We start from the raw sequence: 57,671 nt of genomic DNA on the forward strand, positions 1-57,671 counted from the left end.
TTGGATAAATTTTCTAACGAAAAGTTTCCTTCCCGTTATGCTACATGATTATTTCTTTTTAAGAACTTTTGCGCCTCTCCATCTCGGTTCGGCTTTATTTCAATTGATTTCACCGATTTGACCTGGCAATTTCACTGATTTTACTTTTTCAATTTTCGCTTTCTGCATTGCGCTTCGGCGACCCCCTTTGGTTTGGGACTGCAAAGATGAGAAGTTTTTTGTTTCTCTGCAAATTTATTTGAAGTTTTTTTCTTCGTTTTTATTTGCTCTCTGCTGGTTTTCAGTAGCGTTAAGGCGTTTTGCTTTTGCTTTTAAACCTGCCCGTTTCGGGACTGCAAAGGTGAGAATCTTTATTTAATCTGGCAAGAACTATTTTAAAATTTTTTTTACCTTCTTTTTCTCTCTTCTTTCAACTCCGGTAAGCCTTGCGCTCTTCCGTTTTTCCCAGTCCTGTTCGTTTTGGGACTGCAAAGGTGGGAGTTTTTTCTTTAGCCGTCAAGCTGTTTTTTAAAATAGTTTAAAACAAGTTGATGATCTGCGTGTTAGTGTTGGTTTTCCCCTCAGCAGATCTCCCATTCCTGTGAAACCTATTCCTAAACGAGGGGATTTTGTCCTTTAGTATCATGGATCTTCATTTTTTCTTATTGTTGTTGTTACTACTTATTTAGTGCTCTCCATTGGACTATCTATGCTTTATCTGTGCTTCATCTATGCACTATCTATGCTCTATCTATACCTTTGGTATTCATGAGATATGTCTTTGCCGGAACTGTTGAAGGCAAAGAAGTATCACATCCGCTAATTTGTACACTTCATACCTAATCTTTGAGAAAGAAGACCAGCTTAACCTGTCCATTCTCCCCCCCTTTGTTCAGTTCTCGCTCATACCTTGGTTACCCTTTCTTCAGCTAAACAGGTCGGAAACGGGGTTTGAACTGAACAAGAACTGAAGAAGGACTGAACAAGAGCTGAAGAAATGGCTCGCCAAGTGATTGGATTATCATCACTTCACCGCCAAGTGCCGCCATTTGACCGCCAGATACCACCATCAATTTTCTTGAATGTCTGGTTGTTTTACATTTGCTAAGTAGAACCTTCAGAACTTTCATCCGCCCTTGCAGAGCTTCTGTTCATGGATGTTTTTACGGAAAATTAGCAGCAAACGCCCTACCAGCTTTTGTACTGCTTCGGATCTCTAGCCATCAGCTTCCGATCAGTTGCGGATAACGTGCGCTGAAACCGCACATTATCCGCAACTGATAAGCAACTGAACGGAAGCAGACCGCACCAGATCCGAAGGGGGTAGGAAGCATATAGGAAGAAGGTTCTCAGCCAAAACTCGCTAAAGTCTGAACAGGAATTTAAAAACCCTGGCCGCTGGACATTTCCAGCCAGTCAGAAAGGGGTCAGATTCGGGACAGGTTCGAGGCAGATTTGGGAAGACCCCCCAATTTTCCGAACAAAGTACCCCCTTTTCCCGAACACTCCCCGAAGAAAGTACCCATCCTTCCGCATCTGGCCGCAAATGCCCGCAATTCCCCGCAAAACGCCGCAAGGGCTGGTTTCTTTGGTAAAAATGCTTTTTGACTTCCTTACATTTGTGCTGTTGGAGAGATGAAATTGTCTGGCCGTTACTCAGATGAATCATTTTTATGATACCCAAATGCAAGGGTATCTATTGCCGGAGCGCTTTGCACTACTTGTCGAGCAATTGTATAATGACTGTGGCGCCCCATAGAAAGAATCGGGCCGGACTTTACAGGACTCGGCAATAAAACCTGTAGAAGCGCTTGCAATGGAAAATACTTCCGCTTGCCTAATACAAATAGTAGATCTTCTAATAATACAATTCCGTTAATTACGTATTATAGTCCGTGGCAGAATTATTAGCAATTATAGTAATTGGGGGAATTTTACTCGCCCCTCAGATCATAGCAGGGATGCTGGCTCGCAATACCGGCAGAAACTTCTGGTTTTGGTTTTTCATATCCTTCCTCATTCCTATCATTTCAATCATTATTCTGCTTAACCTGGAAGACAAGAACGAAACCAAAGGCTACAAACTAGCTGATCATGTAAAAAAGAAAAGCTAGTAAGAACGAATCAAATAAATGGGGAGGAAACACTCAACAATGAAACCCTTAATATAACGCATAACAACTAAGGTTTCAACTTCAAGCCGGCTACCCTAATGTTCACACTTGCCTCTGATGCGAAGATCAAACCTGTACCGACATCAATCTTCTCAGGCTTATCTCCTTTATCAAGCAGAGCAAAGCGCAATACTGATCCTCCATTAGAAGCTGTCCACTTCAAAGTCTTTCCGGCCTTAGTTTTTATTACCGGATTGCCCCGTACAGTCACCGGTTCTGAGAAAACGACATCAACTGTACGATGTACCTTTCCTATTTTGACCTCCAGAACTTCCGGTGCATCTGTTCTTTCCGGATCCCACTTATCATCAAATGTCCATTTAGCAGTAATGTCGCTTATCGAGGGAGCTCCTGCTGCTTTTGAAAGATTGTTGTTTAACCACTGGGGTTTTCCTTTTTCTGCAGAGCAATCTGCGAAATAAACTCGTCTTCCCCATTGGAAATCATCATTAGGACTAGAGGGAGCATTTGTATCTATAATATTCCTTGTGCTATCTGAGAACTGACAACCTATAAGATAAAATTGGGAGTCGCGGGGATAACGACCGAGCGGATAACTCCTGGCACCATCGAACTTAGAATTTTTAATAACAAGTTTCTTTCCCGGATCTTTACCACCATCATGCCACAAGGCAGCTCTGGTGTCTACTTCGTAGAAGGTCGAGTTGTTGACATAACACCAGCCGCGCGGACATAAAAAATCAATGTTCCCCTCGAAGTGACAATTGTCATGGTAATAGTATCCTCCTCCTTCGGCCCATAAGGCAACAGTATCATTTCCGTTAGCTATAAAGTCGCAATTTTTAGTAATCACAAAAGAGCCTCGTCCGTACAAGGCAAAGGTGTGACGCCTGTGTGGATAGGTGTTCGCTATTGTAAGATTTTCGAGGACTACTCCGTTCCCAAAAATATTAAATACACCCCTTGATATGCTTTCATTTCCTGCTGGAATCGAAAATTCTATTCTCGTATTCTTTCTGCTTTCTCCAATGATGGTTACGTTAGGCCGGTTAACAGTAACCTTTTCGTTGTAAACGCCATTCTTTACATATATAATGATACGGTGGGTAGATGCATTCGTAACGTTAAGAAGAGCTTCTCCCAGGGTTTTGAAAGAACCGGAACCATCTTTGGCTACAATAAGGTCGGGACGTAAGGTATCGATGGTCGAATCAGTCCTTCTCTTTCCAGCATGGGCTGCAACACTGGTCAAGTTCATAAAGAATATAGCCAGAGTCAGAATTAAAAACGTCCGCCTCGTAGTGGTGGAAAAATAGAATAGTTGATCTTTCATTAAATTATATAGTGTACGCTGCCGCCCAGCAAGAAGTAAAAGTAGGTTCAGCGATATTGGTTATTGTAGACCAAAATTAACTGCCGTACTACGATTAGTATTATAGCATTTTTGCCAGCTTTTGTAGAATATTAAGTTAAAGATAACTTATAAAGATCATCACCGTTAGATAATCTCAGACTCCCTTGTTTTGTAATGGATACTCTTCTTGAAGAAATAAGACGTTGTGTAATATGTAAGGAAGGATTAGGCTGTCGGCCGAGACCCGTAGTCCAACTATCCTCATCTTCTAAAATTATTATCGTTGGTCAGGCTCCGGGACGGCGCGTTCATGAGACCGGAATTCCATGGAATGACGCCAGCGGAAAAACTTTAAGGGCCTGGTTAGGAATTGATGAATCGGTATTTTATAACCCTGAGTACTTTTCTATCATGCCCATGGGTTTCTGCTATCCAGGTAAAGGCAAATCAGGAGATCTTCCTCCACGCAGAGAATGCGCCCCGCTTTGGCACTCGCGTATCATGGATCTTTATAGTTCCAAACCTCTTATATTATTAATAGGACAATATGCACAGCGCTATTATCTAGGGAAGAATTATAAGTCTGGACTTACAGAAACAGTCCGAGCTTATACGGATTTTCTTCCTCAATACTTTCCGTTGCCACATCCCTCTCCAAGGAATAGAAATTGGATAAAGACCAATCCTTGGTTTGAAGAGGGGGTAATCCAGGATTTAAGGGAGAAGATTAAGGACTTGTTGAAATTAAATTTATAGCTTTACTTAAAACTTAACGCTATGAAATATCTTAACCTTCCCTTATTACTCCTTTTATTCTATTCATCATCTTTTTGCCAGGAAACTGTTAAAAAAAAGAAATACCTGTTTGGTAACCTGGTATTGAAATATGAGGTTCTTAAAGACAACAAAAAGATCAGACACGGAAAAGCCTATATTTATAAGGACTCGGTGTTACTAGCAGACGGTCGCTATGAAAATGACCAAAGAGCTGGCAGATGGATCTTTTTCAGCTCTGATAAAAAAATGGAGCAGATCTATGACTATAGCACCAAAACACTAAAGGTTAACAAGCCTGCCAGCACAGTAAGCTATGATATACCTGCCAAGGTTGGTGACACCGTTCAACATCCTGCTTTAATCGGAGGTCTGGGTACCGGGATCCCTTCCTTTATGGAGCAGTTTTTAGGTTCTTTCGGTCATCCTCGGTTTAACATCAACTGTGACCTCTATTTCATATTTCAATTGGATGAAAATGGGACTTTGAACAAATGCAGCTATCAACTTAAATCAAGCGATTATAATAATGCAGGCACAATGAACTTCTCAAAAATGCCGGCAGAAGCTTTAGTTTTTTCTCCTGCGTTTGTTAATGGAAAACCCGTAGCTTCTACTTTAATTTACAAAACAAAGTATTTCACCAGAACGAGTACTGTTATTTCTTCAGTCACTACCACTAGATATTAGCAACAAGGACATCAGTTGATAATTTGATCAGTAAGGCCTGGCCCCTGCGCCTCGTTTTTATATTCGCCTGGATTTATATATTTGTGACTATAATTATATGAATACTAAATCTTTCACACTCGCAGTGCTCTTCTCTGCACTTCTCATTTCTTTTAAAGCGAGTAAAGCGCAAAACAAAAATTTCGAAAAAGCTTATTTTATAAATAAAACTGACACCATCTCCGGGTACATCCTCCGCGACAGCGAGTTGGGACTAAGTAAATCGTTCTATTTCAAAAAGAATTTGTCGGATGAAAAAACCCTTTACACACCAAATGATGTAGAGGAATTTACTTTCGCTTCAGATTCTATAACTTTTCGAAAAATCCTGTTCCGTTTAAATCCACAAGATACGATTAGCGACCCGAGATTTGCAAAGGTGCTTGTAAAAGGGAATACTGACCTTTATAAACTGCAGCTTTCGCAGAAGGAACTTAAGCCAATATACCTTACGGAAATTGATTTTGTATATGTTTTAAGGAAAGGAGAAGAATACTTCGCCTTGAGCCAGGAGGAAACAATGATTGATACATTTTACAGCCTGAGAAAAAAGTACACTGGACTACTTAGGGCCCTGTTCTCTGACTGTGAGAAATTAGCGACCTTCGATTTTGACGCCATCCCTTTTGAAGATAGAAGCATTATTGAAATTACACAAAAGTACAATTCTTGTCTTGCCCCAAATGAAGCTTCAAAAGACTATAATTACAAGGTGAAAGCTGTTTCCAAACGTGGCGTCGAACTGCAGGCAGGAATGTTTTTGCCGAAAAATATTACAAATTATTTAGAAAACAGCTCGAGCTTTTCCATTGGCTACTTCTGGGACATTTTCCGCAAAGACAAAAGCAAACTAGGCTCGATAAGAACAGGCATTAACTATATGTATGTTAATTACAATTACGAGAAGCACGACTTTGTAGAACATTTCTTAAGATTTCCCTTTTACCAACAATTGAACTTCCGGCCCTTTACATCCAAAGTTATTCCTTTTGTAGATTTCGGATTAACCCCAATCCTGTCTACCAACAACAAATTTGAGTACCTGGATATCATTCCATTTGTGGAATTAGGAGGAGGTATATATGTTGGCAGATTAAGATTTTCAACAATACTAACTAACACACGTGTGTCTTTAAAGGCCGACAAATTGCTAAGCATTGGTGTTGCATGGACTCTTCATAAACAAGATTAGCGTAATAAAGAAAGGGGCTGTTACGTTTCTGTTAAAGTTTGTTAAAGCCCTGAAAGCTGTTTTAAAAGCTAGTACTTTCGGAACAATTAATAGATTGACAAATAAGAGATTTAACCTATCTTTGCAGGATGTTTAAAAACAAGCGTGTTATAACGCATTGCTTAATAATAATGTTGGCTACTGCCGTTGGTTGCAAAAGTAAATTTGAAAAATTGCAGGCAAGCAACGATACTGGTAAGAAATACCAGGAAGGTATCCGTCTATACAACAATAAGAAATACAGTAAAGCACTTATACTATTTGACGACCTTAACCAGAAATACAGAGGTCGGGATGAAGCGGAAGATCTGGCCTTTTATTTGGCGTATACCAATTACAAGTTAAAGGACTACACTACCGCAAGATATCAGTTCAAGGTTTTTGCAGATACATATCCAAATAGTCCGAAAGCAGAAGAGTGTCGTTACATGTCTGCTTACTGTTATTATTTGGAGTCTCCAAACTACTCGCTGGATCAAGACAATACAGTTAAAGCCATAGATGCTTTGCAGTTGTTCATTAACTTGTACCCAAAGAGCGAAAGAGTTTCCGATGCAAGTAAGCTTATTCAGGACCTTCGGGATAAATTGGAGAAAAAAGCATTTGATAATGCTAAACTGTACCTGACCACTGGCGACTATGATGCGCAGAACTACAGGGCAGCAGTAATTGCATTCAGAAACGTTTTACGTGATTACCCGGACACGAAGTATGCAGAGGAAATAGGATACCTGAGTATCAGAGCCCAGATCCTTTATGCTCAGAACAGTTTGGAAACAAAACAGGAAGAACGATACACTGAAGCTGTTACCATGGCTGATGAGTTCGCTGAGGATTTTGCAAACAGTAAATACCTGAAGGAAGTTAGGGATATGAGAAAACAGTCTGAACAAGGAATTGAGCAGGTTAAGAGGATCCTTGCTGCCGAGCAGGGAAATAACAAAAAGAACGACAACAAAAAGGAAGATAATAAACAAGCTGAAAATGAGTAGCACTAAAAATACACAAGGAGTACCAACAAGTACAGTTACGCGGGATGTGCGTCAACTTGACCAAACTACTGGCAACTTATACGAGTCGCTGGTTGTGATTGCAAAAAGGGCGAATCAAATTTCTGCTAACTTGAAAGAAGAATTGCATAACAAACTTTCTGAGTTTGCTTCTTCTAACGATAATCTTGAAGAAGTTTTTGAAAATCGTGAGCAAATTGAGATATCTAAGCATTACGAGCGTATGCCGAAACCGAATCTTATTGCCATGGACGAATTTTTGAACGGTAAAGTTTACTACAGAAATCCTTCAAAAGAGCAGAAGTAATTTGTTCTTATATACCTATTGCCTTTTAAATTTTATACCTTGAGGGATAAAGTTTAAAAGGCAATTTTATGTAAGTTTGAGCCTGAAAGGGGCTTGAGGCAAAAGCATAAGCCTTAATCAGCTTGCGGCCGGAACATTAGAAAGGCCCTTAATTTTATGCTTAAAGGAAAAAATATCATACTGGGCATTTGTGGCAGTATTGCCTGTTATAAGTCAGCCATCTTAACCCGATTGTTGATTAAGGCCGGAGCAAATGTCAAGGTTGTTATGACTAAAGATGCAACCCATTTTATCGGTCCTCTAACACTTTCCACTCTATCTAAAAATCCAGTTTATACCGAATATTTCAACTCGACGACAGGCGAGTGGAACAACCATGTAGACCTGGCACTATGGGCTAACTATATTGTTATTGCTCCGGCCAGCGCCAACACCATGGCCAAGTTCGCAAACGGGCTATGTGATAATATTCTCACCGCTGTCTATTTATCCGCTAAATGTCCAATATTTCTTGCGCCGGCAATGGATCTCGACATGTGGAAACACCCTTCTACCCAGGCTAATATTCAAAAGCTTTTGTCTTACGGTAATTCGATCATTCAACCAGGACATGGAGAACTTGCCAGCGGACTTGTAGGCGAAGGGCGAATGGCTGAGCCTGAAGAAATTTTTCACTTCTTACAGTCGCAAACCGAGTCAGGGCTTCCTCTAAAGGGCAAGAAGGCTTTAGTTACAGCTGGCCCAACTTATGAAGCTATTGATCCCGTAAGATTCATTGGCAATCATTCTTCCGGAAAAATGGGATTTGCAATTGCGGAAGAACTTCAAAGGCAAGGAGCAGAAGTTCATCTGGTAACCGGCCCGACATCTCTTAAGGTTTCTAATAAATGGATCAACAGGCGTGATGTAGTTTCAGCACAGGAAATGTTGAGTGAAGTTGAAAGGATATTTCCTGAATGCGATATCACTGTTATGAGTGCAGCCGTGGCAGACTATAAGCCTAAGCAGGTGGCAGAGAATAAGATTAAGAAGGACGAACAGGAATTCAATATAGAGCTTGTAAAAACGACTGATATACTGTCAAGCCTGGGGCGGACAAAAAAAGAAGGTCAAGTTCTTGTAGGATTTGCACTTGAGACAAATAATGAGCGTGAAAACGCGTTAAAGAAGCTGGAGAAAAAAAATCTCGATTTCATTGTGCTAAATTCCTTGAATGATAAAGGCGCAGGATTTCAGTCTGATACCAATAAGATTACGATCATTGATAAATATCAGACAGAAGAAACCTTCGACCTGAAATCAAAAGAGGAAGTAGCTAAGGATATTTGCAGTAAGATTTTAGCCTTTATAAAATGAAAAGATATATACCCCTGTTAATCCTGCTATTGCTTACGTTTACTGTTAAAACTGAGGCACAAGATCTGAATGCCAGGGTCCAAATATTATCTCCGCAGGTTCAAAATACTAATAAAAGGCCTTTAGAAGTATTACAGGCGGCAATAAGAGACTTCTTAAATAACAGGAAATGGTCTAATGACAACTTCGGATCACAGGAAAGGATCGATTGTAATTTTGTGATCAATATCCTTGAATGGGACGGTTCTTCAAATTTCAAGGCAGAAGCACAGATCCAGTCTGCACGCCCTGTTTATGGAAGTAGTTTTAACAGTACTGTTCTTAACCTAAGTGACAAGGATTTTGCTTTCACGTATTCAGAAGGACAGCCTTTAGACTATTCAGACCAAAATTATGTAAATAACTTATCCTCCCTTTTGGCTTACTATGCATACATTATTATTGGAATGGATTACGACACCTTCTCCAAAATGGGGGGAAGCCAGTATTATGCAAGAGCGCAAAACGTTGTCAATAATGCACAAAACGCAGCTTTTATAGGATGGAAAGCGTTTGAGTCAATGAGGAACCGGTACTGGCTTGTAGAAAACCTTACGAACAAGGATTATAATCCGATACGCGAAGTTCTATACGAATATCACAGGAATGGCCTTGATTTGATGCATGATAATCAGAATAAGGGCAGGAAGCATATTCTAAGTCTGCTTCCAACTCTTCAGAAGATCGACAAGCAAAAGCAGGGAGCAATGGTGAACCAGGTCTTCTTTACCTCGAAAGCTAATGAGCTCGTGAACGTATTAAGCCAGGCTTCTCCTCAGGAAAGAGTAAAGTCTTATAATATCCTTAGCGCGCTGGATCCTGCAAATATTACCAAGTACGAGATATTGAGAAAGAATTAGCAAATATATTGTTGATCTTCATTTTGAAACTTTTTACTCGTTCAACAATTAATCATCTAACAATAACTAAACAAGTTCTAGCTGCATAAAAGATGCTTAGTCGCCTTACCATCAGAAATTACGCTTTAATTGAAAATCTTGATATCAATTTTTCTGAAAACCTGAATATCATCACTGGAGAAACAGGTGCCGGAAAATCTATTATACTTGGAGCCCTTTCTCTGATCCTGGGACAAAGAGCAGAGAGCAAATACTTCTATAATCAACAGAAGAAATGCGTTATTGAAGGATATTTCAATATCGGCAGTTATGCACTAAATACTTTCTTCGAGGAAAAGGACCTGGATTTGGAACAAGAAACGGTGTTGAGAAGGGAAATATCTGCAGATGGCAAGTCTCGGGCGTTCGTCAACGATACTCCTGTTAATCTTACAACGTTAAGGGAATTAGGGGAGCGACTTATCGACATTCACTCCCAGCATGCTACGCTGGAAATTAATAATGAAGATTTTCAACTGCTGGTAGTAGATACACTTGCAGCTAACGAAATCTTGCTGCAGAATTATCAGAAGAACTACAAAGCATACCGCAAATCGGTTAACCGCCTGAAAGAGCTTGAAGAGATTAACACACAGTCAAAGTCGGACCAGGATTACTTTCAGTTTCAGTTTGAAGAGCTGGATCAGGCTAACTTATCGGAAGATGAGCAGGATGGCTTAGAGCAAGAACTGAATAGCCTGACACATGCTGAAGAGATCAAGAAGAATTTACTTGCTGCTTCTTTCGTGTTAAGTGAAGACGAAAGATCTGCGCTTCTGAATTTGAAAGAGGCTTTGAATCAGTTACAACAAATTGAGAAGTTCTTGCCTGACGCGGTAAGTTTAACGGAACGGCTTCAAAGCAGCTTGATTGAGATCAAGGACATTCAATCGGAAATAGAAACTCTGGAACAAGGTACTTATATTGATGAAGAAAGACTTGCCGAGGTAAATGAACGTTTAGACCTAATCTATAAGCTTCAGAAGAAACACCGTGTTGGCAGCAACAAAGAGTTAATTGAGATCAGAGACGTGTTATCCGATAAGCTTAACTCAATCTCCTCGTCAGAAGAAGAATTGGATAAGCTGAAGATTGAAATTGAACATTTAAGAGCAGAATTGATAGTACTTTCAGATACTCTTTCCGCCAGCAGAAATGAGGTTATTCCCTCTATCGAGGCGAAGGTGAAAGAAATGCTTGCTGATGTGGGCATGCCAAACTCTGTTCTAAAGATTGAGAACGTTCTTCTTTCTGAGGATGAGTTCAACAGCAATGGAAGGAACAAAGTACAATTCCTGTTTTCGGCAAACAAAGGTCAAGAACCGGCACCTATGAATAAAGTTGCCTCAGGGGGTGAGCTTTCCAGATTAATGCTTGCTATAAAATCTCTGATCTCCCGTCATATCGCTTTACCTACTATAATATTCGACGAAATCGATACAGGTATCTCAGGAGAGGTTGCTCAGAAAGTAGGCCGTATTATGGAAAGGCTTTCGGAAAGCATGCAGGTGCTTGCCATTACTCACCTTCCTCAGATCGCCAGTAAGGGAAGTGCCCATTACTGGGTTTATAAGGATGACAGGGAGGATATCACTCATACAAATATCAGGGAGCTTTCAACGGAGGAACGGGTACTTGAAATAGCAAAAATGCTTAGCGGAGAGAATCCGGGAGAGTTTGCCCTGCAACATGCTAAGGAATTGTTGGAAGGATAAGGGGATTTACGAATTACGATTGGATCTTCAGCGATAGATATGCGGCCTAAAGTGACTCTGCAATCTGTTTCTTTTATTTTTAAACTAACCGAATAGTTTCCTTATTTTAGCCCACCAAATTATTTGATAATGGCTTACAACTTATTAAAAGGTAAACGCGGCATTATTACAGGTGCTTTAAATGAAAACTCGATTGCCTGGAAGGTGGCAGAAAAAGCGCATGAGGAAGGTGCTACCTTTGTTCTTACCAATGCTCCTGTTGCAATGCGCATGGGAGAAATAAATGCCTTAGCAGAAAAAACTAATTCTCAAGTTATTCCTGCTGATGCAACCAGTATTGAAGATTTAACAAACTTGTTTACTCAATCTCAAGAAGTACTTGGAGGTAAAATAGATTTCGTTCTTCACTCTATTGGTATGAGTGTTAATATGCGTAAGAACATACCTTACACTGAATCTAATTACGATTACTTTTTAAAAGGCATCGATATATCTGCACTTTCGTTTCACAAGATGTTGAGTGTTGCGAGACAACTTGATGCAATCAATGAATGGGGAAGTGTTGTGGCTTTAACTTATATGGCCGCCCAACGCACCTATCCTTTTTATACTGACATGGCTGATATCAAATCAATGCTTGAGTCAATCGCCCGCAGCTTTGGATATCACTACGGTGTAGAGAAAAAAGTAAGGATCAATACAGTTTCTCAATCTCCAACTAAAACTACTGCAGGTACCGGTATCAAAGGATTTGGTGATTTCTTCGATTATGCAGATGCGATTTCACCTCTTGGTAATGCGGATGCCGCATCTTGTGCAGACTTCTGTGTTGCTCTATTCTCTGATCTTACCAGAATGGTGACTATGCAGAACTTATTCCATGATGGCGGTTACTCTACTACAGGTGTAAGTGCAGAGGTTCTTAATAAAATGGGAATAACAAGCTAAGGAAGACCAAAACAACCAAATATAAAAGCCGGTGCTGATTTCAGACCGGCTTCTTTATTTATATTTAGAATTGGGATTCTACAAGGATAATCTTCGCTGTTATTGTTTGACCGGGAGGTGTAATAGTGGTCCCAGGATCAGAGCTTTCCAACTCCAGGTCTATTCGCCCTGGGCTCGAAGTAAACCGGTATGACACCCCGTTGGATACCTGCGGCAACTTCTCATAAGTTCTGTTTCCGAAAGTTAAATAGACAAGCACTCCCCCCCTTTCATTAAACTCATTCGTTATTTCAGGCATATCTATCGTAGCGAAATAGTTCTTTCCTAAATTCTTGGTAGACCAGCTGCTTGCCGGAATATTTACAATGATCGTCCTGTTTTCAACTACATCCACATACTGATTCTTCTGGCAAGACGCGAAAAGGAAAAGTAATGGTACAAGTAAGGTTAGATAAAGCTTCATAATCTAAGTGTGTGTTTTACTTAGACGACGAGTACCCCTCCCTTGTAACAGAAAAAAACAACTTTTTTAAACTAGTTCTACTTTTCGGGTTTAAGGCGTAGTCAGAGCAACTGGAATTACCTTCCCATTAAAGAACTTATGCCCCGTTAAAGCGAAATCCGCGATGTATTTCCCCATCTCAAAAGCCATTACCGGAGAGGTATATCCAGGAAAAGCCTGTTCAAGCATTTCTGTTTGTGCCGAACCTAAGGCGAGACAATTGAAGCGAATATTACGCTCTGTGTACTCTGCAGCCAAACACTCGGTCAGGGTATGAAGTGCAGCTTTACTTGCAGAATAAGCAGCCAGTCCCGGAAACTTCGCGCTATGCTGGTAGCCACCCATGCTGCCTATGTTGACTACATGAGCTCCGTCATTTAGAAGAGGCAACATATTCTGGATCATTTTAACATGCCCCAGGAGATTGCTTTGAAGCATTTCAACGAAGTCAATTTGTGTAGTATCTTCGAAAGGTTTATTAATCAACTGACCTGCATTGTTGATGAGCACATCAATTCTACCAATCCGCTCTGTAACAAAATTAGCAAGTGAGCTATAATCATCGTGAACAATATCAAATTTTGCAGGAAAGAGGTTAGCCTCCGGGTTTAAGTCCTTCGCAATTTCGTATAATCTCTTCAGCTTGTCCTGAGAACGAGCCAAGGCAATTACTTCATTTTCGTTTTTTAAAATCAGCTCCAGAACTGCTTCAAATCCAACTCCGCTACTTGCTCCAGTTATAAGAATTTTCATTTTTTTACCTTTTATATTTATACAGGATCAGATGCACCAAAACTGTACCTCTGTGGTGCGAAATTAGGTAATAATTAGTTAAACCCTAAGCTCAATTGATGAAGGGCAAATGAGGTATTTCGACCGGGCCTTCTAATGTTTTACTTTTAAATGAGCTGTACTTCTAGCGCAAAAGATTTAAAAATGTAGCTTTGCGAATTATTTTTGAGGCACATAAAGCTTCCATGCATATTTACAGGCGCAGGTGCCCTCAACTTTAAATCAATTACATGAGACATATCCTGGTTACAGGCGGAGCTGGTTTTATTGGTAGCAATCTGATCAAAGAGTTACTTAAGGATCCTGATACTCACGTCAGCAGTATAGATAACTTTGATCCTTTTTATTCAATTGAGCAGAAAAGACTGAATATCGGAGCTTTTACCGAGAACGCTAATTTCGACTTTATTGAGGGGGATATCAGAAATATTGAGGACCTGAGAAAAATCCGGAACATTGATGTTATTGTACATTTGGCGGCAAAGGCAGGTGTCAGACCTAGTATCAATAACCCTGTTTTGTACCAGGATGTCAACGTTAGCGGAACTCAAACATTACTTGAATTTGCAAAGGAAAGAGGGATTAAACAATTTGTATTTGCCTCTTCCAGTAGCGTCTATGGAGTTAACCAGAACGTGCCATGGCATGAGGAAGAGAAACTTCTTCCTATCAGTCCTTATGCATCGACAAAATTATCAGGAGAGATGCTAGGGCATGTTTACAGTCACCTTTATGACATTCGCTTTATAGCCCTTAGGTTTTTCACGGTTTATGGGCCAGGTCAGCGTCCCGACCTTGCTATCCACAAGTTTTTTAAATCGATCTTACAAAACCAGCCTATCCCGGTATATGGAGATGGAAGCACCAGCAGAGATTATACCTTTGTTGCAGATACAGTAAAAGGGGTTATTGCTGCCATCAACTACGATAAAAGTAATTTTGAAATCATAAACTTGGGTAATCATAAAACGGTGACCTTAAGCGAGCTTATTGAAGCGGTGGAAAAAGCCTGTGGTCAAAAGGCAATTATTGACAGACAACCAGAACAACCAGGAGACGTACCTCAAACGTATGCTAATATCTCTAAAGCTCAGGAGTTGCTAGGATACAATCCGTCTACTAATCTACATGATGGATTGCAGTCTTTCTTTGCGTGGTTTAAGGAGAAGGAGACTGTTGTTCAATAGAGCGGTCGGCATCTTTTTCAAATTGCTCCGCTTCCTCTTCGCTTGGAGGATTAGCGAATTCGCTTGAGCGATATACAAAGTACATCCCCGGGAGAGCTGCAATGGTAGAAATAATGAAAAAGGCAAGTGTAACGAAAACTGCAAGCGACTGGTTCATATTGAATACTCCTGAAGCGTGAGTCATTACATATTCTCTTAATCCAAAACCCCCGAATGTAACCGGAATTACTGTTGCAACAGAAGCCACTAAAAAGCTGAATAAGTAAGGCGAAAACTTCCCGACAAACTGTTGCGAAAGAAGGATACATATCACCGCTAGTAATTGGAAGGATTGTACTATCAAAGCTTTTCCCTGAGCTGGCAAAAAACACCTGGAATAGTCTGGAAAAAACTTCTTAAGGACAATATAATAGACCAACGTTCCAAGCATCAAGGCGACAATAGGCAAAGCAACCGCAATTTTCACTTGAGGAATCAAAATAATCAGAATTACACATAAAGTGCCTATTGCCCAGAGACCACTCAGCCGGTCGAGCAGCAATGCCAGAAAAATTCTCTTAGTAGGCAATTGGTATTTTTTTCTAAGAATATAGATCTTAAAACCATCGCCACCTATTCCCCCTGGCAAAAAAACATTGTAGAATAGACCCAGCAGGTATAAACGCAGGTTGTATCCATAACTAATATCCATCCCAATACTTCTCAGAAAGTCTAACAAACGCCAGGAAGAAAAAACCTGAGAAAGACAATAAGCAACAAGGGCAAGAAAGATATACAAAGGATCACTTTTCAGGAAAATATCTTTTACCTGAACGAGGTCTATCTTTCTTGAGATAAGATAGATCAGCAATATTGTCACCCCGATCTTTAATAAGATCTTGGCGGCATTAGATAACTTCTTCTTGTCCATTAAACACTCGTCTTACCTGATATGTCTTTCGGTTAGTCCCTTCAAAATATGTACGGATATTTATTTCAGCCAGGATTCCAATAGTGATCAGCTGTATGCCCCCCAGAAGAAAGATCAAACCAAGGATGAGGATAGGCTTACCCCAAATATCCTGACCCATTATTTTTAATGCCAGAAGGTACAAATTGATTACAATTCCAAGGAACAAGGCGATAAAGCCGAGAGAACCAAAAAGGTGCATGGGTTTCTGTATATACTTCCGGAAGAAAACCATGGTGATCAAGTCGGACATTACCTTAAAAGTTCGGTTCAATCCATATTTTGATTTTCCAAATATCCGGGCATGGTGTTTTACATCAACCTGTGTGATATTAGCCCCCTGTAATTTTGCAAGTACGGGTATGAAGCGATGGAGCTCTCCATAAATTCCAAGATCCTCAGCGATTTCCCTTTTGAATACTTTCAGGGTACATCCGTAATCTTTAATATAAACACCGGTCATTCTGCGGATAAGTGCATTTGCAATTTTCGAAGGAATCTTACGAAGGAACATTCCGTCCTGCCGGTTTTTTCTATTCCCCGCCACAACGTCCCAATCTTCGTCTTTAAGCTTCTGCAACATAAAAGGAATATCAGAAGGATCGTTTTGAAGATCACCGTCAAGCAGTGCAACATACTTTCCTGTAGTATGATCGATACCTGCTGTCATAGCAGTACTCTGGCCATAATTCTTTCTTAATTCAACCAGTACAATGCGCTCATCAGCCTGTTTCTTAATTTCTTTCTGAGTTCCATCGTTCGACCCGTCATCTACAAATACGACTTCATAGTCAATGCCGCCTAAGGCATTACGAATAGCTTCAATCAATGGAGTAATATTCTCTCGCTCGTTTAAAACTGTAATTACTACAGAAAGTTCCCTCATTGTACTTTAAATAATTTCAGATTGCCTTCATACGTCTTTAACAAGACTGCAGCAGGATTTTTCAAATCGCGGTCAAAGGTAAGATAATAACCTGGCTTACTATCCTCTTCGGTGAATTTAACCTTGGCGTTACGGGCCCGTTCTATATAGAAAATAAGCCTGTCGTGAAACGGAATGCTTACTACTTCCGGATGATATTGATAAAAATAAAAAGGAGCGTTAGAGCTTGCCTTTCCCATTTCTGTACATACTGTTTTATAATAATTTCCTTCATGTTTGACGTTCCTCTCAGGAAGAACAAATAAGCTGAAACCTAATCTAACAATAATCAGGAAGGCCAGGAATGGTACTATCTTGTAGTTTTTTGTCTTGATAATAGCCAGTACACAAAGGCCTATTAAGATCACAACAACTGTTGCTTTCAACACAAGAAAAGACACGGAAGGAAGCTTCCCAGAAATAACTGCAGCTGGAACAGCCAACATCACCAGGACGGATAGAATTAGCAGAATAGTATTGAAAATCTTATTCAGGCGCGGAAAGCTCTCCCTATAATTGAAGTATGCATGAGTAAACACTATTGTTACCAGGGGATAAAGCATCAACAAATATCTTGGCCGGGTTTCAGGTGAAAGCCAGTATACCCAGATATTCGCCAGAAAGATCAGGCTTATAAATTTCAAAAATTCGTTTAGCCAGATACCACGGACGAACTGATTATGAAAGCAGAAAAGAAGCATCAGGCTTACGGGAAACAAATGCCCTAAATGCTCCACGGGAAACATTAGTACATGTTTGACACTTTTGGCCAGTCCTACCCTGCCGGCAGTTCGTTGACTACTTTGATCCCAGATAGTGCCAAAGTATCCTTCAAGGTTGGGGTTATGTAAGGAATAGTTATAAAAATATGCTCCTATTATCGTCAGACAAATGACGCCTGAAAGGATATGCTGCCAACTGAAGAACTTTTTGAAATTTCGGGTATAAAGAAGCAGGGTAATGATGCTGAAACCCTGGAAAACGATAGATGGCAAACCTTTACACAGGAAGGTGATAGCGGTAATGATATACGTAGATAGAAATAGCTGGAACCACTGTTGCCTACGATAGAAGTAGAACATACCCATGAACGAGATGAAGGTTAGCCAGGAGTAGAAAATATCAATGTGTCCCAGCATCGAATCGTACAGCAACATTCTTCCATTTAGCATAAAGAACATTCCACTTACCAGTGCAATCCTCTTGTCTTTAAGGAAATACTTAACGGAAATAAAGATGGTTATAGCATACAGGAACATTGGAACTTCTGCGGGTAGACGCGTTACAAACTCAGAGTAGCTGCCTGTTAACAGATACAATGAGGCGAGTATCCAATTGTAAAAAGGAGGCTTATTGTAATAATATTCTCCACCCACCGTAGGTACAGAATAATTCTTACTTAAGATCATCTCTAAGGCTACATTAGCCCTTGTTGGTTCATCGGCAAAAAGAGGTAACAATCCGAGATTGATGAAAAAAGCCGGAATTGCCAGTAATAAAAGAAAGATAAACACTCTTTCGGGATACTTTTCGAAATAATTATCGATCGACTGCATTAGATGCAGTAAAGATAAAAAAAGCTCAGGGGCGTTTTGTTAAATATTGTTTAATCTGATCTTAAATATTGTCCCTATTTCCAAATCACTTTCAACAGAAATATTTCCACCCAATGATTCTACCTGTGCTTTTACCATGTGCAGCCCTAACCCTTTACCCTCAACTGAGTTAGTAAAGCGCTTATATAAACCAAATAACTGATGCTTATATAATTTCAGGTTTATACCTATTCCATTATCCTGCACCTCTATATAAGTATACTCCTCATCCTTAAAAGTTCTTAGAGATATCTGGGGTATTCTATCAGGATGCTTATACTTAATGGCATTCGAAATGAGATGATGGAGAATACTTTGAATATAACTCTTTATATTAAGCATTTCGTTCACGGATAGGTCCAGCGCAACTACTGCATGAGACAGCTTTATCTGTGTTTCCAGATCGTGTAGGATACCCTGGATTATATCATCTATAAAGAATAATTCCTTTTTTTCGTTTAGCGGTGATCTTACCGCTAAAATATCATTGAGATCTTTTATAAGGGCATCGATTGCCTCTGCTGACTCAACCAAATTTGCTAGCACCTCCCTTGTTTCTTCCACCGGCAACCCAATTTTTAACAAATAAGATATACCCAAAATATTAGCTACGGGAGCACGAAGGTTATGAGATACGACATAATTAAACTGCATTAATTCGTTATATCGATGACTAAGCTCTTTCAAGAGCTGCTCCCTCTCTTTTTCACTTTTCTTGATATGAGTGATATTTTGAGCAAGCAATACGAGACTTTCGATATTGCCTTGACGGTCTTTTACCGGACCAATGTTTATATCATACCATTCGTCAGCAGGAGTAGCTCCCTGACCCATGATCTGTAGTCGCTGCTTATCTCCGGTTCTAAAACATAACTCAAGCTTATCTCTAAACACTTCCTTATAATCATCATGTGTAAAAAAATAAGCAGCAGCTCCAATAACTTCCTCAGGCTTCCTTACTTTTAGAGTGTTAATGTATTTGATCTTAAGCTCCCGGTCTACTTCCACAATCAACACGGGTGAACTTTCGGCTATTGCCTTAAAATGATCTTCGCGTTTAATAAGAGCTTCGGAAGCTTTGACCTTATCCTTTTGTGCGGCAATAGTACTTGAGATGTCCCTTATGATTGCAAATACTTCCTCCTCACCACTTTTCACCATCCGGGCTTCGAAATATCGCTCTTCCATACCCTCTTGCATCTGGTACTCATAAGTTACCATGTTACCCAAGGATGAGACTTCCTTTGCCGAGGCAAGAAAAGGTTTATGAATCTGAGCAGGTAAATAATCTGCGATTGAGCGTTCAAGATCAGAGTTACGATAATCGCTAAACCCTCTATCGGGAGAATAAAGAAAACACTTTTCAGTGGCCGTGTTTATACGGATCAAGGTATCGGGGATAGCGTTAAGAACAGCCCTGAGCCTTCTCTCTGTTGTGCTTACAGCATTAGCCTGCATCTCCAGGGAGGATTGATCCACTTGAGGTTCCCCTTTTTCTGAAATATCAACTATATAACCTTCTAAATAAAGAACAATTCCTGTTGGGCCGGGTATGGCGCTGGCAACCTCTCTAACCCTTTTTTGCTTGCCGTCTCTAGTAAGGATCCTGTATTCGCAAATAAAATCTTCCTTTTTATCTAAATGTTCTGAGAGGCGCTTCGAATGCAATTGCTTGTCTTCAGGATGAATCAAACCGCCCAAACCTAAAGGTGCATTGACTAACTCATGAGGGAGGTACCCTGTTAAATCGAAACTACCTTTGCTGGCATAGAGAACAGATCTGCCTGGCTCAAACTTGCATCTATACACCATGCCCGGCATGTTTTCCAGAATGTTCTGAAAAACAGACTGGCTTAATTTTTTATCCTCCATTTTATCCCCTGCGGAAAGCTTTACAAAAAACTCATCATTAAACAGCTAAAGATAAACTATCAGGACAATAGAGAAAAATAATTTCTTCAGAAGCTTAAAATGGAATTAGTATCCGAAGGTTAAACCGAAATAATAATTTCTTAGGGCTGCAGCATTGAAAAAGCGGTCGCCTGCTGCGTTGAGATCATTGCCCAAACTATATGATTCATTGAGGAGGTTATCTCCTCCTACATAAAAACCGAAAGGAAACTTTCTACTTCCTGATTTCCATGCAACCCGCGCGTTCAGCAAATGATAAGATTTAGCAAAGGTTGAATTAGCATCGTTTAAAGGGATTTCTGATGTATAATTATGCTGAATAAAAAATGAAAAATCTGCAGGTAAGCTGGTTTTTAGAGAAGAAATGATTGTTTGTGCCGGCACCCCGGTTAGTTTATTACCTGAATAATCTTTCAACCCATTGCGATTAAACAAATATTCCTTAAAGCGGAAGCGATAGATTGTGGTGCTGTTTTTCAGCTGCAAAGATTTGATAATCCGTGATTGAGCAAAGGGCAGTAATTGCACGGAAAGCTCAGACTCCAATCCTCGTTGGTCTGTTTTTCCTGCATTCACGTAATAATCTGTTTCGTTTGGATTTACCCCTCTTACTATTGCATCATTAAGTTTATAATCGAAATAAACCGCATCCCAATACACCCTGTTCCTTAACATCGACAATCTTAGTCCTAACTCTCTTGACCAACCCTTCTCGGCCTGGATGTTTGTATTTATGGCAGTTCCCGAGGGATTGACCTCTTCAAGCGATGGAGGAGAAAATCCCCTACTCACAGAACCGCGAAAATTAAGTCCGGGAAGCGGCATATACGATACCGCAAATCTAGGCATTAATTCATTTTTTTTAAACCTTCTTTCCAGCTCTGCTGAACTTTCTGGAAAAAGGGAGAGATAACTATAACTGAAGCGGTTTATACTAACTCCTGTTTCGACTGATAATTGCTTTGATACAGCAGCTGAAAAGTGAGCAAATCCAAAACGCTGATTTGCATTCAAGTCTGCCCCCTGCTGCTGGTTACCCATTGCTCCAGCATCATTGACGAAGTTATTTTTTAACATTTTCGTCTTTTGCCCCTCGAAGCCAAGCTGAATGGTAAATGGGAAATAAAATTGTTTATTGGAATATTCAATGTAGGTCCTTAAACCTAAGGAACTTTCATCCCTTAATTCATAATTGGCAACAGCTGGATTCTCAAAGTCGCTCTTAGAAGCAGTAAAAGATATAATATGCTTCAACCTGTCTGAAATGGCTACTTCATTAGCCATGCCCGCCAGCCATGTTTTGTTGCTAACTTCTGCTTTTTGAATTATCGCCTGCCGCCGTGCGCTATCAGGACTAGCGTTAAATTGCGCTAGAGTTAAACCTCCGGGAGTTTGATAACTTAGATCGGAGAATAAAATAAGGCTCTTTAGTTTCGAGATCCGGGAATATCTCCATTCAGGATTAATATGAATATATTTTCTGCTTGCGCTGCTTTGTTGCCTGTATCCCTCAGACCGGAGGGATCCCTCGTGAACTCCTATTGAAAAATTCCGGCCCTGTTTGTAAAAAGATAGATTCTGGTTAAATGTATTATAGGAACCCCCACCCAATGATGCATTAACACTTAGGCTATCTTGTGCAGTGAAGGGTCTTATTAGAACTACTCCCCCTGTATTTGCACCATAAATGCTGCCCTCAGGTCCTTTCAATACTTCTATTGAAGAGGTACTGCGGGGATCTATCAGATTGAGATAAGAATTTCCGGATGCATCTGTGAGTATAAAATCGTCGACATAGATCTTTACGTTCCTTACACCAAAAGGAGATCTTAACAAGCTTCCTCGGATTGAAAACCTGTAGCTACCGGGAGAACGCTCTTCCATTCTGACACCGGGTACGGTATTTACTGCGGGAACAAGAGAAAATGGGGAATGATCTTGAAGAGTAGCGCTTGAAATTACACTTATAGAAGAGGGAACTCTTAACAGGGGTTGCTCTGTAAAATAAGCTTTTACGTGTACTTCTTTTAATGATGAGCTATCGGCTACCTGTTGACTATAAGCTTGATGTAAAACCAAAAAAAGGAGAACTAAGACGATCTTTTTCATTACAATTTGTTCAACAAGTATATGTATTAACTAAAGGGCCGGCAAACACTTAAACGGCAAAATATATTCATTCTAAACATTAACAGCATTTCCTCGGATTTGTCTTGAATTTAAAAATAAGTTAAACTCAATAATAACCTGGGCGTTGATTATAGAAACCGCACGAGCAAAAAACTCACAAATGAAGTTGAAAGTAAAGGCGGCTTGTTAAAGTCATAAAATCACTGAGAAGCAATCTCTTTAAGGCTGTTAACAAACCAGTAAAGAATTTGATAAAAAGTAAATTGTTAAAAAACCTAGAAAAGCATGGCAATAATCTATCCTGATATGTACCGAAACACTGGTAAAGATCATACCAGTATGATGAATGACCCTAAGGTTATAAATGTAAATACTCCTGAACGTATTTTTTCTGTAATTGCAGGCACTTTCCTCATATATAGTGGAATTAAGAGTCTGGTACGGCAGCCTATTGCGAGCGCATCTAAACTTGTTGCCGGTAGCGTGTTGTTTGCCAGAGGAGCAAGTGGTCATTGCCCCGTTTACGGGCAAATGGGAACTGACGGAGTGCGACCTGAAAACATAAATATAAAACAGTATTTCACAGTTAACAAACCGCGGGAAGAAGTATATCAATTCTGGAGAAAGCTTGAGAACCTTCCTCTATTTATGCGTCATCTTGAATCAGTTACTCAAAAAGATGAAAAGCACTCGCACTGGAAAGCGAAGTTTGGCCCGTACTTACCATCGGTTAGTTGGGATGCAGAAATAGTGAAGGAACGCGAGAATGAGTTTATTGGATGGAGCGCCCTTCAGGGATCGGTTGTAGAAAATGCTGGCAAGGTGGAATTTAAAGATGCTCCCGGCGGACGAGGTTCCGAGGTGCAGGTAGTGTTTAGCTACCATGCTCCAGTAGGAGGCATCGCCACAGGAATTGCCAAATTATTTAATCCAGTAGCGGAAAACATTATCCGTGAAGATGTAAGGAATTTTAAACAATATATCGAAGCTGGCGAGGTACCAACTACAACCGGACAACCTTCTGGAAGAAAGTAAGAATTGCCATTGGGAAATTAAAACATCGTCAACCTTGAAATACAAAAAATATGAAAGCTCTTTGTTGGAACGGAGTTAAAGATCTAAGGGTAGAAACAGTACCTGATCCGACTATACTTAACTCGCGGGATGCCATTATTAAAGTAAGCATGAGCTCGGTATGTGGGTCCGACCTTCATCTTTACAATGGATTTGTACCTTCAATGCGCGAAGGCGATATAATAGGGCATGAATTTATGGGGGAGGTTGTTGAGACAGGTAAAGACGTAAGGAAACTTAAAAAAGGTGACCGCGTGGTTATCGTTTCTGTGATTGGATGCGGAGAGTGTCATTATTGTAGCAGCGGCTCCTGGTCGCTGTGCGACAATAGCAACCCACATGCTATAGTGCAGGAAAAGGCTTATAACTATTCCACCGCTGGTATTTTTGGTTATTCTCATTTATTTGGTGGCTATGCCGGAAGCCACGCTCAGTACATACGGGTTCCTTTTGCTGATAACGGCGCTTTCGTAGTACCTGAGGAGGTCCCTGATGAAAAGGCAGTATTCGTTTCTGATGCGATGCCTACTGGTTATATGGCCGCAGAAATGGGTAACATAAAGCCAGGCGATGTGGTGGCTGTATGGGGAGCAGGAGGAGTTGGACAAATGGCTATTCAAACTGCTTACCTTATGGGTGCTGAAAAAGTAATTGCTATCGATAGCTTCGATTACCGCTTACAAGCAGCGGCAAAGTTTTCAAAAGCAGAAACATTGGATTATACCAGTACAGATATCCTTGAAGCATTAAAGGAAGCTACCGGTGGACGCGGACCGGATGTTTGTATTGATGCGGTTGGTATGGAAGCGCGGACTACAGGGATTGAACAGGTATATGACAAAGCGAAGCAGAAATTAAGATTGGAATCAGACCGCCCGGCAGTTTTGAGACAAGCGATAATGGCTTGCCGAAAAGGAGGAACCATATCTGTAGTAGGGGTATATGCTGGTTTAATAGATAAATTCCCAATGGGTGTTATGATGAATAAGGGCTTAACAATGAGAGGCGGACAAATGCATGGACAACGCTATGCGGAGATCCTGCTAGATCTAATTGTTCAGGAAAAAATAGACCCATCTTTCTTGCTAACGCACCCTATGCCACTGGAAGCAGGCCCAGCTGCTTATGGTATGTTCAATGACAAAACAGACAACTGCATGAGAGCAGTTTTCCTTCCTAACATTTAATAACTATCAGAAAAAAGCCGGCGTACTCCGCCGGCTTTTTTCTGATAATTTAATTGTTTTTATCTCAGAAAGAACCTTCAAGCTGGTTTCAACCTCCGTTTGTGAGCTTTTGCTCATGAAGGTTTTTATTGAAGATCGTTCATTACGTATGCTGTCCGGCATGTACGCCTTCAGCAAATTCTTCAACCATTTTTCTATTAAAGGCAGGAAGATCATCAGGTTTACGACTAGTTACTAATCCCTGATCTACTATAACTTCAGCGTCTGACCATTCTGCTCCTGCGTTAATCAAATCAACAGCAATAGAAGGATAAGATGTAAGCCGTCTGCCTTTAACTACTCCTGCTGTGATTAAAGATTGAGGACCATGACAAATTGCTGCAACTGGTTTACCCGCTTCGAAAAATGCTTTAATAAAATCAATTGCCTGTTGATTCATTCTCAACTGATCCGGGTTAAAAACACCGCCGGGTAAAAGCAGCCCGTCGAAATCCTCTGCATTCGCCTGAGAAATATTTAAATCAACAGGAACATCAATAGACCAATCATGATTTTTCATTCCCCGAACAGTACTTTGTTGTGGAGATACCACCTGAACAGTTGCACCTGCTTCTTGCAGTGCCTGAAGCGGACTGGTTAATTCTACTTCCTCAAAACCGCTTTCCGTTAAGATGGCAATCTTTCTGTTACTTAGATTTGGCATAATTAAAAAATTTAGTTTTCTTCTAGGTAGCTCTTTTTTAAGCCTTTAGTATCTACAGGGGCAAATTCTATTTGTTTTTTTGATTATTAATTCGATATTAACATCTGTTTATAATAGATTTTGCTCACCGCTAGATTATGGATATCAAAAAACGCATAGCAATTTTCGCGTCAGGATCGGGCTCTAATGCTCAAAAAATAATGGAACATTTCAAAAAGCATGATGAAGCTGAAGTGGCCATTGTCCTTACTAATAATCCTGATGCTTACGTGCTTCAACGTGCCGATAATTTTGAAATCCCCTCTCATGTTTTTGACAGATATGAGTTCTATAAGACCAATTCGGTAGTTAGTCTTCTAAAAAGCCTTGAAATAGATATTATTGTGCTGGCCGGTTTTCTATGGTTGGTTCCGGAAAACCTGTTAAAAGCGTTCCCGAACAAGATAATTAACATTCATCCTGCTCTTCTTCCTAAATATGGAGGTAAAGGGATGTATGGAGATAACGTTCATAAGGCGGTGCTTTCGGCAGGAGAAGAGGAATCAGGAATTACTATTCATTTTGTAAATGAACATTTCGACGAAGGTGAGATCATTCATCAGGCAAGGTTTAAAATTGAGAAGGGTGATGATCTGGAAATGATAAAGTTCAAGGGGCAGCAGTTAGAACATACCCACTTCCCAAAAGTGGTTGAAACCTTGCTGAAGAAAATGAAAAGCTTATAGGCAGACCTTTCTCAGCATTATCTGTTAGCGCCTTTATATGGCTGCCTTTACCAGGTAAGGTAGGATTTCTTTATGGAAGCTAACGAAATTTTTCCTTACGTCCGAATCGCTTACGGACGTGAAAGCAAATGAGAAGACGATATTTTTACTTGCCTTAATTAAAAAGTTCAATTTCTCTATGCTGTTCTCTTCCTCCTGGAACATGTGGGTATCAAGAAAGGAGTCAATAAGAAGCTTTTCCAAATCATCTGAGAGTGTTTTCAAAAACTCCTGAGAATTGGTGTTTTCTCTTATAAAGTCCCATCCTATAAATTCATTACAAACAGCATACGACAAACGACTGGTTTTTAGAATAAGGTTACTGATGTAAATAGACTTGTTTGTTTCCTCATTAGTGTTTTCAATAATTTCGTTTACACTAATGCGCAGGTAGTCCATCAGAATGGTATGTAGAAGTACTTCCTTACTTTCAAAATACTTATAGATCGTAGCTTTTGCAATCTTAGCTCTCTTAGCAATCTCGTTAACACTGGTTTTGTGGTACCCATATTTACGGAAAAGATCCTGCGCTGAACGAATAATTTCTTCTCTTACCCTATCTGTCTCCATACTTAATTGCTAACCTGAATTAAAGACCCTCCGGTTACATAGACGGAGTACTGTCGTAAATTCTTTTTTGCAGGTGCTTTCATAGGTGCACCATCGTAAAGAGAAAATACTCCATTGCTACAGGTATCGACAGCAGTAAGGCCGCTTTCGTCGGGGATTACGGCGCACCGGGCTTCAGGATTTACTGTACTGCAGCGATCGAATGCCAGATAAGCGCCGCTGTTCTTTGTTATAATTAAGCCGGCCACACCATGACCGTTAACTACCAGGATACCATTCTTATTTTTGATATTAAATTCTTGAACGGAGACTCGATAATTTACAGGAACATCAGGTATACCAAGGGAGTCCTTTCCGCAGGACAAGAAGATAGCGGAGCCAAGAACAATGGCAATGAACCCCCAAAGGGTGCGGGTTGTAATTGTTGAAGTTTTAATACGTTGTTCCATTGCTCTTGACCCGAAACTTAAATCAATTCACTTTGAAATTGCTTGAGGAACCTTACATCGTTCTCAGAGAACAAACGTAAATCCCTTATCTGATATTTTAAGTTCGTAATACGTTCAATACCCATACCAAAGGCATAACCAGTAAACTTTTTGCTGTCTATACCACAGTTTTCTAATACATTAGGGTCTACCATACCGCAGCCCAAGATCTCTACCCAACCGCTGTGCTTACACATTTGGCAACCAGCTCCCTTGCATATAGAACAGGAAACATCCATCTCCGCAGAAGGTTCTGTAAAAGGGAAGTAAGATGGCCTGAAGCGAACTTTTGTTCCCTCTCCGTATAGCTCCTGAACAAAATAAAAAAGGGTCTGCTTCAAATCGGCAAAAGAAACGTTTTCATCTACATATAAACCTTCCACCTGATGGAAGAAACAATGGGCTCTTGCAGAAATAGCCTCATTCCTATAAACCCGCCCAGGCATAATAGCTCTGAAAGGCGGCTGTCCATTTTCCATCATTCTAACTTGAACCGAGGAAGTATGCGTACGCAAAGCTATATCACCATTTTCAGCATCCTTTTTAATGAAAAAGGTATCCTGCATATCTCTGGCAGGGTGTTCTTCAGGAAAATTTAAGGCAGAGAAGTTGTGCCAATCATCCTCGATCTCAGGTCCTTCTGCTACATTAAAGCCTAATTTCTTGAAAATTTCGATTATTTCTTTTCTAACAAGTGAAAGCGGATGACGGGAGCCTGTTTCAAAACCTTCGCCTGGCAAACTCAAATCCTGCTTTGCTTCGCCCGCTTGAACGCCCGACTCGAATTGCTCTTTGAAGGACTGGTGTTTCTCTTCAGCAAGCTTTTTGAATTCATTCAGAACCTTTCCCAAAAGTCTTTTTTCTTCAGGAGTAACAGTTTTAAACTCATCAAAAAGATCCTTGATAATACCTTTCGTACCTAGAAACCTGATGCGAAAAGCTTCAAGTTCATCTACCGATTTTGGTTGAAACGTATTTATTTCTGAGGTATATTGGGTGATTTTTTCCTGCATACGGCTGCAAAGATAAATTTTAAAAATTCAATGAGGAAGCCTTAAACATTCTAAAAAAGAAAAGGCTTATTTAACTTTTTGTCAAAAGCCAGAGCTACAAGTATTAATTTAATAATTAATGCATTTAAAGCATTTTTATTTGACCACTTTAAATAAAAACTACGTATAAAACGTTATACTTTGTACTACATTAAAAACATATTAAGGTAAAATTTTATTTAAAGCTTATTTAGCTCAAATGCTCCGGTATCTTATTGTCTTTTTTCTATTTATTTCTTCATTTGCGTATTCTCAGGGGAATTTTGAAATCTGCGGGACGATAACTGATATTAAAGGAAATACTATTCCCTTTGCTTCTATTTATCTCAAAGGGACAAATATAAGCTCTATGGCTAATGATGCAGGGCGTTACTCTCTCAGAATTGATACTGGGCATCATACTCTCTTATTCAGATACGTGGGGTATAAAGAAGCTGAACGAGAGCTTTATATAACCAGTCCTGATACTATAAACATTATCCTGAAGCCAGATGTGTACGAACTTAAGGCGGTGATGATTGGTAAGCACGATGACCCTTCCTATGCCATGATCAAGAAAGTAATGGCCAACCGCAAGTATTTACGTCAAATCCCATCCTACAGCTGTGAAGTTTATACTAAAGGGGTGCAAAAACTTGTAGACGCTCCAAAGAGGCTCCTGGGACAAGATGTTAAGCAAACATTAAACCTGGATTCTAATCGCAGGGGAATTATATATCAATCAGAAACCAAGTCAAAATTCTATTTCAATTATCCTCATGTAAAGGAAGAAATGCTGGCTTCGAAGGTAGCTGGAGACAAGGAAGGCTTTTCATTCAACCGTGCCTTGGATCTGCAGGTGAACTTATATCAGAATCTTATCCAGTGGAAAGCATGGGGCAATCAGAGCTTTGTTTCGCCTGTGGCAGATTTTGCTTTTAATTACTATAATTTTAAGTTGTTGGGCACGAGTAATATCGAAGGAAGGGAAATTCACAAGATTGAAATATCGCCAAAGCATAAATACGATCCCGCTTTTAAAGGGTACCTTTATTTAGTAGGAGGAAGCTGGAGGATTTACAGCGTCGATCTACTTTTAACCCGCGATGCTCGTATAAACTTTGTTGACACCCTTCGCATCAGCCAACAATTCCGTTTGGTCGATAATGAATATTGGTTGCCCTCAGATATCACTTTTAAATTTAGTGGCCGGGTCCTTGGATTTAGTTTCTCGGGATATTTCACCGGGCTATATAGTAATTACGTTACCAATCCCGCTTTCGGGCATGATGTGTTTACAGACGAGATCCTTCATATACCAAACGATGTAAACAAGAAAGACTCCGAATGGTGGGAAGAAAACCGGCCAGTACCACTAAGCGAAGAAGAAGATTGGAACTATGCGGTAAAGGACAGCCTGGAAGAATTACAACGGTCAAAGGCTTATGTTGATTCTATCCAAAGGGTAAGGAACAGGTTCAATCCCATTAAATATACCTTTGCCGGTTACACTATAAATAATTTCAGCAAGCGAAGTTCCTGGTATTTTTATCCACTGAACAGAACACTATTTTACAATACCACCGAAGGGTGGGGAGCGGATCTGAAAATGAGATATATGAGGCAATTCAGCTTTAAACGCTCCCTTGAGTTTGAACCGAATGCGCGCTATAGCTCTAACAACAAGCTACTGAATCTAAATGCGGAAATAACTTATCGCACAGATACACTAATGCATGAAAGCTTTACTATTAAAGGCGGAAGCGATTTTCTGGATTTGAACAATCGGGGTACCGTAAACCTCTTTTACAATTCTCTTACCTCTTTATTCGAGGGTAAAAACTATTTAAGACAGTATAAAGCAAATTTCCTGTCGTTCAGTGCACAGAGAGAAATAACTGATGGCCTGATGGTTACGGGAGGGATAGAAATGGCCAGGAGGTTCCCTATCAGGAACAGCGCAAACGATTCTAGTTTTGCTGATTTCAATCGTTTATATCCGGGCGACAATCTGTTCCCTGCAAGCAATGCCTTTAGTTTCGAAACTAAACTATCCTATACTTACGGTCAGCATTATACGAGAAGACCTGACGGCAAAATTTATGAACCTGCACGATACCCGACACTGAAGCTTACTTATCGTAAAGGAATTAAGGGGGTAATTAATTCTGCAGTCGACTATGATTTCGCCTCGGCAGATCTATATCAGGACAAGCTTAAAACAGGATTGATGGGCTATAGTTCTTTCTACCTGTCGGCGGGAAAGTTCTTCTCATCGAAGTCACTTTACTTCCCGGACCTCAGACATTTCACTGGTAATCAGACTGCTGTCTACAACCCCTTATTCCCTAACTTTCACTTTCTTGACTATTACTCCTACGCTACCAATAACAGCTACTTGGAGGCTCATTATGAACACAACTTTGCCGGAGCTGTGCTAAAAAAGGTACCACTGCTTAGACGATTAAACCTTGAAGAGATTGTTGGTGGAGCTTATTTAACACAACCTCTCAAGGATTATAAGGAAGTCTATATAGGGATCCAGCGTTTGATTTTCAGGTTTGATTATGGATGGTCTTGGGTACCGGGACGCCCTGTTCAACAAGCCTTTCGCCTATTTTACGGCTTTTAAACCATCGCATTCTTTTGTTGATAAACGATCGGGCAGGTACACCTTTAGTATAAAGGTTATCTTTTCGTTAATTCTTTTAATTTCTAGAGCCTTGGATGAATTTTTGAAGTTCAACTAGCGACTACACCTTTGCACTGTTAACAGAAAATTAACATTAAAAAGGCTAATGTTAGAAATATGTTAAGTATTTATAACCATTCGATTAAATCAATCACTCACTTAACTCTAAATTTAAGCAGAGTTAATACAAGTACTATTTTCGCCTCAATTTCAAAGAAAATGAAGACTTTAATTCAAACTCTTACGATTGCTCTTTTTACAGCATCCACAGCTATCAGCTCGGCCCAATCAATTCGAGACACTGTAAAAAAAGAACCAGTGAATACCACCACAGCTGAGAAAAAATCAGAATGGTACCAGAAGATAAGCCTACGTGGATATGTCCAGGCGCGTTATAACCGATTATTGGAAACGAACGGGCAAGTTAGGAACGAGCAGGGAGACCGCTCAATTGGATCAAACGGCGGCCTCTTTCTTCGCCGGGTTCGTGTTATTCTTTCCGGACAAGTACATAAAAAAGTTTACTTTTATATACAGCCTGATTTTGCATCTTCTGCATCTTCGGATAATTTACATTTTGGTCAACTGAGGGATGCATACTTCGATCTTGGAATCGATAATGATAATGAATTCCGCTTCCGGGTGGGACAAAGTAAGGTTCCTTTCGGATTCGAAAATATGCAGTCAAGTCAGAACCGTCTCCCTCTTGATCGAAACGATGGCTTGAACAGTGCGCTTTCTAATGAGCGGGACCTTGGAGTGTTCTTTTACTGGGCTCCTAAAGAAACGAGAGAATTATTTGCAACCCTGGTGAGTTCGGGACTGAAAGGAAGCGGAGATTACGGGGTATTTGCTTTTGGAGCCTTCAACGGCCAGACAGCAAATAAACCAGAAGCCAATAATACTCCCCATATTGTTTCCCGTCTGACTTATCCTGTAAAAATTGGAAAGAAACAAATCATAGAACCAGGTATTCAGGCCTATTCAGGAAAATATGTGGTTACCAGCTTAACAACAGGGGTTGTATCAAAAACTAAAAATGAATTTAAAGATCAGCGCGTTGCTGCAACTTTTGTTCTTTACCCTCAACCCTTCGGTATTCAGGCAGAATATAACTGGGGAACAGGACCCGAATTTGTGAGCAATGGAGCAAACGGAAAAGGACAGATTGCACAAAGACACCTTGAGGGTGGTTATGTAACAGCTTCGTACCTTACAAAAGCGGGAAACCAAATATTAATTCCATTTACCAGGTATCACTACTACGATGGGGGTAAGAAACATGAGATAGATGCCCGCAGCTACAATGTAAGAGAACTTGAGTTAGGATTAGAATGGCAACCGCACAAAAACTTCGAGTTGGTAACAGAATATACTTTGACCAAAAGAAAGTTTGAAGATGCAGCAAAACCGATTAACTGGCAAAAAGGTAATTTGCTGAGAATACAAGCGCAGCTTAATTTTTAAAATCCAGAATAGGATAAAGAAGGCTTTCGGCAGATATTGCTGGAAGCCTTTTCTTTTTGCACTCACCACAACTCTAACCTTCGTCACTTTAGTTAGTAAGCTTAATCATTTTTTAGATCGATTGTCCATCTACCTTTGTGAAAGAATGGAGCCTCTGTTATAAACCTCCAGCTTTTATCAAATTAAACAAATCTTATTTTATGGAAGGATTTAGAAGAATTTACTGGCCTGCAATTAATCTGATCGGGCCAGGAGCTGTAAAAGATGTCGCTATTGAAGTTAAAAAACTCAGTCTTACCAAGCTGTTACTGGTTACGGATAAAGTGCTACGTTCGGTAGGAGTTGTAGATACGGTAACAGATGTGTTGAAAGCTTCTGGGATCGATTTTGTTTTATTTGATGAAGTAGAGCCTAATCCTACCTGCAAAAATGTCAATGATGGACTTAGTGTTTTCAAGGCAGAGGGCTGTGACGGACTTTTATCTGTTGGCGGAGGTTCTCCACAAGATGCAGCCAAAGCTATAGGCATTTTGCAAACTAACGGAGGCAACATCGTAGATTATGAAGGTATCGAAAAATCACACTATAAGTCGGTACCAATTATTGCTATAAATACGACAGCTGGAACTGCTTCTGAAGTTACTATTAACTACGTTATTACAGACGAAGTGAGAAAAATCAAAATGGTAATGGTTGACCCGAATTGCTTAGCTAGCGTTGCTGTAAACGACCCTGAGTTAATGGTAAAAAAACCAGCTTCACTTACTGCAGCTACGGGAATGGATGCCCTTACCCATGCAATTGAGGCTTATATTACTAAGGGAGCCTTCCGCTTGTCGGACACCTTAGCTTTGGAGGCTATAAAATTGATTGGCGAATCACTGGAAACCGCTGTTAGCGATGGAAGCAATATTGAAGCAAGATCTAAAATGGCCTGGGCTTCTTATATAGCTGGGCTTTCTTTTTCAAACTGTGGCTTAGGTATTGTTCACTCTATGGCTCATCAATTAGGGTCAGAGTATAATTTACCACACGGGGTAGCTAACTCTATATTACTCCCTTATGTTGAAGAATATAATTCTGCATCATGCCCTGAAAAATTCAAAGACATAGCAGCAGCATTAGGAAGAGATGTAGCTAATCTATCAGCTGAGGAAGCCAAATTCGAGGCGGTTGATGCACTTGCTAAAATGGCAGAAAAGCTGAATATTCCAAAACTATCAGAAACAGCCTTTAATCCTGATGACATAGAAAAATTGTCAGTACAGGCTATGGCGGATGTTTGTACGGGAGGTAATCCAAGAGAAGTGACAATAGACGATATTAAAGCGATCTACATGAATGCATATAAAGGAATTTTACAAAGTTCCGCGACTGTTGCCTAAGAAGTCAACCCAAATACTCATATATAGCGAAGGCCTGCAGAAATGCAGGCTTTTTTGTTATCCGACAGAAGCAGTTGCATTTCATCTATCATCGGGCGCTGATGGCTCAGCTCTTTAAACTGCCACCTAAATAAGCATTCTGTAAAATTAGACCACTGTGAGAAACCCACCGCTTTACAAATCCCTGTAAACCCGTATCTTTGCACCGCATTTCACGCTGTTTGCAGCAGTATTAATGAACTATGGCGAAATATCAAACATTACTTTACTATTGTTATAGCAGGATAGAAAACGCGGAACTATTTGCCGCTGATCACCTCAATTTTTGTAAATCATTAGGACTTGTTGGAAGAATAATAGTAGCTGACGAAGGATTAAACGGAACCGTTTCTGGTACGCCTGAAGCCTGTAAGGCCTATATGGATGCTGTTTATGCTGATGGCCGCTTTAACGCTACTGAATTTAAGATTGACGAAGTAGAGGAACCGTCCTTCATCAAGATGCATTGTCGTTACAAGGAAGAAATTGTGCACTCCGGTTTACGCGATCCACATATTATTGATCCAACTAAAAAAACAGGAGTGCATTTAGAGCCTAAGGACTTTCTGGAAATGAAAGACCGGGATGACGTTGTTATTCTTGATGTACGTTCGAATTATGAACATTCTATAGGAAGGTTTAAAAATGCAGTTACTCTCGATATTGATAACTTTCGCGAGTTTCCGGAAAAGATCAAAGAACTTGAACAGTATAAAGACAAGAAGATCTTAACGTATTGCACGGGTGGTATTAAGTGCGAAAAAGCTTCTGCTCTACTTCTGCACGAAGGCTTTCCCGAAGTTTATCAACTTCATGGAGGGATCATTAAATACGGAAAAGAAGTAGGAGGAAAAGACTTTGACGGGAAATGTTATGTATTTGACAACCGGGTTGCGGTGGAAGTAAATAGCGTTAATCCTGTAGTTATTTCTAAATGTTATAACTGTGGTACTATTACTGCAAAAATGATCAATTGTGCCAATCCTGAATGTAACGAGCACTTCACTCAATGTGATGATTGCGGAACAAAGCTTGATGGCTGCTGCTCGGATGCTTGCAAGGCTCACCCTCGCAAACGTCCATATGATGGTACCGGCTATTATGTAAAAGTTCCGCAACAGGTGAATTTGAATAAAAAGGGCCGCGCTGAATTTATTGAGGGCTTAAAACCTGTAACAGCATAAAAAAATAAAGCTGCCTTCCATATTTCATGGAAGACAGCTTTTCTATATTTAGTCTTTTAACCCATTGATGAGCTCAAAACACATTACTCTGTTGATTCCGGAGGTTTTGGTTTTATGTTCTTCATATTAAACCGAGGCTTATAAGCTGGCTTTGCTGCTGGCAATTCCCCTGGGTTCTGAACTGATTCCTCTCCTTTAACTTCTTCAGCCTTGACTTCCGTTTTTTCTCCGGAGCCTTCAGTAACTCCTTCATCTGACTTTTGACTTACTTGCTCCGCAGCTTTCGGTTTCGGAGTACTCTTCATATTGAATCGTGGCTTGTAAGCCGGTTTTTCTGCAGCTGGTGCTGACTGAGGCAATTCAAGGTCTGATACGCTTTCCTTTTCCTCTTCAGACTTCTCAACCGGCTTCTGGGGAGGAATATTCTTCATATTAAACCTCGGTTTATACGCTGGCTTCGGTGCTTCGGAAGATTCTCCTTCCGAAGCATTTTCAGAAACAGGAGAACCTTCCGAATTCAGGTCTGCAGCATCAGGTTCGCTTCCTTCTGCTTTCTTTGGCAGATTCTTCAGATTAAATCTTGGCTTGTACCCGGGCTTTGGCGCATCAGCACTTTCGGGTTGTGCCTGATCAACGCCTCGTGGCGCGTTTTCTGCTTCCGGCACTAACTTTTCTTCCGTGGAATCTCCTGTTTGTTCTGCTATTCCTCCGGGATTCCGGGGAACGTTCCGCATTTGGAATTTAGGCTTGCTCGCGGCTTGTGCTGGCTCACTAATGCTTTCAGATTTAACAATCGGAGTATCTGACACTTCGGTCTTACCCGGCCTGCTTTCCAGGCTTCTTGCATCTTCAGAGCCTTGATCAGCAGGTTTAATATTTCTAGGCTTAAAGCCAGGTTTCTTTACAGGTGCTGCCGCTGATTCCAGATTTTCAATTGGTGATATCTCCTCTTTTTTCTCTTCACTTTTAGCAACTGGAATACTCCTGGGCCTGAATCCTGGTTTATGAACAGTTTTCACCGGTTCTGCAGAATCTGGCAGTGGCGCAGCTTTCTGTTCGATTGTTGGAGAACTTAATGGTTCTGCCTGGGATGCTATTTTTGTTTCCAGCTGGGTTACCGCCTTTTCTGGCGTTGAGAGGTGGTACAAGCGCCTCAACTTATTAAACCAGAACTTCTTGGTGTGATCGAAGCTCTTCTCTCCCATCAAATTATAATGACTTTTGAATTCGGTAAATAGCTCAGGCTCTGCCTTTGCCAACGCATTAAGATCAATTTTCTTCTTAACAAAAAACTCTTCGAAAGTCATTTACAATTCTTTTATCAAGATCATGAAGCTTTGCATTTAATACAAATTGCGATCCAGTTAATATAAGTAGGAACTAATTAGGCCATATTATGATAAACAGCCTGCACGTCATCGTCTTCCTCTAGTTTATCAATTAATTTCAATACATCTACAGCCTGCTCCTCACTTACTTCTGCTGTAGAAAGTGTTACCCTCTCCAACTTGGCACTTTTTACTTCAATACCCTTTTCTTCAAGTGCCTTTTGCATTTTTCCAAAGTCCTCAAAAGGGGTATGAATTACAGCAATATCATTTCCTTCTTCATCATCCTCCACAAAAAGATCTTCCAAACCAGCATCGATCAATTCCAACTCCAACTCTTCTAGGTCCAGCTCTCCTGGTAAAAAGCGAAAAACAGCTTTGCGTTGAAAGATAAAATCCAAAGAGCCTGTTTTTCCTAAGGCACCGCCTACCTTATTAAAATAACTACGAACATTCGCCACTGTGCGATTTGTATTATCTGTTGCAGTTTCGATCAAAACTGCCACACCATGTGGAGCATATCCTTCGTACACGATCTCTTCGTAATTTGAGGAATCCTTACTAGATGCCCTTTTGATAGCTGCTTCTACCCTATCTTTAGGCATATTTACGGCCTTGGCATTTTGAATTGCCGTTTTCAATCGAGAGTTACCGTCAGGGTTTGGTCCTCCCGCTTTAACAGCCATCGCAATTTCTTTCCCCAAACGGGTAAACTGCACTGCCATCTTGGCCCAGCGTTTAAATTTTCTTTCTTTACGGAATTCAAATGCTCTTCCCATTGTATATCTTAAAAATTATTATCTAAAAAAATTGAAATAGAGGGGCAAAATTAACAATTAAAAGGAAAGAGCAGAGATAAGTTTTCGGCATATAGCGCAGATTTTCAACCTATCTTAGACATTAATCAACAACCTGAACCTAGGCTTATTCTCACTGAAAAATTGGGAGTAGAAGTTAATACGACATAAGATAAGTGAGCAAGAGATAAAAAAGTGATTTTTTTTGAAACATATCGCCAAGAGTGGCGTTATAACTATCAAATTGTGATAAGGTTTAGGTTGCCCTGATGTTCCTCATGAACGCAGGGCTTTTTTTATTGATCTATTCTATCTTCAACTGTCTTAAATCTGTAACTGCAATTTGAGGTCGTCCTCCATATTCAGTCACCCTTCCTGTAACATTAACATCCTTTCCTTTTAATTCATCTGGAGATTTTATTTTAAATAGAGAACGGGCTGGCTCCTTGATAACTATTGTAAAGAGATGTTCGGGAAAGGTTCCGCCGAGGTATAAGAGGGTAATATGGGCGCGTTCCAGCACCCTTCCTCCAGTAATTCTCTGGGATGTAGTGACTGTATCATTAAGATGTTTACTAATTTCACTGGCATTAATACGAGTTTGCCCATTTGCATTCATACAGAGTGCTGCAAACAAAATCAGAAAAGTAAAATTTTTATTCATTGCGATAATTGTTTCTAAACCTGATTCTATTATGCCTACCTATTTATTTCCACTCTGGCAGCCTCAGGCACTGATAAAGAATCATCGTGATAATTTTTATGCAATATATGATGTTTCAGCAAATAAAAAGATGATCTGATAAAGGAACTTAAGGGAGATATCATTCAAAGGAAAAAATTAATTAGCGGAGTATGAGCAAGTTCCTACGATTATATAAAAAGGATCGAATTTGGTATTTGAAAATTGAATCAAAATCCCGAATATTGCGCCATGATAAGGCAGGAGATATCCTGAAATGTCAAATACTCCTGAATAGCTCAGCAGGTTAGAGCATCTGACTGTTAATCAGAGGGTCGCTGGTTCGAGCCCAGCTTCAGGAGCAAAAGCCAACTTTTACAAGTTGGCTTTTTTTATTTTCAGGCGACAGGAGCAGGCCGCTGCAGAACACTGCTATAACTTAGCCGCAAGAACACAACTTTTCTTATACCTCTTTACTTTACCACTTAGATCGAAGACTTCCAGATATAGAACATATATACCAACTGAAGCTCGGGCTGCATGATCATCCATTCCGTCCCAAATGAAAGCTCCTTCTGCTGCTAATGTTCCATTTTTACATAGTTTACGGACCAATACTCCTTTATCATTAAAAACTGAGGCATTAGCAACTAAGCCAGCTTCCTCGAAATGATAGAGTAGGGTTAATACATCTTCAAAACCGTCATTGTCTGGCGAAAAGGTTTTTGACACAAGGGATACTTCTTCATCTCCTGCTAATATATCAGCATACTGGGAATTTCTATATCCGGGAGTAGCAAATCCAGCGACAGAAGTGGCCGACCTGAAATTGCCTGGTTCTCCAGCAGGTCTGTTGAAACTAACTCGCTCAAGAGAAACACCTTCAGCATTTTTTATTAAAGGAAAATGCATTTTTGCGGAGTATGAGAATTGATCTGCCCGAACTCCACTTGATAGGAGGACCACTGTTCCCGCATCATCATTGAAGGACGGCATTGATGCCATCTTAAATAAAGCTTCAGAATTTGAAGCAGGATATTCCTTCTTTATAATTTCAGGATCAATAGTGAGAGCCAGATAACTATGAGGCTTAAACAGAACCTGCGTTTTGGATATTTTTTTGACACTTACGAGGCTATCAGCTTCCTTTATTGTAGCTATTGAGATTTCGTTTAAATCGAATTCTTTATCTGAATTATTGTAGATTTCTACAAAGTCGACGCCATCAGGCTTCGGATTAAAAAGTACTTCGCTTATAAGTATCTCCCCTAGCCCTGATTTTTCCGGAACGGTAAAGGATACGGTGTTCTTACCTTCTTTAATAATAATTCCCGAACAGTCAGTAACATTGGATACGGCAACCGAATATATCTTACCCCTACCTATATTCCTATCAAATCTAAGGTCAACATCCGAAAATTGTGGTGTAACCGGATTGGCAGAGATTGGATTTCCGATGCCATTATTTACAGTATAATTAATAGGGACTGAAGCAAAAATACTATCAACAACACGATTGAAACTAATTCTGAGCGTAATACTGTCTATCAAAACTGCTTCCTTTACTGTTAAAGCGTCATCAGGTACAGCCAATATACTCAACGAGTTTTTCTTGCCGGGAGTTCCACCACTTGCGTCCAAGCTTGCGGCCCAATTTTGGATTCCCTTACATATAGCCTTAGTGTGCATTTGCTCTAATGTCCATCCACCGGATTTCTTTTCTGGATCTTTATACCAGCTATCTTTATAATCCACTGAATCAATAACAATTCCTTTATCGCTTATCAGCTTTATAACATCCCCGGAATTATTGAGGCTGGGCCAGGGTGAAACACCTATTACCCTTCCATATTGCTTAAACTCCACAGTGTCCGTTTTTGCACAAAGAATGAGGTATTCATCAGGATTGATAGTTAGCGACGATAAAGTAGCGGAAGATGCGCGGTCAGAAAATTTCCAGTTATGCAGGGAGATTGGAGTAGTGGAAGTATTCAAAAGCTCCACAAACTCTACTGTGGGGAGACCTAGTTGAGGGGAAGGGTCGGCGAAGATCTCGTTGATTACGATATCTCTTTCTGCAGCAACGTGAGCTGGCGTATTATCAAAGTTTGCTGTGTTATTGCCAGCTAAAATAATTGTTCCGGCACAATCGGTTATGTTAGTGGCTGTAATATGATAGCTACTATGAGGAATTGGCTGCGAGTATACAAGGTCTACTTTGAAAAAATCAGGCCCTAGAGGTACTACCCTAATTGGAGGACCAAGTGTTTTATTTAAAACAAAATTGGCGGGAATAGAAGCTGAGAGACTATCGACAGGTCGATTGAAATTTAAACGAATGGTAACACTATCAACTATAGCAGCAGTTTTTAACGCCAGTGGCACATTGTACAACTCCTTCGTTGAATTTTTTCTACCGGGAGTTCCGCCACTTATATCTGTGCTTGCAATCCAATTTTGTATCCCCCTGCAAACTGCCTTCGGATCAATCAGCTCGAGGGACCATCCTCCTCCTTTTTTTTCAGCGTCTCTATACCAGCTATCCCTATACGCCAAAGAATCTATTGAAATGTCCTTGTCACTTTTCAGACCAATGAAATCACCGGAGTTATTTAATGAAGGCCAGGGAGAAACACCTATCACTTTTCCGTACTTTTTTAATTCGCTGGTATCGGCCTTGGCGCAGATGATCAAGTACTCGTCCGGATCGATAACAATAAGAGGCAGAGTGGCTGTGGTCGTTGGATCATACAATTTCCAATTTTGTAAAGAAATAGCTTGATGTGAAACATTTCGAATCTCTACAAACTCCACAGTTGGCAGTTCTACCTGCGGGGACGGATCCGCAAAGATCTCACTAAAAAGGACATCTCCTTTGGCGGCTGTATAAGGAGCAAGATAATTGAAACTAACTGAGCTATTGGCTGGAATAATATTAGATGACTTGTCGGTAACATTAGACACATATAGCGTGTAAATTGCGGTAATAAAATCTTTAGGAAATGTTATAATAAAGCTATTGGGAGCGGCACCAGTAGTAACAGAACTGGGTCGGCTATAGCTATTGTTTAGAACATAGTTGTCTGATATTTTAGCTGTAACTTCATCGACTTCTTCACTAAAGGTTACTTCCAGGGAATGTTTTGTTAGAGCTTTCACCGATAACAGACCAGGAGGAGTTTTATCTACTACTATTGGCCTGACAGCTATATCATCAAAGAAGTGCTTTTGGAAAAAGGATGAGCTGGACTGCTGAACAGAGATGCCAAAATAAGCAGAGGTTAAAAAACTACCATCAGTGGCAGAACCTTCGCTGGTGTAAGAGGCCGACTGGCTATTTACATCTCTTTCGAGGGTAAAAACATTAGAAACAGAACGTGTTACTTTTACCCTAATCCGATTATTGGTACTGCTATTTATACTGCCATCAGCCCCATCAATAAGCTTTACGCTCGTACTGCTTCCGCCACTACGCTTGTATAGACAAATATCATCGGTAGTACTTCCAAGGCGCACAAAATATCCATTAATTGCAGGCACCTGCAAATTTTGTTGATCAGAGATCAGATATATATCTACATAATTAGCCCCCGAGGTGGCAAACTGTAAATTACAGTAAAACTCCCATGTACAAGCCGACGCTAACGTACTGCGCGTGCTTAAATAAAAATTGCTGCTGGCTGTTGTTGAGTTTGATCTTAATTGGTTATTAACAACAGTGAAATCATTACTTGAATTGCTCCCTGTCCAGGCCGGATTACTGACGAAATTTCCATCATCAAAATTGTCATTCACTTGTGATAAGGCAAATTTCGCAAAAAAGATCAGGGAAAAGACTAAACATTTTCTCATCTTTGCGGAATTTTATTACTATAAATAAACAAAGTAAAATTCAAAAAACAAAATGAAAGTCGCAGTTGTAGGCGCTACGGGCTTAGTAGGCTCGGTGATGTTAAAAGTTTTAGCAGAGCGCAATTTCCCGGTAACTGAATTGATTCCCGTAGCATCAGAAAAAAGTGTTGGTAAGGAAGTTGAATTCAAGGGAAAGAAGTACAAGGTGGTTTCGGCCGACCAGGCAATTGCGCTTAAACCAGAAGTGGCATTGTTTTCAGCAGGCGGTGGCACCTCTTTAGAGCAAGCTCCAAAGTTTGCAGAAGCTGGCATTACCGTAATTGATAATTCTTCGGCTTGGCGCATGGATCCTACTAAGAAGTTAGTGGTTCCTGAAGTTAACGCTAATGTTCTAACACCTGAAGATAAAATTATTGCCAACCCTAATTGTTCGACAATTCAAATGGTAGTGGTACTTAAACCACTTCACGAGAAATATAAGATCAGACGCGTTGTTGTCTCTACTTACCAGTCTGTAACCGGTACTGGAGTTAAAGCGGTAGAGCAATTGATGAATGAGCGTAATGGTATTGAAGGACCAAGGGCATATGCTCACGAGATCGACCTTAATGTAATTCCTCAAATCGATGTATTCCAGGATAACGGATATACTAAAGAGGAAATGAAGATGATCAAAGAAACGAACAAGATCATGGGCGACGATTCCATCAAAGTTACGGCGACTACAGTTCGAATTCCGGTCATGGGCGGACACTCAGAGTCTGTAAACATCGAGTTCGAGAACGACTTTGACTTAGCTGAAGTTCGTAACTTGTTAGAGCAGCAAGAGGGTGTTGTGGTTGTGGATGATCCTGCAAATGCAGTTTATCCAATGCCGAAAGATGCTCATGAAAAAGATGAAGTTTTCGTAGGACGTATTCGTCGTGACGAGTCCCAGGCGAAAACTCTTAATCTGTGGATAGTAGCAGATAACCTTCGTAAAGGAGCAGCTACTAATGCTGTTCAGATTGCAGAATACCTTCAGAAACAAGGCCTTTTAGGTTAAGATTGTCAACAAATTATTCGAAAGCGGCAGATGAAAGTTTGCCGCTTTTTTATTGAGGTAGTTATTTGTCTTTATAAGCACCGCAATCTACTTGACTCACTTATAATTCAGTCATCAAGAATTTTCAAAATTATCGGTCTCTACTTGTGAGCCTTGCTTTTGAAATTTTTTTGTGTTATAATACAATGATGAAATTAAGATTCCTGACATTTCTGCTGATCATTACAGCACCGGCGTTTACGCAGTCTCTAAATCAAAAGATAGGTAGTGCATTTACGAACCTTAAAAATGATTCACAGCTTAAATACGGACAAGCTTCCCTGACTGTTATTAATGCCAGAACCGGTGATATTATTTACGCCAGTAATGAGAAGATTGGATTGTCTCCCGCTTCAACATTAAAGACAGTTACTTCCGCTACTGCCTTTAATATTCTAGGTGAAGACTTCAGATGGGAAACAAGTATCGGATATAATGGCACAATAAGTAATGGAACCCTAAAAGGTGACTTAATTATTAGGGGAAGCGGTGATCCAACACTAGGTAGCCACAGGTATGCAGAAACAAAAGCAGATATGATCTTGGATAAATGGATCAAGGCTGTAAAACAGGCTGGGATTGAAAAAATTGAAGGACGAATAATTTCGGACGACCAACTATTTGGAACTCAGATCATACCGCAAGGATGGATATGGCAAGATATCGGTAATTATTACGGAGCAGGAGCTAGCTCAGTAAGCTGGCGAGAAAACGAAATTGGGGTTACCTTTAAAGCGGGCAGTAAAACGGGGAGCCCAGCCAAACTTGTGAGCCTTTCGCCATCAATACTTGATCTTAGAGCAATAAATGAAGTAAGCACTGGTCCTTCCGGTTCAGGAGATAATGTTTATGCATATTCTGCTCCTTATACCGAGGTTGTTTATTTACGCGGAACTTACGGATTAGATTTAAATAAGACGATTAAAATATCCTGTCCGGACCCTGCCCTTTCTTTAGCTATCGAATTAAGAAATAAGCTGCTCGCCTCTGGTATTTCATCATTAACTGCCAGCACCTGGCGAAAGTTAAATGCAGAAAATCTAACTTTCGAGCCAATTGCAAAAATCCTTGGCTCTCATGAATCACCTTCACTCTCTCAAGTTGTTTATTGGTTAAATCAAAAAAGCCTTAACTTGTATGCTGAAAATATTTTGAAAACCATTGCGGTAAAGCTGGGAAAAGCTGGAAGCTTCGATAATGGTACCGAGGAAGTTAAGAGATTTTGGAGAGATAAAATTGGGATCGACCCTAACAGTTTGGATGTATTGGATGGCAGTGGATTATCACCGGAAAACAAGGTAACTACAGAGGTGATAGCTCGTATACTTTTATCTGTTAAAAAGGAAACTTGGTTTAATGATTATCACGAAAGCTTTCCGCTGTATAACAATATGAAAATGAAAAGTGGGAGTATTCGTAATGCTTTGTGCTATGCTGGATTTCAAACGACAGCAGATGGTACGCCAGTAGTATTTAGTATTATTACCAACAACTATAACGGCAGTACTGCTGGTATCAAGCAAAAAATATTTAGAGTGCTTGATGGATTAAAATAATAACAACACCAATCAAACTACCTGGATGAAAAACCTTCTACTTGCTTTTTATATACTACTCGTAGTAACCCAGGCTATGGCGCAGGGAAAATTGGCTGGTCGGACGAGTGCAAAGACTGGGGCAAACTTTCTCCCTGACCGCGTTATAGTGAAATTAAAGACAACTATTTCGGTGAATGATGCGAAGGTCCAGTCTGTGGGTCCTGATCTGGGTTTGAAGCTTGGATCTGTCAATAAGATTCAACAGAAATTCCCTGTTGGTAAGCTAAAATCCGGGGCCACAATTTTGAAGAAACAGGAAGAGTTTGGGCTAAATAGGATCTATGAACTTGTTCTTAGTGGCAACAAAGATGTTTTAGAAACTGTTCAAGAATTAAATAAGAACGAGAACGTTGAGTATGCTGAACCCGTTTATATCCATCGTGCATCTTACACCCCAAACGACCCTTACATTAATCTTCAACCTTACCTGCCCCAGATAAAAGCACCTCTAGCCTGGGATAGAATTAGAAACGAACAGAAGGTTGTGATAGCTATTGTTGATTCTGGTTCAGATACTGAACACGAGGACCTTGCAGCAAACATATTCATTAACGCTAATGACCCAGTAAATGGAAAGGATGATGATGGCGACGGTTATATTGATAACTATAAAGGTTGGGACTTTGCAGGAGCAACACTCAATAATTTGACAGAAGATAACAACCCCAATATAACTGACGCTCGCGGAGACCATGGCCTTCATGTAAGTGGCATAGCCTCTGCTGTAACTAATAATGGGAAGGGTGTTGCTAGCGTGGCCTTCAACTGTGCCAAATTAATGATTTTAAAAACTGCGACAGATGATAATGGGACAGATATTATAAGAGGTTATGAAGCTGTAAAATACGCAGTAGACCATGGAGCCCAAATAATCAATTGCTCCTGGGGCTCTGAGGCTGCTAATCTCTTTGGCCAGGATATAATAAACTATGCAATTAGCAGAGGATGCCTTATAGTAGCCGCAGCAGGTAATGACGGGAGCAATATACCTCAATATCCTGCTGCTTTTGCGGGAGTTATGGCTGTAGCAAATGTTCAAACAGATGATCAGAGAAATTCATCCAGTAATTACGGAACTTATGTTTCTATAGCTGCACCAGGAACGAATATTTTTAGTACAATCTTTAACCAGGGCTATGGCACAAAGTCAGGAACCTCAATGGCCACACCTGTGGTATCCAGTGCTGCGGCATTAGTTAAAGCATATTTCCCTGCTCTTTCGATGCAACAAGTTGGAGAACTTTTAAGAGTTACATCGGATAATATCGATCAGAGAAATCCAACATTCACCGGGCAGCTTGGAAAAGGCAGATTGAATGTTTACCGTGCTTTAACTGAAAGCCTCCCATCTGTTAAAAGACAAACAATAAGGTATACCGATAAAACGAATGGGACATTTGCTGCCGGCGATACTGTAACCGTATACGCCGACTTTAAAAATTTTCTAAACCCTGTAAATGACCTTATAATCACTTTAAAAAGTAGTGATGAAAATATTGTGGTTACGAAAGATCAGACAACTGTAAATCATCTTGGTACACTTGAGATGGCCTCTAATATTGGACCTTTCAAATTTTATATTAGGCCCGAGACTCCTGAAAACTATACTGCTGAACTACAATTTGAATACACAACCAGGAACAATGCTTACATGGATTTGGAGGGATTTACGGTCCAAGTAAACCGGGATTACCTAAACCTTCAAACTTCAACGATCGCAACCACCATCACAAGCAAAGGAACAATAGGGTATCTACAGGCAGGAGGTGAAGAGGGGACAATGGGGTTTCAATATAAAGGCCAACAATTATTATATGAAGCAGGCTTAATGATAGGAACGTCTTCAACAAGATTGTCTAATAATGTTCGAACCGCAGACTCTTCTACCGATGATGATTTTGTAAGACAAATTAAAGTTAGCGGAGAGCAGGTTGCGGACACACTTAAGACTATAGCATCTTTTAACGATAATGGAAATCCGCAAAAACTGAATATTTACGTTAAACAAAGATCTTATGTTTTTCATAATACTATTAGAGACAACTTCCTGATAACCGAGTACGAAGTTTTTAACCAAAACAATAATGCCCTAAATAATGCGTATTTAGGGATGTTTAATGACTGGGACATTAACGGCGGCTCCACTAATGCCACACAATTTGACAGTGATAACAAAATTGCTTATGTATATGACAAAAGTAGTTCAAGTGCTCCTTACGCAGCTGTAAAGCTTCTAAGCAACGCTAATCCTTCCTATTATCCTCTTAGTAATCGGCTTTCGGGAAACTTACTTGTCAACGATAACTTTACTGATGAAGAGAAATTCACTTCTTTATCCAGTGGTATAGCGTCAACAGAACTAGGGACATCAGGCAGTGGAACCGACGTGTCTTTTGTCGTTGGGTATGGACCCTACACCATACCAGCAAATGGTTCTATAAAAGTTGCCTTTGCTTACATTGGGGCAGACAACCTGGACCATGTGAAGCAAACTGCTGATGTTGCCCTTGCAAATTATAATGTGATCTCCCAACAGGCAAATCCAGAGATTGATAATATTAGTCTTTATTCCTACTACGACACTGGGGATCGACTTCCCTATGTTTCGGTGTCTCTGCCTGAACGTTCTGCTATCACCCTCGATCTATATAATATCCTGGGTCAAAAGGTAAGTAACGTTACGAGTGGGTCGTTTGTAAAAGGTAAATATAACTTTCAGGTATTAAATACAGAGAACCTTGCCAGCGGAACTTACTTCTACAGGCTACAGTCAAATGGAAAGATTAAAACTTTAAAGACAGTTATAATAAATTAATAGGATGTAGAGTTGAAACAAACGCGGCACCGAGGTTCGTAGCTTTCCTTTTCCCCCAATAGAATTTTGGATCCACTGTTAACCGTGCGGTACGAAAAAGTGGCGGGGGCACCACATTGGACACAAACGGCGTGGACCTTGGTTACATCCTCAGCAATAGCCATCACAGCCGGCATTGGTCCGAAAGGTTTTCCTTTGAAGTCCATGTCAAGGCCTGCAACAATTACTCTAATACCTTTTGCTGCCAGCTGTATACATACCTCTGGCAAACCCTGATCAAAAAACTGAGCCTCGTCAATTCCTACGACTTGGGTATCTGTTCCGAGTAATAAGATTGAGGATGAATTTTCTATGGGAGTAGATGGGATAGAATTGGCATTATGAGATACTACATCAGAGTCGTCGTAACGGGTATCTAACCTTGGTTTAAAAATTTCAACATTCAGCTTTGCAATTTGTGCACGGCGCAAGCGCCTGATAAGTTCCTCAGTCTTCCCAGAAAACATTGATCCGCAAATTACTTCAATACTTCCCTTTGGACCGGAACCTGTCCTGAAATGCAGTTCACTGAATAACATATTAACTCACCCTTTCCACTTGCGAATATCAGAAATTTTGATGGAAGCCATAGGGATTGTTGAAATTTTGCTAATTCTACCAAATTTTCTCTAAGTTTGATATGCAATAGCATATTACTAACACACTTACTTATTCTGTTCATGATACATCAAAAAGAGATTTTTAAGAAAATTGGATCTATAGTAGTGGAGATAAACGAACAATATCAATATCTTTCTGAAAATCCTGAACAATTGAATGACCTCGAATTGGAATTATTCTCGGCTAATGCGGATTTCCTTTCAGAGCACGTTAAGATATTACGAAGGATTAATAAGGAAGGAAGGCCGGTGCCTAAACCTGCAGAAGAAAGGACTGTCGAATCAAATAAAATTTCTCCTCCCCCTTTCATTGCTCCGGTTACAAACGAGTTTAAACCTCCGGTCGATGTTGCAGAGAAAAAGGAACAGGCTGCGATTGAACCAAGACCTTCGCTAACCCTTTTCGAGCCTCCTGTAGAACATGAGCCAATAGCAGTTGTAGAGCCTCTATCCGAAATAACAGAGATTGCCCCCCCAATAATTGAAGAAGAAAGCACTGCTGTTCCAATAATTGAAGATAAACAAGAAGAAATCACCCTACCAACACCGGTAACTGAAATAGTGGAGGAACCGGTAGTTAAGGAGGTGGTTATTCCACAAAAAGTCACTACCATTGATGTTGTAGAATCAGCAGGTCCTACTCCTACTTTAAATGATCTGATCTCTGCGCAAAAAGCCCAGTCTATTCAAACAGCTCAGTATAGTTCTCAGCCTATTACCGATCTGAAGACAGCAATAAGCCTTAATGATAAATTATTATTTATTAAGGAGCTTTTTAACGGCTACAGTTTGGCATATAGCGAGGCTGTTGAAATATTAAACCGTTTTGAATCATTTGAGATAGCCGAAACATTCCTCAAGACTAATTACTCGGCAAAAAATAACTGGCCTGCAAAGCAAGATACAGTAGAGAAGTTTTACGCTATTTTACAAAGGAGATATACTAGATAAGTCCCATTCTGTTTGAGTCGAGCCTCAGTAGAATAAATAGCAGGATAGTAAAACTCCATAGGGATGATCCTCCATAGCTTAGGAAAGGTAAAGGAATACCAATTACCGGAACAAGACCGATGGTCATCCCTATATTTATAAAAAAGTGGAAAAACAGGATAGAGGCTACGCCGTAACCGTAAATGCGGGAGAAGCTTGCTCGCTGGCGTTCTGCAACGTTAACGATTCGAATTAGCAATGTCAAATAGAGCCCCACAACGACCAAACTCCCAATAAAGCCCCATTCTTCACCTACCGTACAGAAAATAAAGTCGGTGCTCTGCTCCGGTACAAAGTCATACTTGGTTTGCGTGCCCTGAAGATACCCCTTGCCCCATAAACCTCCCGACCCTATTGCTATCTTAGACTGATTAAGGTTGTACCCTTGGCCCCGAGGGTCGTCTATTTTACCAAGAATAACATCAATACGGTTCCGTTGGTGTGCCTGCAGTACATTCTCATAAGCAAAATCCACACAAAAGATAAAAGCTATGGAAATTATTACACCTGAGGCAATTACAGTGATAAGGTTGCGGTTTCGCTTGTTAAAATAAATACCTAGCGCGCCAATAATCAACAAGGCTGCAATTACCAGAAACTTGTTGAACATTATAGATAAAATAAACAGAGCAATAAAGAGCACCCCAATAACCAGGAAATAACCCGACAAGCCTTCCCGATAAAGTACGAATACGATCGATGTGAAAGTTAAAGCTGAACCAGTGTCGGGCTGAAGCATAATAAGCCCCATTGGAATTAAAAGGATAATAGAACTAATGATCAAAGTCTTGGAATCATTGAGTTTTAAATTATTAGTACCCAAATATTTAGCAAGAAGCAGACAGGTGGAAAATTTAGCAAATTCTGAAGGTTGTAGCCTGAAACTTCCTATTGGAATCCATGCCTGGTTTCCTCCAACATTTCTTCCTATAATTAGCACCAGAATCAGTAGTAGGAGAGTAATTCCATAGAAGACTGGCGCTATCGAATTAAAAAACTTGCTATCCATTAACAAGATAAGTGAGCCAAGCACTATAGCTCCCAAAAGAAATACAAATTGCTTTCCGTAGTTCGTATCCATATCCCAAATGCTCGGATTAGCTGGATCATAAACAGCGGCATGGATATTAAACCAACCAATGACACACAAAGCCAGGTAGATCAAAACAATTACCCAATCAACATTAAAAAAAAGGCTTCTTTGATCTTTCATGTTATTTACCTGGACCAGGTCTAGCTGTTGTTACTTTGGATTTTACCTTTGATGTATCTTTTCTGCTTTTACCACCTTCTACCGGTGATGCAGCCGGGTTTGCCAGCGACCTTATTGGAGTTTTATTTTTCAAGCTATCTTTACCTGCTACTGCTCTACCCCCTACGTCTTTCTTGACTGTATCTTTTTTAGCATAAGCAAGATAGATTGCTTTTTTTAAGCTGATTATTTTTTGCTTATTCTTAATACTGTCCTTCTGCAGAAACTTCAAAGAATCAAGTAATTTACTTCTCTTGTCCTGAGGCTTCATTCCGGGCAGCATTGGCAACAGGTTGGCATTCATATATCGCTTTGCATCAATACCAGACGGTCTTCTTGTAATAGAATCCCGTAAGTACTTTTCTACCACAAAGCTAGCAATTGGCGCTGCCCATGATGCCCCGTATCCTGCATTTTCAACTACCACGGCGATGGCAATCTTGGGATTTTCACGAGGAGCAAAGCCAACAAAGACGGAATGGTTTTTCCCTCGAGTCTGAACTGTTCCCGTTTTCCCGCAGAAGGAAATACCAGGAATCCTAGAGGCAATAGCAGTACCACTTTCAATTACCTGATGCATACCCTCAATTACTGGTTCAAAATATCGGGAATCCACACCAACCTGATGTTTCACCTTAAACTCTGGCTTTACAATATTCTTGTTTCCTATGCTTTTGATTAGGTGAGGCGTATAATAATAACCCCTGTTAGCGATAATACATTCGGCATTTGCCAACTGTAAAGGGGTTGCGAGGAGCTCGCCCTGCCCGATGGCCAGGGAAATTATGGTGCTGCTTCGCCATCTGTTTTTTCCAAAGATTTTATCGTAGCGCTCATCCTTGGGCACAAGACCCCTCTTCTCATTAGGCAAATCGATATTTAACTTTTCTCCCCATCCGAAGCTGTTGATATGTTTGCGCCAGTCGTTAAAAGCGTAGCGGATATTCTTCGGACCGTTCCTATTCATTAATCGATCGAAAACGTAGCAGAAATAAGTATTACATGACATTTTAATGGCTTTTGTCAGATCTGTTGTTCCATCTACGTGTTCACATCGCACCCAGTGATTTCCTGCCCGATACCCCCCAGGACAATAGAAGGTTGTATTAGGCTGAATAAGTCCCTCTTGTAATGCAACCAGGGCGTCCATAGGTTTGAAGGAAGAGCCCGGAGGATAATACGCCTGAATGGGACGAATTAAAAGCGGTGTATAGGGGTTTTTATAAAGGCCGCTCATATTTTTACCCCGTTGACGACCAACGAGTAGGTTGGGATCATATCCAGGGCTACTTACAAACGCCAGTATTTCACCAGTTGCAGGTTCAATCGCAACGATACTTCCTACCTTATTTTTCATCAACTTTTCACCCAACTGCTGAATGCGCAAATCGAGCGACGAAACAAGACTTTCTCCTGCAACAGCCAAGGTATCATACTTACCATCTGCATAGTGACCTTTTGGACGATTAAATGCGTCTACCATGAGGTTCTCCACCCCTCTTTGCCCCCTTAATAGCTCTTCGTATGCCTTTTCTACCCCTGTTTTCCCAATATAGTCTGAAGGACGATAAAAACCACCTGATTTTTCTATTTCCGCATCATTAACTTCTCCAATGTAGCCAAGGAAGTGGCCGGCAAGACTGTCTGGATATCTCCTCACAGACCTGTTCTGCACATAAAACCCTTTGAATTCCTGTAAAGATTCCTGGAAGCTGGCAAAGGTTATAGCAGAAATTTGCTTTTCAAAAATTGACGCGCGATAGGGTGAATAGGTTTTTGCCTTTAAGAAGCGCTTATCAAATCCAGCCTTATCAATTCCAATAAGACGGCAAAACTCCAACGTATCAAAGTCTTCCACTTCATTTGGAATAACCATTAAGTCGTACACAGGTTCGTTCTGAACCAATATCTTTCCATGCCTGTCCAGAATCACCCCGCGGGCAGGATAAATAATCTTTTTTCGTAGTACGTTATTGCTGGCCGATAAAAAGTAGCTTTTATCAATAACCTGGATATAAAAAAGCCGTGAAAGTAAGACGAGGGCTATGAATATAAAAATCCCCTGGATAACAAACCGACGTTCAAAAAAACTATTCATTTTTAGCGCTCTTTCTTACGGAAGAAGATAAACTCTGACAACAGGACTAAAACTATTGTCAATATAGAACTTAAAACCACTCGAATTAGTGTGTACTTGATGTCAGAAAAAGTAAATGTTTCGAGCAGGAATAATGTGAGATGATGAAATAGCGTAAGAATTAGTGTATAAAAGAAAAACCATCTGAAGCCCATAATCCCTAGCTTCGGTTCCGGCTCGGTTTCAAGTCCCTGCCTTTGCACGGTTAGGTTGATGAACACGGTTCTTACAAAAGCGAGCACACAACTTGCGGCAGCATTGATCCCTAAGGTGTCGTAAAACGTATCAATTGTTAAGCCTATTAAAAATGACAGAACAAACAAAAGTACGTTCGGTGTTTCAAAAGGGAGTAACAGAACAAAGAGGATATATAAAAAGGGGGTAGCTAGATTGTAATAGCCGATATTCTTTAACAGAAATACCTGTATAAAAACGAGAACAACAAAGCGAATTAAATTATTGATAATTACTCTGATCATTTTGCAGGCTGTAATGCTTCTACTTGTTCCTGTTCTGCAGCTAATAAATTATTAACTACGTACACATAACGCAATGTGGAAAAATCTGTACTTAACTGGACTTCTATATTCAAAAAGCTTTCCCCTCCTTTTACTCCGGTACGCCTTATTCTCCCGATCGGTATTCCACGAGGGAATCGAGTAGAGAAGCCTGAAGTAATTATATGTTCACCCTTATTAACCTTTACATGATTAGGTATATCTTTTAGTAGAGCAATTTTAGGATCGTAATTCTCCTCGCCCCAGGTTAAAGAACCAAAAGCATTGTTCTCCTTAATACAAGCGCTTATCCGCGTATCGCTGTGTAAAAGTGATTGAACAGTAGCATAATTAGCAGAGACGTTCAATACGAGCCCCACAACCCCTGTAGGACTGATTACTCCCATTCCTTTTTTAATGCCGTGTTTCCGGCCGCGATTGATCGTAATGGTGTTATCCTTATGATGAATTGAATTGTTGACAACCTCTGCTACGATATAGGAATACTGTTGACGTTGAGCCGTATCAACAATATCTCTTCTTACGATACTATCTGAATAAAAAGCACTCTTCATCTCGCCCCTTAATCTTGCGTTTTCGGCAGCAAGACTATCATTAACCACAGCAAGATTCAAGTAGGTATTAAGGTAATTAGCAGTTTCGTAAGCTTTCCCTACGATCTGGTTTGAGGAATTCAATACGCTTGCTCTTTGAAAAGAGTTATTCTTAACAAACAGGACTATTGAAATTGAGAAAAAAATTATGAAAAAGAAAAATGCGTTATACTTACTTAGGAAAAGCCAAAGATTACGCATGTTTTTATAAGGATTGAATGAGTGAATGAGAGATGAATGAATAGGCTCTTCACTCAGGTCTCTCATTCATTCATTGTAATTATTGCATTAAGAATTTATAACCGTGAATATTTTTAAGAGCGATACCAGTTCCACGAACAACAGCACGCAAAGGATCTTCAGCCACGTGAACAGGCAGTTTGGTTTTTGCAGCTACGCGTTTATCTAGGCCACGAAGGAGAGCTCCACCACCAGTTAGATAAATACCTGTCTGATAAATATCAGCTGATAATTCAGGGGGGGTAATCTCAAGAGCTTTTAGTATAGCTTCCTCAATTTTAGATATTGACTTATCCAGGCAATGTGCAATCTCAGTGTAAGAAACCGTTATCTGCTTCGGAACACCAGTCATCAAATCCCGTCCCTGTACTGCAAAGTCTGCCGGTGGATCCTGAAGTTCAGGAAGTGCCGCACCTACCTCAATTTTGATTTTCTCAGCAGTTCGTTCACCGATCATTATATTATGCTGGCGGCGAATATACTGCACAATATCACTATCAAAGTTATCTCCTGCTACACGTATAGATTGATCACAAACAATACCGGAAAGAGCAATAACAGCGATCTCCGTAGTTCCTCCACCTATATCGATAATCATATTACCCATGGGTTCTTCTACGTCAATACCGATTCCTACTGCCGCAGCCATTGGTTCATGTATAAGGTAAACCTCTTTTGCACCGGCAATTTCAGCAGAATCACGTACTGCGCGCTTTTCTACTTCAGTAATACCTGAAGGAATACAGATGACCATACGTAAAGAAGGGAAAAACCACCCTTTACCTTTGTTAATCATTTTGATCATCCCTCTGATCATATGCTCTGCCGCATTGAAGTCGGCGATTACACCATCTTTCAAGGGACGAACTGTACGTATATTTTCGTGTGTCTTACCTTCCATTTGCATCGCCTGCCTACCGATAGCAATAACTTTATTAGTGGTGCGATCAAAAGCGACAATAGAAGGCTCATCAACTACTACTTTGTCATTATGTATGATAAGGGTATTTGCAGTACCAAGGTCAATTGCGATTTCTTGTGTAAACCAGTTAAATAAACCCATTAAAGAAATGTTAAACGTTTTTAATAAAGGTGCAAACTTACGTATTTTTTTTTGCCTTTAAATTTTGCTTAAACTGAAGTATGATTTTTTTCCAGGCTAATTTCAGGCAGAAGTTCTACTGTTTTTCTTATTAACAGAGGTAAACGTAATTTTGGTCAAAAAGTTATCAAAGGTTATAAACAATTAACCCTCTTAATCTGATAATTTAAGAGGGTTAACGTTTTATTTTTTAGTGTTTGAAATGTCGAACTCCTGTTACTACCATTACAATTCCTTTTTCATTGGCTTTATCAACTGAAAGCTGATCTTTAATAGATCCCCCAGGTTGAAGTACAACACTTATCCCTGCATCCGCTGCTATTTCAACGCAATCGGGGAACGGGAAAAAGGCATCAGAAGCCATGGCGGCACCGGTTACATCAAATCCGAAAGATTTTGCTTTTTCTAATGCCTGACGTAAGGCATCTACACGCGAAGTTTGTCCAACACCGCTAGCCAGCAACTGACCGTTTTTAGCTAATACTATAGTGTTTGACTTAGTATGTTTCACAATTTTATTAGCGAAGTAAAGATCTTCCAATTGTTGAGCTGTTGGCTTAACGTCCGTTACCGGAGTCATTTGCTCAGGACCTTCAACTGTTGCATCCTTATCTTGCTCGATAACTCCGTTTAAAAGCGTTTTGAATAATCTTTTTGGTAATTCAACTTGCTTTCTCTCAAGCAAAATCCTGTTCTTCTTCTCCGTTAGAATTTGTAAAGCCTCTTGAGTGAATGAAGGAGCAATTAAAACTTCAAAGAAAAGGTTGTTGATTTCTTTAGCGGCCTCCTCATCAAGTTCACGATTGGTTATAATGACACCTCCAAAGGCAGAAACAGGATCGCAGGCTAAAGCAACTTTCCATGCTTCAGTAAGATTACTTCTAGACGCTACACCACAGGCATTGGTATGTTTAAGGATAGCGAAAGTTGGCTCTGTAAACTCGTCGATCAAAGCAACTGCAGCATCAACATCTACAAGGTTATTATAAGAAAGTTCTTTACCATTATGCTTAGTGAACATCGCATCTAAATCACCGTAGAAGTATCCTTTCTGATGAGGATTTTCTCCATATCTCAACGTTTGCGCTTTCTGCTCGCTTTGTTTAAACACTGTTAAAGAATCTTCTTGATTAAAATAATTGAAGATTGCAGTATCATAATGTGAAGAAACATTGAAAGCTTTTTTAGCAAAAGCTTTCCGCTGCTCTAAAGTTGTACTACCATCACTTTCACTAATAATTTCAAGAAGATTTGTATAATCACTTTTAGATGCAATGATCACTACATCCTTAAAGTTCTTGGCAGCTGCTCTGATCAAAGAGATTCCGCCAATATCAATCTTTTCTATAATGTCTTGTTCAGGCAGACCAGCCTTAACCGTTTCTTCAAAGGGATAGAGGTCAACAATTACCAGATCTAGCTCCGGGATTTCGTATTGCTCTGCCTGAGCAACGTCCTCCTGTAAATCTCTTCTGGAAAGTATTCCTCCAAAAACTTTTGGATGAAGTGTCTTCACCCTTCCTCCCAAAATGGATGGGTATCCTGTTAAATCTTCTACAGGCACTACATCGCATCCTAAGTCTCTAATAAACTTTTCTGTTCCACCAGTAGAGTAAAATGTTACTCCAAGCTCGTTTAACTTTTGAATAAGAGGTTCCAGGTTGTCTTTGTAATAGACTGAAATTAAAGCGTTTTTTATTTTAACAGGATGGTTCATTGAGTGAAATTTTGAAGGCGCAAAGATAAAATTTTGAAAGGAAATATTTTTTTAAAAATAAAATTGTAGCACTCCTCTGAATTTCATCGTCATTGCTTTCAAACATGTATTAATTAACTATTAAATTTTATTAAAAAATGAAAAAACTCCTTCTTGTCACAGCTCTAACTATTAGCATTTTTATCAGCAAATCTTTCGCACAGGACGCAACAAACACAATTAAGATCAACCCATTGTCCGCTTTATTCAGAACTGGTTCGGTATTCTTCGAACATAAAGTTTCAGAAAAATCTTCGTTCCAACTAGGTGCTGCCTATACTGGTTTAAAATTAAGTGATACTAAATTTTCGGGTTTTGCGCTTACCCCTGAATACCGAATATATCCAAAAGGTAATGCTCTTAGTGGATTATATCTTGGGCCCTTTTTAAGGTATCAGAACTACACTGTTAAAGACGATAATAATAAAGGAACCTATTCGTCATTTGGAGGCGGACTGTTAGTCGGCCGTCAATGGGTCTATAATAGTGGATTTGTGTTGGATATATTTTTTGGACCAGCATATAATTCAGGAAAAGTTAAGGCTGAAGATGGAAGCGGAAAGCCTGAAGTTAGCGGAAGCATTGATGGTTTCGGACTTAGAACAGGAATTGCTCTGGGATTTGGATTCTAAGTATTAAATGACAAATATTGAAGGAGGCATCGGCCTCCTTTAATGTTTGTTGGATTTTGAAATAAAACATTTCTGCTCTTCTCATTACCATTCTGTAATTTTGCGGCCACATGAAAAGAATCCCGGCTGAGAAAAAGCATATTCAGAATATTACGGTAGTAGACATTGCGGAAGAAGGAAAAGGTGTTGGTAAAGCTGACGAACTTGTGCTTTTTATAGAAAAGGCAGTCCCTGGTGATGTAGTAGATGTTGAACTTTTACGAAAGAAGAAAAACTTTGCTGAAGCAAAAGTTTCTCAATTAATTAAACCTTCTGAATATCGCACTCAGCCTTTCTGCCCGCACTTCGGTATTTGCGGTGGCTGCAAATGGCAGCATATGACTTACGACGCACAATTGGTTTATAAGCAAAAAAGCGTTGTCAACTCTCTTGAAAGGCTTGCGCGGGTTGATACCTCTATCATCGAACCAATATTGCCTTCCTTCGAAACACGGTATTACAGAAATAAGCTGGAGTTCACTTTTTCTAATAAGCGATGGCTAACTGACGAGGATATTCAGGGAGGGGACAATCAGGAAATGAATG

General features: G+C 40.1%; 48 protein-coding genes and 1 tRNA gene (1 of these 49 running past the window's edge). 25 read left to right on the forward strand and 24 right to left on the reverse strand.

The annotated features are described in order from the left end of the window. Positions 1-908: 908 nt before the first annotated feature. Positions 909-1,109 (reverse strand): hypothetical protein, encoded by a 201-nt coding sequence (locus J4N25_RS22325; RefSeq protein ID WP_207424035.1) that lies wholly within the window; start codon positions 1,107-1,109, stop codon positions 909-911. A 765-nt stretch (positions 1,110-1,874) separates the two neighbouring features. On the opposite strand from J4N25_RS22325, the gene J4N25_RS22330 reads away from it, so the two are divergent. Beyond that, on the forward strand, positions 1,875-2,093 hold the full coding sequence (locus J4N25_RS22330) for a hypothetical protein (RefSeq protein ID WP_207424036.1): 219 nt from the start codon (positions 1,875-1,877) through the stop codon (positions 2,091-2,093). Positions 2,094-2,160: 67 nt separating this feature from the next. On the opposite strand, the gene J4N25_RS22335 is transcribed toward J4N25_RS22330, so the two are convergent. After that, positions 2,161-3,447 (reverse strand): pectinesterase family protein, encoded by a 1,287-nt coding sequence (locus J4N25_RS22335; protein WP_207424037.1) that lies wholly within the window; start codon positions 3,445-3,447, stop codon positions 2,161-2,163. A 195-nt stretch (positions 3,448-3,642) separates the two neighbouring features. On the opposite strand from J4N25_RS22335, the gene J4N25_RS22340 reads away from it, so the two are divergent. The 9 genes from J4N25_RS22340 to J4N25_RS22380 all read left to right on the forward strand — a co-directional run bounded on the left by J4N25_RS22340 (position 3,643) and on the right by J4N25_RS22380 (position 12,476). Continuing rightward, the gene (locus J4N25_RS22340; protein ID WP_207424038.1) at positions 3,643-4,224 is read left to right on the forward strand and encodes a uracil-DNA glycosylase family protein; all 582 of its coding nucleotides are present in this window, start codon (positions 3,643-3,645) and stop codon (positions 4,222-4,224) included. Positions 4,225-4,245: 21 nt separating this feature from the next. After that, positions 4,246-4,932: a hypothetical protein gene (locus tag J4N25_RS22345; RefSeq protein ID WP_207424039.1), complete on the forward strand. Its 687-nt coding sequence runs from the start codon at positions 4,246-4,248 to the stop codon at positions 4,930-4,932. Between the two features lie 97 nt (positions 4,933-5,029). Then, on the forward strand, positions 5,030-6,163 hold the full coding sequence (locus J4N25_RS22350; protein WP_207424040.1) for a hypothetical protein: 1,134 nt from the start codon (positions 5,030-5,032) through the stop codon (positions 6,161-6,163). A 128-nt stretch (positions 6,164-6,291) separates the two neighbouring features. Continuing rightward, the gene (locus tag J4N25_RS22355; protein ID WP_207424041.1) at positions 6,292-7,194 is read left to right on the forward strand and encodes an outer membrane protein assembly factor BamD; all 903 of its coding nucleotides are present in this window, start codon (positions 6,292-6,294) and stop codon (positions 7,192-7,194) included. Beyond that, on the forward strand, positions 7,187-7,519 hold the full coding sequence (locus J4N25_RS22360; protein ID WP_207424042.1) for a DNA-directed RNA polymerase subunit omega: 333 nt from the start codon (positions 7,187-7,189) through the stop codon (positions 7,517-7,519). Before J4N25_RS22355 ends, J4N25_RS22360 begins: the two co-directional genes overlap by 8 nt. Positions 7,520-7,675: 156 nt before the next feature. Then, positions 7,676-8,875, forward strand: coding sequence for a bifunctional phosphopantothenoylcysteine decarboxylase/phosphopantothenate--cysteine ligase CoaBC (gene coaBC / locus J4N25_RS22365; RefSeq protein WP_207424043.1), 1,200 nt, complete (start codon positions 7,676-7,678; stop codon positions 8,873-8,875). Beyond that, positions 8,872-9,774 carry a type IX secretion system protein PorD gene (porD, locus tag J4N25_RS22370; RefSeq protein ID WP_207424044.1) on the forward strand — a complete coding sequence of 301 codons (903 nt, stop codon included), beginning with the start codon at positions 8,872-8,874 and terminating at the stop codon, positions 9,772-9,774. The genes coaBC and porD overlap by 4 nt, the downstream gene beginning before the upstream one ends. 92 nt (positions 9,775-9,866) lie before the next feature. Further along, a complete protein-coding gene (recN, locus tag J4N25_RS22375; RefSeq protein WP_207424045.1) occupies positions 9,867-11,528 on the forward strand; it encodes a DNA repair protein RecN in 1,662 nt (553 codons plus the stop codon). Positions 11,529-11,657: 129 nt separating this feature from the next. Further along, complete coding sequence (locus J4N25_RS22380; RefSeq protein ID WP_207424046.1) at positions 11,658-12,476, forward strand: enoyl-ACP reductase FabI; 819 nt, start codon at positions 11,658-11,660, stop codon at positions 12,474-12,476. 64 nt (positions 12,477-12,540) lie between these two features. Here J4N25_RS22380 and J4N25_RS22385 read toward each other — a convergent pair whose 3' ends face one another. Together J4N25_RS22385 and J4N25_RS22390 are read right to left on the reverse strand one after the other, a co-directional pair. Continuing rightward, positions 12,541-12,939: a hypothetical protein gene (locus J4N25_RS22385; protein ID WP_207424047.1), complete on the reverse strand. Its 399-nt coding sequence runs from the start codon at positions 12,937-12,939 to the stop codon at positions 12,541-12,543. Positions 12,940-13,029: 90 nt separating this feature from the next. Then, positions 13,030-13,731 carry an SDR family NAD(P)-dependent oxidoreductase gene (locus J4N25_RS22390; protein WP_207424048.1) on the reverse strand — a complete coding sequence of 234 codons (702 nt, stop codon included), beginning with the start codon at positions 13,729-13,731 and terminating at the stop codon, positions 13,030-13,032. Positions 13,732-14,000: 269 nt separating this feature from the next. On the opposite strand from J4N25_RS22390, the gene J4N25_RS22395 reads away from it, so the two are divergent. Next, positions 14,001-14,957, forward strand: a complete 957-nt coding sequence (locus J4N25_RS22395) for a GDP-mannose 4,6-dehydratase (RefSeq protein WP_207424049.1) — start codon at positions 14,001-14,003, stop codon at positions 14,955-14,957. On the opposite strand, the gene J4N25_RS22400 is transcribed toward J4N25_RS22395, so the two are convergent. From J4N25_RS22400 to J4N25_RS22420, 5 genes are all read right to left on the reverse strand, one after another. Continuing rightward, positions 14,929-15,867 carry a lysylphosphatidylglycerol synthase transmembrane domain-containing protein gene (locus J4N25_RS22400; RefSeq protein ID WP_207424050.1) on the reverse strand — a complete coding sequence of 313 codons (939 nt, stop codon included), beginning with the start codon at positions 15,865-15,867 and terminating at the stop codon, positions 14,929-14,931. The two genes, J4N25_RS22395 and J4N25_RS22400, sit on opposite strands and share 29 nt — an antisense overlap. Further along, the gene (locus tag J4N25_RS22405) at positions 15,845-16,792 is read right to left on the reverse strand and encodes a glycosyltransferase family 2 protein (RefSeq protein WP_207424051.1); all 948 of its coding nucleotides are present in this window, start codon (positions 16,790-16,792) and stop codon (positions 15,845-15,847) included. The genes J4N25_RS22400 and J4N25_RS22405 overlap by 23 nt, the downstream gene beginning before the upstream one ends. Then, on the reverse strand, positions 16,789-18,387 hold the full coding sequence (locus J4N25_RS22410) for an ArnT family glycosyltransferase (RefSeq protein WP_207424052.1): 1,599 nt from the start codon (positions 18,385-18,387) through the stop codon (positions 16,789-16,791). Before J4N25_RS22410 ends, J4N25_RS22405 begins: the two co-directional genes overlap by 4 nt. Positions 18,388-18,426: 39 nt before the next feature. Then, positions 18,427-20,298 (reverse strand): PAS domain-containing sensor histidine kinase, encoded by a 1,872-nt coding sequence (locus tag J4N25_RS22415; RefSeq protein ID WP_207424053.1) that lies wholly within the window; start codon positions 20,296-20,298, stop codon positions 18,427-18,429. Between the two features lie 105 nt (positions 20,299-20,403). Beyond that, on the reverse strand, positions 20,404-22,446 hold the full coding sequence (locus J4N25_RS22420; protein WP_207424054.1) for a TonB-dependent receptor: 2,043 nt from the start codon (positions 22,444-22,446) through the stop codon (positions 20,404-20,406). Positions 22,447-22,752: 306 nt separating this feature from the next. Between J4N25_RS22420 and J4N25_RS22425 the strand changes: the two genes are divergently transcribed. Both J4N25_RS22425 and J4N25_RS22430 read left to right on the forward strand, forming a co-directional pair. Then, complete coding sequence (locus tag J4N25_RS22425) at positions 22,753-23,502, forward strand: SRPBCC family protein (RefSeq protein ID WP_207424055.1); 750 nt, start codon at positions 22,753-22,755, stop codon at positions 23,500-23,502. A 50-nt stretch (positions 23,503-23,552) separates the two neighbouring features. Continuing rightward, a complete protein-coding gene (locus tag J4N25_RS22430; protein ID WP_207424056.1) occupies positions 23,553-24,728 on the forward strand; it encodes a zinc-dependent alcohol dehydrogenase in 1,176 nt (391 codons plus the stop codon). A 142-nt stretch (positions 24,729-24,870) separates the two neighbouring features. On the opposite strand, the gene J4N25_RS22435 is transcribed toward J4N25_RS22430, so the two are convergent. After that, positions 24,871-25,431: a type 1 glutamine amidotransferase domain-containing protein gene (locus tag J4N25_RS22435; RefSeq protein WP_207424057.1), complete on the reverse strand. Its 561-nt coding sequence runs from the start codon at positions 25,429-25,431 to the stop codon at positions 24,871-24,873. 143 nt (positions 25,432-25,574) lie between these two features. Here J4N25_RS22435 and purN point away from each other — a divergent pair, with 143 nt between their 5' ends. Next, positions 25,575-26,156, forward strand: coding sequence for a phosphoribosylglycinamide formyltransferase (purN, locus tag J4N25_RS22440; RefSeq protein ID WP_207424277.1), 582 nt, complete (start codon positions 25,575-25,577; stop codon positions 26,154-26,156). A gap of 33 nt (positions 26,157-26,189) precedes the next feature. On the opposite strand, the gene J4N25_RS22445 is transcribed toward purN, so the two are convergent. From J4N25_RS22445 to pheS, 3 genes are read right to left on the reverse strand one after another with little or no spacing between them, the layout of a single operon-like run. Beyond that, a complete protein-coding gene (locus J4N25_RS22445; RefSeq protein WP_207424058.1) occupies positions 26,190-26,765 on the reverse strand; it encodes a TetR/AcrR family transcriptional regulator in 576 nt (191 codons plus the stop codon). A gap of 2 nt (positions 26,766-26,767) precedes the next feature. After that, a complete protein-coding gene (locus J4N25_RS22450; RefSeq protein WP_207424059.1) occupies positions 26,768-27,214 on the reverse strand; it encodes a Rieske (2Fe-2S) protein in 447 nt (148 codons plus the stop codon). A gap of 17 nt (positions 27,215-27,231) precedes the next feature. Beyond that, positions 27,232-28,266: a phenylalanine--tRNA ligase subunit alpha gene (gene pheS / locus J4N25_RS22455; RefSeq protein ID WP_207424060.1), complete on the reverse strand. Its 1,035-nt coding sequence runs from the start codon at positions 28,264-28,266 to the stop codon at positions 27,232-27,234. A 238-nt stretch (positions 28,267-28,504) separates the two neighbouring features. On the opposite strand from pheS, the gene J4N25_RS22460 reads away from it, so the two are divergent. From J4N25_RS22460 to trhO, 4 genes are all read left to right on the forward strand, one after another. Next, positions 28,505-30,916, forward strand: a complete 2,412-nt coding sequence (locus J4N25_RS22460) for a DUF5686 and carboxypeptidase regulatory-like domain-containing protein (protein WP_207424061.1) — start codon at positions 28,505-28,507, stop codon at positions 30,914-30,916. Positions 30,917-31,195: 279 nt separating this feature from the next. Then, positions 31,196-32,443, forward strand: coding sequence for a porin (locus tag J4N25_RS22465; protein WP_207424062.1), 1,248 nt, complete (start codon positions 31,196-31,198; stop codon positions 32,441-32,443). Between the two features lie 200 nt (positions 32,444-32,643). Next, positions 32,644-33,828, forward strand: a complete 1,185-nt coding sequence (locus J4N25_RS22470; protein ID WP_207424063.1) for an iron-containing alcohol dehydrogenase — start codon at positions 32,644-32,646, stop codon at positions 33,826-33,828. Between the two features lie 242 nt (positions 33,829-34,070). Beyond that, on the forward strand, positions 34,071-35,051 hold the full coding sequence (gene trhO / locus J4N25_RS22475; protein ID WP_207424064.1) for an oxygen-dependent tRNA uridine(34) hydroxylase TrhO: 981 nt from the start codon (positions 34,071-34,073) through the stop codon (positions 35,049-35,051). 83 nt (positions 35,052-35,134) lie between these two features. On the opposite strand, the gene J4N25_RS22480 is transcribed toward trhO, so the two are convergent. From J4N25_RS22480 to J4N25_RS22490, 3 genes are all read right to left on the reverse strand, one after another. Next, positions 35,135-36,358 carry a hypothetical protein gene (locus J4N25_RS22480; protein WP_207424065.1) on the reverse strand — a complete coding sequence of 408 codons (1,224 nt, stop codon included), beginning with the start codon at positions 36,356-36,358 and terminating at the stop codon, positions 35,135-35,137. 77 nt (positions 36,359-36,435) lie between these two features. Further along, complete coding sequence (locus tag J4N25_RS22485; RefSeq protein ID WP_207424066.1) at positions 36,436-37,158, reverse strand: YebC/PmpR family DNA-binding transcriptional regulator; 723 nt, start codon at positions 37,156-37,158, stop codon at positions 36,436-36,438. A gap of 322 nt (positions 37,159-37,480) precedes the next feature. Beyond that, the gene (locus J4N25_RS22490; protein ID WP_207424067.1) at positions 37,481-37,840 is read right to left on the reverse strand and encodes a hypothetical protein; all 360 of its coding nucleotides are present in this window, start codon (positions 37,838-37,840) and stop codon (positions 37,481-37,483) included. Positions 37,841-38,146: 306 nt separating this feature from the next. Here J4N25_RS22490 and J4N25_RS22495 point away from each other — a divergent pair. Further along, positions 38,147-38,220, forward strand: a tRNA-Asn gene (locus J4N25_RS22495). Between the two features lie 70 nt (positions 38,221-38,290). Here J4N25_RS22495 and J4N25_RS22500 read toward each other — a convergent pair. Beyond that, complete coding sequence (locus J4N25_RS22500) at positions 38,291-41,710, reverse strand: lamin tail domain-containing protein (RefSeq protein WP_207424068.1); 3,420 nt, start codon at positions 41,708-41,710, stop codon at positions 38,291-38,293. Positions 41,711-41,762: 52 nt separating this feature from the next. Here J4N25_RS22500 and J4N25_RS22505 point away from each other — a divergent pair, with 52 nt between their 5' ends. From J4N25_RS22505 to J4N25_RS22515, 3 genes are all read left to right on the forward strand, one after another. Continuing rightward, on the forward strand, positions 41,763-42,755 hold the full coding sequence (locus J4N25_RS22505) for an aspartate-semialdehyde dehydrogenase (protein WP_207424069.1): 993 nt from the start codon (positions 41,763-41,765) through the stop codon (positions 42,753-42,755). Positions 42,756-42,940: 185 nt separating this feature from the next. Continuing rightward, the gene (dacB, locus tag J4N25_RS22510) at positions 42,941-44,350 is read left to right on the forward strand and encodes a D-alanyl-D-alanine carboxypeptidase/D-alanyl-D-alanine endopeptidase (RefSeq protein WP_242695995.1); all 1,410 of its coding nucleotides are present in this window, start codon (positions 42,941-42,943) and stop codon (positions 44,348-44,350) included. A 25-nt stretch (positions 44,351-44,375) separates the two neighbouring features. Continuing rightward, the gene (locus J4N25_RS22515) at positions 44,376-47,207 is read left to right on the forward strand and encodes a S8 family serine peptidase (RefSeq protein ID WP_207424070.1); all 2,832 of its coding nucleotides are present in this window, start codon (positions 44,376-44,378) and stop codon (positions 47,205-47,207) included. Here the strand turns inward: J4N25_RS22515 and J4N25_RS22520 are convergent. Continuing rightward, positions 47,204-47,785, reverse strand: coding sequence for a thymidine kinase (locus tag J4N25_RS22520; protein WP_207424071.1), 582 nt, complete (start codon positions 47,783-47,785; stop codon positions 47,204-47,206). The two genes, J4N25_RS22515 and J4N25_RS22520, sit on opposite strands and share 4 nt — an antisense overlap. Before the next feature lie 141 nt (positions 47,786-47,926). Between J4N25_RS22520 and J4N25_RS22525 the strand changes: the two genes are divergently transcribed. Continuing rightward, complete coding sequence (locus tag J4N25_RS22525; protein ID WP_207424072.1) at positions 47,927-48,817, forward strand: DUF8457 domain-containing protein; 891 nt, start codon at positions 47,927-47,929, stop codon at positions 48,815-48,817. On the opposite strand, the gene rodA is transcribed toward J4N25_RS22525, so the two are convergent. From rodA to purH, 6 genes are all read right to left on the reverse strand, one after another. Next, positions 48,810-50,069 carry a rod shape-determining protein RodA gene (gene rodA / locus J4N25_RS22530; RefSeq protein ID WP_207424073.1) on the reverse strand — a complete coding sequence of 420 codons (1,260 nt, stop codon included), beginning with the start codon at positions 50,067-50,069 and terminating at the stop codon, positions 48,810-48,812. The two genes, J4N25_RS22525 and rodA, sit on opposite strands and share 8 nt — an antisense overlap. A 1-nt stretch (position 50,070) precedes the next feature. After that, positions 50,071-52,206 carry a penicillin-binding protein 2 gene (gene mrdA, locus J4N25_RS22535; RefSeq protein ID WP_207424074.1) on the reverse strand — a complete coding sequence of 712 codons (2,136 nt, stop codon included), beginning with the start codon at positions 52,204-52,206 and terminating at the stop codon, positions 50,071-50,073. A gap of 2 nt (positions 52,207-52,208) precedes the next feature. After that, on the reverse strand, positions 52,209-52,724 hold the full coding sequence (locus tag J4N25_RS22540; protein ID WP_207424075.1) for a rod shape-determining protein MreD: 516 nt from the start codon (positions 52,722-52,724) through the stop codon (positions 52,209-52,211). After that, positions 52,721-53,623: a rod shape-determining protein MreC gene (mreC, locus tag J4N25_RS22545; RefSeq protein WP_369410877.1), complete on the reverse strand. Its 903-nt coding sequence runs from the start codon at positions 53,621-53,623 to the stop codon at positions 52,721-52,723. Before mreC ends, J4N25_RS22540 begins: the two co-directional genes overlap by 4 nt. Before the next feature lie 13 nt (positions 53,624-53,636). Beyond that, positions 53,637-54,659 (reverse strand): rod shape-determining protein, encoded by a 1,023-nt coding sequence (locus tag J4N25_RS22550; protein WP_207424076.1) that lies wholly within the window; start codon positions 54,657-54,659, stop codon positions 53,637-53,639. A 229-nt stretch (positions 54,660-54,888) separates the two neighbouring features. Beyond that, a complete protein-coding gene (purH, locus tag J4N25_RS22555; RefSeq protein WP_207424077.1) occupies positions 54,889-56,415 on the reverse strand; it encodes a bifunctional phosphoribosylaminoimidazolecarboxamide formyltransferase/IMP cyclohydrolase in 1,527 nt (508 codons plus the stop codon). Positions 56,416-56,552: 137 nt separating this feature from the next. On the opposite strand from purH, the gene J4N25_RS22560 reads away from it, so the two are divergent. Both J4N25_RS22560 and rlmD read left to right on the forward strand, forming a co-directional pair. Then, positions 56,553-57,086 (forward strand): DUF3575 domain-containing protein, encoded by a 534-nt coding sequence (locus J4N25_RS22560; protein ID WP_207424078.1) that lies wholly within the window; start codon positions 56,553-56,555, stop codon positions 57,084-57,086. A gap of 110 nt (positions 57,087-57,196) precedes the next feature. Next, a protein-coding gene (rlmD, locus tag J4N25_RS22565; protein WP_207424079.1) for a 23S rRNA (uracil(1939)-C(5))-methyltransferase RlmD crosses the window boundary here: on the forward strand, positions 57,197-57,671 show its 5' end (the start). 935 nt of this gene lie beyond the right edge of the window; only the first 475 of its 1,410 coding nucleotides appear in the window; the start codon lies at positions 57,197-57,199; its stop codon lies off the right edge, out of view.

The sequence above is a fragment of the Desertivirga brevis genome (assembly GCF_017355835.1).

Excerpts from the sequence above, each read along its gene's own strand:
- J4N25_RS22325 (WP_207424035.1), bottom strand. The coding sequence starts at position 1,109 with ATGAAAGTTCTGAAGGTTCTACTTAGCAAATGTAAAACAACCAGACAT.
- J4N25_RS22335 (WP_207424037.1), bottom strand. The coding sequence starts at position 3,447 with ATGAAAGATCAACTATTCTATTTTTCCACCACTACGAGGCGGACGTTT.
- J4N25_RS22340 (WP_207424038.1), top strand. The coding sequence starts at position 3,643 with ATGGATACTCTTCTTGAAGAAATAAGACGTTGTGTAATATGTAAGGAA.
- J4N25_RS22345 (WP_207424039.1), top strand. The coding sequence starts at position 4,246 with ATGAAATATCTTAACCTTCCCTTATTACTCCTTTTATTCTATTCATCA.
- J4N25_RS22350 (WP_207424040.1), top strand. The coding sequence starts at position 5,030 with ATGAATACTAAATCTTTCACACTCGCAGTGCTCTTCTCTGCACTTCTC.
- J4N25_RS22355 (WP_207424041.1), top strand. The coding sequence starts at position 6,292 with ATGTTTAAAAACAAGCGTGTTATAACGCATTGCTTAATAATAATGTTG.
- J4N25_RS22360 (WP_207424042.1), top strand. The coding sequence starts at position 7,187 with ATGAGTAGCACTAAAAATACACAAGGAGTACCAACAAGTACAGTTACG.
- coaBC (WP_207424043.1), top strand. The coding sequence starts at position 7,676 with ATGCTTAAAGGAAAAAATATCATACTGGGCATTTGTGGCAGTATTGCC.
- porD (WP_207424044.1), top strand. The coding sequence starts at position 8,872 with ATGAAAAGATATATACCCCTGTTAATCCTGCTATTGCTTACGTTTACT.
- recN (WP_207424045.1), top strand. The coding sequence starts at position 9,867 with ATGCTTAGTCGCCTTACCATCAGAAATTACGCTTTAATTGAAAATCTT.
- J4N25_RS22380 (WP_207424046.1), top strand. The coding sequence starts at position 11,658 with ATGGCTTACAACTTATTAAAAGGTAAACGCGGCATTATTACAGGTGCT.
- J4N25_RS22385 (WP_207424047.1), bottom strand. The coding sequence starts at position 12,939 with ATGAAGCTTTATCTAACCTTACTTGTACCATTACTTTTCCTTTTCGCG.
- J4N25_RS22390 (WP_207424048.1), bottom strand. The coding sequence starts at position 13,731 with ATGAAAATTCTTATAACTGGAGCAAGTAGCGGAGTTGGATTTGAAGCA.
- J4N25_RS22395 (WP_207424049.1), top strand. The coding sequence starts at position 14,001 with ATGAGACATATCCTGGTTACAGGCGGAGCTGGTTTTATTGGTAGCAAT.
- J4N25_RS22400 (WP_207424050.1), bottom strand. The coding sequence starts at position 15,867 with ATGGACAAGAAGAAGTTATCTAATGCCGCCAAGATCTTATTAAAGATC.
- J4N25_RS22405 (WP_207424051.1), bottom strand. The coding sequence starts at position 16,792 with ATGAGGGAACTTTCTGTAGTAATTACAGTTTTAAACGAGCGAGAGAAT.
- J4N25_RS22410 (WP_207424052.1), bottom strand. The coding sequence starts at position 18,387 with ATGCAGTCGATCGATAATTATTTCGAAAAGTATCCCGAAAGAGTGTTT.
- J4N25_RS22415 (WP_207424053.1), bottom strand. The coding sequence starts at position 20,298 with ATGGAGGATAAAAAATTAAGCCAGTCTGTTTTTCAGAACATTCTGGAA.
- J4N25_RS22420 (WP_207424054.1), bottom strand. The coding sequence starts at position 22,446 with ATGAAAAAGATCGTCTTAGTTCTCCTTTTTTTGGTTTTACATCAAGCT.
- J4N25_RS22425 (WP_207424055.1), top strand. The coding sequence starts at position 22,753 with ATGGCAATAATCTATCCTGATATGTACCGAAACACTGGTAAAGATCAT.
- J4N25_RS22430 (WP_207424056.1), top strand. The coding sequence starts at position 23,553 with ATGAAAGCTCTTTGTTGGAACGGAGTTAAAGATCTAAGGGTAGAAACA.
- J4N25_RS22435 (WP_207424057.1), bottom strand. The coding sequence starts at position 25,431 with ATGCCAAATCTAAGTAACAGAAAGATTGCCATCTTAACGGAAAGCGGT.
- J4N25_RS22445 (WP_207424058.1), bottom strand. The coding sequence starts at position 26,765 with ATGGAGACAGATAGGGTAAGAGAAGAAATTATTCGTTCAGCGCAGGAT.
- J4N25_RS22450 (WP_207424059.1), bottom strand. The coding sequence starts at position 27,214 with ATGGAACAACGTATTAAAACTTCAACAATTACAACCCGCACCCTTTGG.
- pheS (WP_207424060.1), bottom strand. The coding sequence starts at position 28,266 with ATGCAGGAAAAAATCACCCAATATACCTCAGAAATAAATACGTTTCAA.
- J4N25_RS22460 (WP_207424061.1), top strand. The coding sequence starts at position 28,505 with ATGCTCCGGTATCTTATTGTCTTTTTTCTATTTATTTCTTCATTTGCG.
- J4N25_RS22465 (WP_207424062.1), top strand. The coding sequence starts at position 31,196 with ATGAAGACTTTAATTCAAACTCTTACGATTGCTCTTTTTACAGCATCC.
- J4N25_RS22470 (WP_207424063.1), top strand. The coding sequence starts at position 32,644 with ATGGAAGGATTTAGAAGAATTTACTGGCCTGCAATTAATCTGATCGGG.
- trhO (WP_207424064.1), top strand. The coding sequence starts at position 34,071 with ATGGCGAAATATCAAACATTACTTTACTATTGTTATAGCAGGATAGAA.
- J4N25_RS22480 (WP_207424065.1), bottom strand. The coding sequence starts at position 36,358 with ATGACTTTCGAAGAGTTTTTTGTTAAGAAGAAAATTGATCTTAATGCG.
- J4N25_RS22485 (WP_207424066.1), bottom strand. The coding sequence starts at position 37,158 with ATGGGAAGAGCATTTGAATTCCGTAAAGAAAGAAAATTTAAACGCTGG.
- J4N25_RS22490 (WP_207424067.1), bottom strand. The coding sequence starts at position 37,840 with ATGAATAAAAATTTTACTTTTCTGATTTTGTTTGCAGCACTCTGTATG.
- J4N25_RS22500 (WP_207424068.1), bottom strand. The coding sequence starts at position 41,710 with ATGAGAAAATGTTTAGTCTTTTCCCTGATCTTTTTTGCGAAATTTGCC.
- J4N25_RS22505 (WP_207424069.1), top strand. The coding sequence starts at position 41,763 with ATGAAAGTCGCAGTTGTAGGCGCTACGGGCTTAGTAGGCTCGGTGATG.
- dacB (WP_242695995.1), top strand. The coding sequence starts at position 42,941 with ATGATGAAATTAAGATTCCTGACATTTCTGCTGATCATTACAGCACCG.
- J4N25_RS22515 (WP_207424070.1), top strand. The coding sequence starts at position 44,376 with ATGAAAAACCTTCTACTTGCTTTTTATATACTACTCGTAGTAACCCAG.
- J4N25_RS22520 (WP_207424071.1), bottom strand. The coding sequence starts at position 47,785 with ATGTTATTCAGTGAACTGCATTTCAGGACAGGTTCCGGTCCAAAGGGA.
- J4N25_RS22525 (WP_207424072.1), top strand. The coding sequence starts at position 47,927 with ATGATACATCAAAAAGAGATTTTTAAGAAAATTGGATCTATAGTAGTG.
- rodA (WP_207424073.1), bottom strand. The coding sequence starts at position 50,069 with ATGAAAGATCAAAGAAGCCTTTTTTTTAATGTTGATTGGGTAATTGTT.
- mrdA (WP_207424074.1), bottom strand. The coding sequence starts at position 52,206 with ATGAATAGTTTTTTTGAACGTCGGTTTGTTATCCAGGGGATTTTTATA.
- J4N25_RS22540 (WP_207424075.1), bottom strand. The coding sequence starts at position 52,724 with ATGATCAGAGTAATTATCAATAATTTAATTCGCTTTGTTGTTCTCGTT.
- mreC (WP_369410877.1), bottom strand. The coding sequence starts at position 53,623 with ATGAGAGACCTGAGTGAAGAGCCTATTCATTCATCTCTCATTCACTCA.
- J4N25_RS22550 (WP_207424076.1), bottom strand. The coding sequence starts at position 54,659 with ATGGGTTTATTTAACTGGTTTACACAAGAAATCGCAATTGACCTTGGT.
- purH (WP_207424077.1), bottom strand. The coding sequence starts at position 56,415 with ATGAACCATCCTGTTAAAATAAAAAACGCTTTAATTTCAGTCTATTAC.
- J4N25_RS22560 (WP_207424078.1), top strand. The coding sequence starts at position 56,553 with ATGAAAAAACTCCTTCTTGTCACAGCTCTAACTATTAGCATTTTTATC.